Origin of the sequence: Hyphomicrobium sp., assembly GCF_035687085.1 — a bacterium.
Classification (GTDB): Bacteria; Pseudomonadota; Alphaproteobacteria; order Rhizobiales; family Hyphomicrobiaceae; genus Hyphomicrobium_B.
On the sequence record NZ_DASRYS010000020.1, the window covers coordinates 1 to 55,286 of the forward strand.

Sequence of the window (55,286 nt, forward strand, 5' to 3'; positions counted from 1 at the left end):
TCTCGAACGGCTGAGCAAGGCGAAGTCGTTCGGGAATCCAGCGTAAGAAGCGCCGCAGGCCCAATAGAGCGTCTTCGACTGGCTTGGCGCTGGATCCCCGGCCATCGACGCGGTTTCACCGCGCTCGGCCGAGGATGACGATTGTTGATTGCGCCCGGCGACTCCCCTTGCGGGGAGCCGGCCGCCGGGCGCGCAGGGTGTATTTAGATCTCGCCCTTGAGGCCGCGCTCGAAGTACTTGTGGATGATCTTGTCCTGGTTCTCGAGGAGCCAATCGATCGAGGGCTGGTAGTTCATCGCCTTGTGAATGGCGAGTGCGGTCGCCTTGCGATGAATGTCGAACAGCGCCTTGTGGTCGAGGTTGTCGATCGTGGCGACCGACGGGTGCAGCCAGACCGAGACGATGATGCCGAGCTCATCGACCTTGTCCTTGGGCAGGTCGCCGGCGCGGACCGCATCGAGCACGCCCATCGAGGTCGCGTACTGCACGGTGCCCATGAGGATGCTGGTATAGCGCTCGTTGTCGACCGTCACCTTGCTGACGCAGATTGTGGGCGGGCGCACCATGACGTCGGTGTTCAGCAGCGACAGCACGCGCGTATGGCCTTTGACCTGATCGCCGAGGAGCGTCGCAAACGCGGTGCCGAACGGACCGTCCATCTCACCGATCGCGACTTCCGGCTCGGCTGCCGTTCCTGGCGGGCCGCCTGCCACGAGGGCTTCGCCGACGCGAATGCCGAAACGTCCGGAGCGGGTCGTAGACGTGGGGTTGCTCATTCGTATTCACCTTCCTTGGATCATCTTTTGAGGCGCCGTTTCTAGACGCGGTCATGGAGATAACCCAGGGCGCAGGTGGACGCGCCATAAGTTGCAGTTATGGCGCGCTTTACGATTGTGCCAGGAGTTCGTGTTCGCCACGTCATTCGCAGGGCGTGTCGACGAGCGCGTCGGCGGCGGCTGAGTATTTGCGGCAGGTGTTGCTTGCTGGTTCGGTGGCTGCGGCCGTGGTGATCGCCGCGTCCGCGGGGGACGGCGTCTCATCCGCCGATTCGCTGGCCGTCTGCGGCAGGCGGTCGGTCTTCTTGGCGACGGTCGTCGTCTGGGCAGAAACCGAAGCCGTCTCTTGTGCTGCTGCCTTGGCGGCTGCGGCCTTCGCCGCCGCAATCTTCTGAGCTTTCAGCTTTTGCATCTCCGCCAGGCGGGCGCGTCTTGCGGCGGCTGCCGCTGCGGCTTGGCGTGCTGCTTCCATGCGGCGGCGGCGCTCGCAGGCGGCCTCGTAGCTGCGGCGGCGCTGCTGCTCCCAAGCATTCTGTTGCGCGGCGTGGGCCCCGGCGCGGAGGACGAACATGGCGAAGTGGCCACCGCCTCCCATGCGCGCTTCGGCGCTCGAGACGAAGGCTGAGACGGTGACGAGAGCGGCGAGAACGGTGGCGGTGATCTTGAGCACGGGAGCCTCCCTGGCATGAACATGCACAGAGAATGCAGCGTGGCGACAAGTGGCGCTGTTTCGCCGGTTACAGCTGTAGGGCTAAGTGAATTCAGGCTCCGCAATCGCGCGGGGCGAGAACAAAACGTGATTGACAGATTCGGAACAAATCAAGTACATCGATCCTAATTGATGGCGTTGGGCGCTTGCCATAGGGATTGAGGGTGACACGATGGAACGGCCGGATTGGACTGTGCTCGAAGGGGGCAAAATGGACAAGAAGCAGGCGCTGGAGCAGGCACTCGCCCAGATCGACAAGACCTTTGGCAAGGGGTCGATCATGCGGCTCGGCGCCAACGAGAAGCTCGACATAGAGGCGATCTCTACGGGCTCGCTCGGCCTCGACATCGCGCTCGGCATCGGAGGATTGCCGAAGGGACGCATCATCGAAGTCTATGGCCCTGAGTCGTCTGGCAAGACGACGCTGGCGCTGCAGGTCGTGGCGGAAGCCCAGAAGAAGGGCGGCATCTGCGCATTCGTGGACGCGGAGCACGCCATTGATCCGGGCTATGCGAAGAAGCTTGGCGTCAAGGTCGAAGACCTTCTGATCTCGCAGCCTGACACGGGTGAACAGGCGTTGGAAATTGCCGACACGCTCGTGCGCTCGGGCGCGGTCGACGTGCTCGTGGTCGATTCGGTTGCGGCGCTCACGCCTAAGGCCGAGCTTGAGGGCGAGATGGGCGACAGCCTGCCGGGCCTGCAGGCGCGCTTGATGAGCCAGGCGCTGCGCAAGCTGACGGGTTCGATCTCCAAAGCGAACACGATGGTGATCTTCATCAACCAGATCCGCATGAAGATCGGCGTGATGTTCGGCAATCCGGAGACAACGACAGGCGGCAACGCGCTGAAGTTCTACGCCTCGGTTCGCCTCGACATCCGCCGCATCGGGCAGATCAAGGAGCGCGAAGAGACGGTCGGCAACCAGACGCGCGTCAAGGTCGTGAAGAACAAGGTCGCGCCGCCCTTCAAGCAGGTCGAATTCGACATCATGTACGGCGAAGGCATCTCGAAGGTCGGCGAGTTGATCGACCTTGGCGTCAAGGCCGGTCTCGTCGAGAAGTCGGGCGCGTGGCTCTCCTATAACGGCGACCGCATCGGTCAGGGCCGCGAGAACGCGAAGACGTGGCTGCGGGAGAACCCGCGGGCGGCAGCCGATCTGGAGCGGGCGATCCGCGCCAACGCCGGTCTCATCGTCGAGAAGATGCTCGCCAATCCGGAAGCGGGCGAGGATGACGGCGAGGAGCCCGACGAGGACGGCGTGCTGCCCGACGACAAGAAGGTCGCAAAGGCGAAGCGGTAAGGTTTTTTTGATTGCGCCCGGCGACCAGTTTTAGGTTGCGCCGGGCGACTCCCCTGCGGGGAGCCGGCCGCCCGGCGCGGGAGCGGTCGTCATGCGGCGTCCGCAAGCTGCGGTCACCCCACCCCTAGCCCCTCCCCGTGAAGGGGAGGGGAATCGGAGCGCGCGGCGCGCAACGGTGACGACGGTCCGGGCCGTTTTTTGTTGGCGCCCGGCGACTCTCCTCCGTCGAGCCGGCCGCCGGGCGCGTGCCCGCCGTGCGCGGGCGGGGCGCATGCGCCGTTTCTGGACACGAATAGAGGCCGCCGCTACAACGGCGGCCTTAAGCCGTTCCGAGGCGCGCTCTCGGGGCATTTCTCTCTCAATATCAGGCTCGAAAGCACCACATGGCCGGCGTCAGCGAAATCCGCGCTTCGTTTCTCGACTTCTTTGGAAAGAACGGCCACGAGATCGTGCCGTCGTCGCCGCTCGTGCCGCGCAACGACCCGACGCTGATGTTCACCAACGCGGGCATGGTGCAGTTCAAAAACGTCTTCACGGGCCAGGAGACGCGATCCATTCCGCGGGCGACCACGTCGCAAAAGTGCGTGCGGGCAGGCGGCAAGCACAACGACCTCGACAACGTCGGCTACACGGCGCGCCATCACACCTTCTTCGAGATGCTCGGCAACTTCTCGTTCGGCGACTACTTCAAGGAGCGCGCGATCGAGCTTGCGTGGAATTTGCTGACGAAGGACTTCGGCCTCGACAAGAAGCGGTTGCTCGTCACGATCTATCACACCGATGACGAAGCCTACGGGATCTGGAAGAAGATCTCCGGCTTCCCGGACAGCAAAATCATTCGCATTCCGACGAGCGATAACTTCTGGCAGATGGGCGATACGGGCCCGTGCGGGCCTTGCTCGGAAATCTTCTTCGATCACGGCGACAAGATCCCGGGTGGTCCTCCGGGTTCTGCCGATGCCGACGGGGATCGCTTCATCGAGATCTGGAATCTCGTGTTCATGCAGTTTGAGCAGATTGCGCCCGGCAATCGGGTCGATCTTCCGCGGCCCTCGATCGACACCGGCATGGGGCTCGAGCGCATCGCAGCGGTGCTGCAGGGCAAGCACGACAACTACGACATCGATCTCTTCCAGAACCTCATCCAGGCCATTCGCCAGGAAGCCGGGAAGGCCGGTGCGAAGGATGGCGAAGCGGCACCCGAATTCCTGCACGTCGCTCGCCGCGTCATTGCAGATCATCTGCGCTCGACGAGCTTCCTGATCGCCGACGGCGTGCTGCCGTCGAACGAGGGCCGTGGCTACGTGCTTCGCCGCATCATGCGCCGCGCCATGCGGTACGCGCACCAGATGGGCTGTTCCGAGCCGCTGATGTACCATCTCGTCCCCGCGCTCGTGCGCGAGATGGGCGACGCTTATCCCGAACTCGCGCGCGCGCAGCCGCTCATCACCGAGACGCTGAAGCTCGAGGAGACGAAGTTCAAGCGCACACTCGACAACGGCTTGAAGCTCTTGGGTGAAAGTTCGGGCAATCTCCAGAAGGGCGCGGTGTTCCCCGGCGACGTCGCCTTCAAGCTCTACGACACCTACGGTTTCCCGCTCGATCTCACCGAGGATGCGCTGCGTCCGCGTGGCATCACCGTGGATACGGCTGCCTTCGACGAGGCGATGAAAAAGCAGAAGGATGCCGCACGCGCTGCCTGGAAAGGTTCGGGCGAGGCGGCGACGGAAGGCCTCTGGTTCGAGATCAAGGACAAGACCGGCGCCACGGAATTCCTGGGCTACGACACCGAGACGGCGGAGGGCATCGTCACCGCGCTCGTGTCGGGCGGCCAGGAGTCGAATGAACTGAAAGCCGGCGAAGAAGGCGCGATCATCGCCAGCCAGACCCCGTTCTATGGCGAGAGCGGCGGCCAGGTCGGCGATCAGGGCGTCATCAAGGGTCCGAAGGGCGCGCTCTTCCGCGTGACCGACACGCAGAAGAAGCTCGGCGATCTCTTCGTGCATTTCGGCAAGGTCGAGGCGGGCAGCTTCAAGACGGGCGATGCGGTCGAGCTTGAAGTCGATCATGCGCGCCGGTCGGCGACGCGCGCCAACCATTCGGCGACGCATCTTCTGCATGAAGCGTTGCGGCAGGTGCTCGGCACGCACGTGGCGCAGAAGGGCTCGCTCGTCTCTCCCGATCGTCTGCGCTTCGACTTCTCGCACACGAAGCCGATGTCGGCGGAAGAGCTGAAGGCGGTCGAGGATATGGCGAATGCCGTGCTTCTCGAGAATACGCCGGTCGTCACGCGACTGATGAACATCGATGATGCGCGCGCGACGGGCGCGATGGCGCTTTTCGGTGAGAAGTACGGCGAGGAAGTTCGCGTCGTGTCGATGGGCTCGACCCGGCCCGGCGCCAACAAGGCATGGTCGGTCGAGCTTTGCGGCGGCACGCACGTGTCGCGCACGGGCGATATCGGTCTCATCCGTCTCGTGGGCGAAAGCGGAACCGCGGCCGGTGTCCGCCGTCTCGAGGCGCTGACCGGCGAAGGTGCGCGCGCCTATCTCGAAGAGCAGGATGCGCGCGTGAAGGAAGCCGCGAGCATTTTGAAGACGCGGCCTGACGATCTGATCGAACGGCTGAAGAGCCTCGTTGAAGAACGCAAGACGCTCGAGAAGCAGCTCGCCGATGCCAAGCGGCAGATCGCGCTCGGCGGCGGCGCGGGTGCGGACGCCAAGGCCAACGGCGATGCCGTGCGCAGCGTCGGCAACGTGAAGCTGCTGGCGCGGACCGTTCAGGGGCTCAATCCCAAAGATCTGCGCGGTCTCATCGACGACGGCAAGAAGCAGGTCGGCTCGGGTATCGTCGCGGTCGTCGGCGTCACCGAGGACGGCAAGGCGGGTCTTGCGGTCGGCGTCACCGACGATCTCGTCAAGACGTGGAGCGCGGTCGATCTCGTCAAGGCCGGTGCGGAAGCGCTCGGCGGCAAGGGCGGCGGCGGGCGTCCCGACATGGCGCAGGCGGGCGGGCCCGATGGCGCGAAAGCCGGGGATGCGTTGAAGGCGATCGAAGCGCGCCTCGCGAGCTGATTGTCCGCAGGCGATCTCAGGTAAAGAAAATGCATGCGGGCTCGTGGCGGACGGGGGCAATCCCGTCCGTTCGCGCGCGTGTGTGTAGGGCGCAAATCGCGTGCGCGGCCGGGAGCGGCACCACCGTTCCGGCAATTCATTGATGACCGGCGGGAACATTCGGTATATAGCCGCGACATTATTCCCTGCCGAGGATGACGTCCCATGGTCTGCATGCGTTTCTTCAGATTGTCCGCTCCGATTGCTGTTGCAGCGGTGGCCTTGGCGCTTCCGGCGCTGGCCGGTGAGCCGATCGTCAAACTGCCCGCGACGCCTCAGCCATCAGCGGGTCCGACGATGGCGGCTGCAACAGAGTTTTGCGGTGATGCGTCCGGCAAGGCGGAAGATCTGATCGCGCGGTATTCGACGAAGGCCGGCCTGCAGGAAGTTTATAAGAGTGATCAGTACGTCGCCTTCAGTGACGACCCGAAGAACCCGAGCGTGATGTACACGTTCACGACGAAGGGCAATCCGGCGCATCCGACGGCCGTCTGCCGTAAGGTGGTGCAGGAAGGTCAGGAGCTGACAATCAAAATGAAGATCGTTTGCGACGGCGGCGAAGAGGCCTGCGCGAAGCTCACGAACGACTTCAACGTCATGACGGCTGAGATGCAGGCGCAGGTCAATAACCAGATTTCTTCTCAGAAGAAGTAAGTCTTCTTTGAGTGCGCCTCCCGACGCCGCATCGCGGAGTCAGGCGCGGGGGAAAAGATCAGAGTACGTCGGAGTGTCATCCTGGGCTTTATGCCTAGGATCCATGGTTCGAATTGCGCCTGCTGCGTGATGGATCCCGGGACAAGCCCGAGGATGACATTGGGTGGGATGGCGCACTGGGTCCCGGCTCTGCGCTCGCGCTCCGGCTGGGATGACAAAGGTGCGACGGCTGATGGTGTGGTGCTCGGAGCCAACCACAATCAACGTCATGCCGGCGGAGGCCGGCACCCACGACAAGCTTCAGCAGTCTTACTGGTTGCTGCCGGTTCGGAGCAGGCAGCGGGCAGACGTTTGCTGACCGTTGCCGTGGATCCCGGCCTCCGCCGGGATGACGGGAGGAGAGAGATGGGCTCACGGTTGTCATCCCGGGCGAGCCCACTTGGGAGACCCGGGACCCATCGATCCGCCGGGAGGGTGCTTACTGCTCGATGGATCCTCGGGACAAGCCCGACGATGACATTTCGGGGCCGTTCTGGGTCCCTGCTCTCCGCTCGCGCTCCGGCCGGGATGACAATCGAGAAAAACGCGGCGCACGAATGGGGGCCGCGTTTTTTGTTTTTGAAGGCGCGAAGGCTTCTCAGTTCCAGGTGTGGAGCAGGATCTGGAAGCCGCTGCCGGTGCGTTTGACGACGTTGACCCAGTTGCCGCCGTATTGCTTCGTCGCGCCGTTCTCGCCGGGGCCGTTCAACTGCCACTTGCCGCTCGCGATCAGGGTGTCGCCCTGTTCGATGACGTTATCGACGGCGATCTTGTGAGCGGCGAAACCGTTCGACTGAAGGTCCTTGAAGAACTTGCCGATGGCTTCGGGGCCTTTGACGGGCGCGCCGCCTGCGGGGATGACCAAGGCATCGGACGCGTAAAAGCCGCCGAGGCTCGCGGTGTCTCCCTTGTTGAATGCGTCGTCCCATTTGGCAGCTTGAGTTGCTACTTCGCTCGTCATGATTGCTCCTTGGCTTCGATAGAATTCATACGGTGCACCCGGCCAGCCGTTCCATCGCCGGATGAGAACGGAGCGGAATTGCGCTGACGTTTTGGGTGCAAAGGGGATAACGCGCGGCGCGCCTATTTGTGCCGGGCGAGCCAGATGGTGTGGCCACCGCAGGCGGCATCTTCCACTTCGAATGCAACGACCTCAAACCCGTTCTCCGCAAGCAGCGCGCGGTATTCTTCAGGCGCGAGGCTCGCGTGATAGAGCGATTCCCCTTCGAAGGTGCCGACCGCCTCGCCGTGGCCCGGTCCGCTGGTGAACATCAGCGCTGCATTGGTGTTGGCATGCGCGCCAAAGAGCGGGAACATGCGGCGCTGATCATCGTGGCGCAGATGGAAGAAGCTGTCCCAGGCGAGAATGCCATCGAAGCACTGACCAAGCGATAGCGTTCGCATGTCAGCGACGGTCCACGCTGTGTTTGGAAAACGCTCTTGGCACATCGCGATCATGGCCGGAGAAGAATCGACGCCGGTCAGCTGGTGACCGGCGTCGATGAAATAGCGGGCGATGGGTTCGCCCGAACCGCAGCCGATGTCGAGCACGGATCCGGCTGGCGGCAGCAGCGCGCGAAATCGTTCGAGCCAATCGCGCTCGAACAGGTCTCGCGATCTGACGCTGTCCCAGGCGGAGGCGTGCCGGTCATAGAGGCTAGCGATGCGATCTGCTTCGATGCTCATGACGGCGCGGCTCCGAGGGCCAAGACCGGTAAGGGGCTCCGTTTAGGCTGTCTTCGCCATTGCGGCTTTGAGGTTGGCGTCGACCTTGGCGAGGAAGCCCGTGGTCGAGAGCCACTTCTGATCGGGGCCGACGAGGAGAGCCAAGTCTTTCGTCATGTAGCCTTCTTCGACGGTCTGTATGCAGACGCGTTCGAGCGTCTTGCAGAAGTTTGCGAGCTTCTCGTTGCCGTCGAGCTTGGCGCGATGGGCGAGGCCGCGCGTCCAGGCGAAGATCGACGCGATGGAATTCGTCGAAGTTTCCTTGCCCTTCTGATGCTCGCGGTAATGGCGCGTGACGGTGCCGTGCGCGGCTTCGGCTTCGACCGTTTTGCCGTCGGGCGTCATCAGCACGCTGGTCATCAGTCCGAGCGAGCCGAAGCCTTGCGCCACCGTATCGGACTGCACATCGCCGTCGTAGTTCTTGCAGGCCCAGACGTAGCCGCCCGACCACTTGAGCGCGCTCGCCACCATGTCGTCGATGAGGCGATGCTCGTAGGTGAGTTTGCGCTTGGTGAACTCCGCCTTGAATTCGGCATCAAAGACTTCCTGGAAGATGTCCTTGAAGCGGCCGTCGTATGCTTTGAGGATGGTGTTCTTCGTCGAGAGATAGACGGGATAGTTGCGGGCGAGGCCGTAGTTCAGCGAGGCGCGGGCGAAGTCGCGGATCGATTCATCGAGATTGTACATTGCAAGCGCGACGCCGGAGTCGGGGGCCTTGAAGACCTCCTTTTCGATGACGGTGCCGTCCTCGCCGACGAACTTGATCGTCAGCACGCCTTTGCCGGGGAACTTGAAGTCGGTTGCCTTATACTGATCGCCGAAGGCGTGGCGGCCGACGATGATCGGCTCGGTCCAGCCGGGAACGAGGCGCGGCACGTTCTTGCAGATGATCGGTTCACGGAAAATCACGCCGCCCAAGATATTGCGGATCGTGCCGTTCGGACTCTTCCACATCTCTTTGAGGTTGAATTCCTTGACGCGCGCTTCATCGGGCGTGATGGTCGCGCACTTGACGCCGACGCCGTGCTTCTTGATGGCGTTGCCGGCATCGATCGTAACCTGATCGCTCGTCTTATCGCGGTTCTCGACGCTCAAGTCGTAGTATTCGAGATTAACGTCGACGTAGGGGTGGATCAGGCTGTCCTTGATCAGCTTCCAGATGATGCGGGTCATCTCGTCGCCGTCGAGTTCGACGACGGTGCCTTCAACCTTTATTTTCTGCATGGGATGATCTCGCATAGAGGAATGGAAGCTTAAGAATTAAACCATAACGGCAGGCTTGCGGCCCACGAAGTGAACGTTCGCCGCAGTCGTGCGGCAGATCTCCGTGTTGTTCAAGTTCGGAGCGAAAAGAAGCGTGGATGTTGGGCACGATCCCGCCTAATTGTACGCCAGAAAAGGGCCGCCAGGGCGACGGCTTGCCCTTACTGCCAGTTATCATACGCGCGGAGGCGCATTGACCGTCGAGACCGACATAACGAACAGCGCAGCGCAGCCCGAGATCCGCGCCGAACACGGCGTGCCGGTGACGGGCCCGCGCGATACGCCCGTCGCCGAGATCGTGCACGCATGCCATTCGGCATCGATCGATCAGGGACTGGCCGCGCTCGCCATTCCGGGGCTCGACCGGTCGACGCTCGAGCCTGTGCTGCAGTATTGCGCGGCGCTCCGGTGCGTCGAGGACAACGTGACGTGTCCGGGCTGCAAGCGGCGCACGGAAGCGCAAGGCATCGAGACGCTCGATCAATTCATCCTCAGCAAGAAGGAAGTGATCGTCGGAGACGGCCGCGTGCGCCTCAAGGGCGAGGGCACGGAGACGGTGACGACGCCGTGCCTGGAGACGCTTGCCAAGCAGTGGTCGGGCGAAAATTACTGGTTCTGGGCGCGGCGAGTCATTCGCAAGCTGCGTCATGGATTGCGGCGCGCGCACATGCGCGGCGAGCGGGTTGCCGGCGAGGGCGAGACGCCTTCCATTATTCTGATGGAGCCACAACTCGCGGACAACATCGGCATGGTGGCGCGCGCGTGCGCAAATTTCGGGCTCGACGATTTGCGTCTCGTCAATCCGCGCGACGGGTGGCCGAACGAGAAGGCGCGGATCGCGGCGTCGGGCGCGAACTACATTATCGACGACGCCCAGGCGTATGGGACGCTGGATGAGAGCATCGCCGATCTCAACTGGGTGGCGGCGACGACGGCGCGGCAGCGCGATCTGCGCAAACCCGTGCTAACGCCGGAGCAGGCAATCGCGGAAATGCGCAAGCGCATCGGCCAAGGCGAGCGGTGCGGCGTGCTCTTCGGGCGCGAGCGCAACGGGCTCGAGACGAACGAGGTTGCGGTCGCCGACGCGCTCATCATGATCCCGGTCAATTCTCGTTTCGCTTCGTTAAATCTGGCGCAGGCAGTGCTGCTCACGGGATACGAGTGGATGCGGGGTGATGCCGGGCGAAGCCTGGGCCGGGTTACAACCTACGAGAAGCCTCTGACCGAGGGGCTCTACATGGGCCGGGACCGTCCGGCGAACAAGGAGGAACTCCTTGGATTGTTTAAACATTTGGAACGCGAGCTGGAGGCCAACGGCTTTTTCAACCCGGCGCACAGGCGCACTGTCGTGTCGCAAAACCTACGTACACTCTTGACGAGACTTAATGCGACAGAGCAGGAAGTCCGCACCCTTCGTGGTATAGTTGCCACGCTCTCACAGGGCAAAGGGAAGGCCCGAAAAGGGGGAGAGTAAGCGCCTTCATATGGCCAAGTTTTGGGCCGAGCGATGCCAACTCAAGAGGCTACTGGCATTGTACAACGTGGCTGCTGCAAGGGCCGCGCCTGGGTTTCCCATTCACGAAATTAAGAAAGTCAAAGAGGCTCAACCGGAGATGTGGATGAATACGAGGGCGGGGGTGGTGTTTGCGGGCGTGACAGCGCTGTCGCTCATGGGCACGTCGGTGCCCGCCGGCGCGCAGGAACTCAGCGAGCACGCGGTGAGATCGTTCATGGAATATGCCTGGTCGCTCACGCCGCAGCAGTTCTCCAAGCCGGATGGCACGGTCATTCTGATCGACAAGACGAAGAAAGCGGAAGTCGAAGTGCCGCTCGATGTGGCGCGCGAGGTCATCAAGGCCGGGCGGCTATCGGCGCACGCGCAGATCTGCGATTTGCGGGACGACCAGGTTTTGAACCACCGCGCCCTGATGCGCCGGGAAGACGCCAAGAAGAAGTGGACCCAGCAAAACATGGTCTACATCAGCCAGTTGCACCTCACGACCGTGATGCTGCTGACCGGCCGTATCAAGCTCGTCGAGAAGGAAGGCGACAAGGAAGTCGTTGTCGACGAGAAGAAGAGCTCGGCGCAGACCTGCTCGGATGAGCAGCGCAAGAAGGTTAAGGAAATGATTGCGGCCTACGTTGCGGCCAGCCCGCCGCCGCCGAGCGTTGCTGCAACTCAGCCGCCTGCGGCCGGTGCGCCGGTCGCGACCGGTTCGACCTCGGTGACCGAAACGACGATCAATAAGAAATAAGCGGCAGATAGGCCGTTGACGCGGCCGCCCGGCGCCGGTATCAACCACACCATTCGCGGGTCCACCAGGGCCCGCGTTTGATTTCTGCGCACCCGTGGCGGGACTGTCGAAGGTCCATGCCTGTCGGCCCTGGAGGTTTTCTCGGGGGATGAGGAGGGGGCGCTCCAAAACCGCGGTTCAATCGGACCGCGCCATAACTCATGGAGTGCTAGAAGATGACGAAGCGCATTCGCGCCAAGCATAAGATTGATCGCCGTCTTGGCGAGAACATCTGGGGCAGCCCCAAGAGCCCGCTGAACCGCCGCGAGAGCCGCCCTGGCCAGCATGGCGAGCGCCGCGCGGGCAAGCTTTCCGACTTCGGCCAGCAGCTCAAGGCCAAGCAGAAGCTCAAAGGCTATTACGCATCGATTTCCGAGCGCCAGTTCCGCGCTGCTTACGACGAAGCTTCGCGCCTCAAGGGCTCGACCTCTGAGCACCTGATCGGTCTTCTGGAGCGCCGTCTCGACGCGCTCGTCTACCGCGCCAAGTTCGTGCCGACGGTTTTCGCCGCGCGCCAGTTCGTCAGCCACGGCCACGTGACCGTCAACGGCCGCCGCGTCACCATTCCGAGCTATCGCCTGAAGGTCGGCGACGTCGTCGAAGTTCGCGAGAAGGCGAAGCAGATGACGCTCGTTCTCGAAGCCATCAAGAGCGCCGAGCGCGACGTGCCCGACTACATCAACATCGACACCAACAAGCTGACGGCTTCGCTGACGCGCGTGCCGGCTCTGAGCGACGTGCCGTATCCGGTTCAGATGGAACCGAACCTCGTCGTCGAATTCTACTCGCGGTAATTTTTGTTTTGGCGCGGGCGACTCCCCTCCGGGGAGCCGCTGCCCGCGCAGAAGCGAGTTCGATTTTTGCAAAGGCCGGTGCTTCGTCGCCGGCCTTTTTGCTGCGTTGCGCAACGCAAGCCCCCGCCGCTCATTCCTCTGTTCGTCATTTTCATATGACGAACGGTTATTCGCCTCCCGCCGGTCGATGTGCGTACACTTCGCACATAAGAACACTGCTCAGCCGGGGGGAAAACACACATGACTGTCGCCGAAGCAGACAAGGTTGCTGACGATAAGAAGGGAATTGGCAGCGAGGAGCGCCGCGTGATCGTGGCGTCTTCGCTGGGCACTGTCTTCGAGTGGTACGACTTCTATCTCTACGCCACGCTCGCGCCGTTCTTCGCGGCGCTGTTCTTTCCGCCCGGCAACGACACGGCGGCGCTGCTGTCGGCATTCGCAACGTATGCCGCCGGTTTTCTCGTGCGTCCGTTCGGGGCGATCATATTCGGGCGCGTCGGCGATCTCGTCGGCCGCAAATATACGTTTCTGATCACGATCCTGGTGATGGGCTTGTCGACGTTCGCGGTCGGCCTGCTGCCGACGTTTTCGGACTCGACGATCATGGGCGTGACCGTGCCGGGCATCGGCTGGGCTGCGCCCATTCTGCTCGTCACGCTGCGGTTGCTGCAGGGCCTGGCGCTTGGCGGCGAATACGGGGGCGCTGCGACCTACGTCGCCGAGCACGCGCGGCCGGGCGGGCGCGGATACGCGACGTCGTGGATTCAGACGACCGCGACCATGGGTTTCTTCCTCGCGCTCTTGGTGATCGGTCTCGGCCGCTTCTATCTGTTCGACGCGCAGACGTTTGCCGAGTGGGGCTGGCGCGTGGCTTTCCTCGTCTCGCTCATCCTGCTGGCGTTCTCGGTCTACATCCGCCTGAAGCTCAACGAGAGCCCGCTCTTCATGAAGATGAAGTCGGAGGGCAAGGCGTCGAAGGCGCCGCTGACGGACAGCTTCCTGCGCTATCCGAACAACAAGTATGTGCTGCTGGCTTTGCTGGGAGCGACGGCGGGGCAGGGCGTCGTCTGGTACACGGGCCAGTTCTACGCGCTGTTCTTCCTGACGATCACGACGAAGGTCGATCCGCTCTACGCCTATTGGCTCGTCGGGCTGTCGCTCGTCATCGGCACGCCGTTCTTCGTGTTCTTCGGCTGGCTGAGCGACAAGATCGGCCGGTTGAAAATCATTCTCGCCGGATGCCTCATCGCGGCGCTGACGTACTTCCCGCTGTTTGCGCTGCTGGCGAAGGCCGTCAACCCGGATCTCGTCGCGTTCCAGGAGAAGACGACCATTCAGTTGGCCGTCGATCCGGCGCAGTGCAACTTCCACGTCTTCGTTGGGCCGTGGTCGAAGTTTTCGGAATGCGACAGGGCGAAGGATCACATCATCAAGCAGGGCCTGTCTTTCGAGACGACGGAAGCGGCGGCGGGCTCGCCAGTGGTGCTGACGATCAACGGGCAGGAGGTGACGCCATTCTCGGCGGACGCCTACAACGAGGCGCTGATTGCCGCTGGCTATCCAAACCTCACGAAGACGGAAGCGGACGGCAAGACGGTCTACAAGGCGGTGCCGGCCGATCCTGAGAAGATCGATTGGGCGGTCGCGCTCGCGGTGTTGTCGCTGTTCCTGATTTACGTTGCGGCGGTGTACGGGCCGATCGCGGCGTACCTTGTCGAACTCTTCCCGACGAACATTCGCTACACGTCGATGTCGCTGCCCTATCACATCGGCAACGGGTGGTTCGGCGGCATGCTTCCGCTGCTTGCCACCGCCATCGTGGCGTCGGCGGGGAATATCTACGCGGGGCTCTGGTATCCGATCGCCGTGGCGCTCGCGACGTTCCTCATCGGCTTGCTGTTCCTGCGCGAGACGAAGGATCGGGATATTTCGAAGATCTGACGCGCGCGTTGAGCGCTCGTTGCAATTTGGAAAGGCCGCCCTAGCAGGCGGCCTTTTTGTTTTGGATGCTTTGACGTCCGGGCGCACCGCGTGCACCCAGTGCGCCGCCCGTTGCCGTGTATCCCGGCCTGCGCCGGGATGACGTTGCGGGGCGAGGGCGCTCGATGAGCAACAAATGTCATCCTCGGCTTTATGCCGAGGATCCATTTGGCCCCGTCTCTGCTGCTCGATGGATCCTCGGGACGAGCCCGAGGATGACAGTGGGTGGGTTCAGTCCTGGGTCCCGGCTCTGCGCTGCGCTTCGGCCGGGATGACAAGGAGTGTGCGCGGAAGGCGGAGGTTTCGGTCAGCGTTTGCCGTAAAGATCGTCGAACGGGACCATCACGTGCGCGCGGTAAGCGGGGCGGGATTTCAGGCGGTCATACCAGGCTTCGACGTTCGGAAGGCGCGCCGGCCGCTCGATTTCGATGTTGTAATAGCGGAAGAGAAGGGCGCCCGTCGTGATATCGGCGAGGCTCAAGCTCTCGCCGAGCATGTACTCCTTGCCGTTCAGCCAGCGATCGAGAAGCTGCAAATATTTTGCGGACTGCTCAATGCCGCGATTGATGATGGACCAGTCTCTTTCCGCTTCCGGCGTGCGATAGAACGCCCAGAAGACATCGTTGAGGAAGGCCGGCTGTAAGGCCGTTTGCGACCAGTCCATCCAGCGTTCGTAATTGGAGCGTTCAAAGGCATCGTCCGGCCAGAAGCTGCCTTTGCCGTAGCGCGCGGCCAAGTAGCGAAGGATGGTGTGAGATTCCCATACCGTGTGTCCCTCGTCCTCGATCACGGGAATGCGGCCGTGGGGGTTCATGGCCAGGAATGCTGGCGTGTCGACTTTTCCGAAATCGCCGCCTGCCGCGATGTGCTCGTGTGGGACGTCCAATTCGCCAATCAGCCACATGACTTTTTGGACGTTGAGTGAATTCAGGCGTCCCCAGACTTTCAGCATCGTTCGCTTCGCTCATCTTTGTTCGATCTGCCCGTCGCGCGGGCGGCAACGATATAGCGGGATTGCGCGAGGCAGCGCTAGGCCACGCGCGTTCGTTCCAAGATAACGAATGAATGTCTCAGGTGAATGTCTCAGGCGGTCCGGCGCCATTGGCGGCGGGGGGAGCGGGCGATGGAGATGCGGGGGCTAGCGGCGATGGCGGGGCCGCCGCCGGTGTGGCGGCGTTTGCGCGGCAGCGTGGAGGGCGGCTCGGCGTTGGCCCAGCCGTAGGCGAGGATCGTCATCAGGGCGGAAGCTGCGAAGAAATAGACGCCGGGCAGCACGCGAGCTTCGGTGTATCCGGAAGAGTTGACGTAGAAGATCATCAGCGCCAGCACCATGACGTCCGTCATCGAATAGCGGCCGATCCATTCCATGGTCGCAAACGATTTGCGGCGGAAATCATCGGGCATGTCGTGCGCCGTGATGAGCGTCAGCAGATAGAAGAGCTTCAGGAACGGGAAGAACACGGACACCGCGAACACGACGGCGCAAAGGAAATACTCCGCGTTCTCGAAGAGCGCGTACATGATCGTCAGGATCGAGTGCTCGTTGGTCCAGATGTAGACGGTGGTGAAGCGGATCGTCGGCAGGATGAGGCCGAGGGCGAAGAAGACCGTAGCGAGAATGATCAGGAAACTCAGCGCGAAGTTGCGCCAGCCGGAGGCGCGGGTTCGCGGGCGTTGGCCGACGTCGGGTTCGGGCACCAGCGGCGCTGGCGGGGCCGCGGCCATGCCCTCGGTTCTGATCCACGCGTAGGACAGGATCATCAGCACGACGGCGGCGGTGAAGAAGTAGACGCCGTTGAGGCTCGTCGCATCGTATACGCCTTGGCTTTTGATGAAGAAGATCGTCAGCGCGAGGACGAGCACGTCGTGCATCGACCATTTGCCGAGCCATTCGAGCGCGCGCAGGCGGCCCTGGTGGCGGATGATCTCGGCGGGCGGCAGGGTGGAGACGAGCAGCAGGTAGAGCAGCTTCGTCACCGGCATCAGGATCGAGAAGACGAGCACGATCATCCCGAGGAACGTCTGGCCGTCGCGCAAGAGCACGTTGACGGTCGAGAGCAGGGAATGCTCCGTGCTCCAGAAGGTGAAGGTGGTGAGCTTCAGGATCGGCATGGTGATGCCGAGGGCAAGGCAGACGCTGGCGGCGAGGATGGTCAGCGAGAGAATGAAGCGCCCGCTGCTCAGCCACATGACCTGCACTTTCGCGCTCCTGTTGGGATGAGGGATCGCGCCCGCTCGCCAGTGCCGCGAGGCTGCACTTCGGTTCGGCAAAATTGAGACCGGCGCGGTCAAGCGGGGCGTCCGCCGTCGATGCTACCGAAGATGATCTGATGCAGGAAAAGTTTGCTCATGGCTGACGAAGATCATTCCACCGGTCATTTGGATCCAGCGGCGTTCGCGCCGGGCGGCCGGGCGAGAGCCCGCGGGCTTGGCCTGCCGATGCCGGGCGTGACCGGGCCGCTCAATGCCATCACCGACGTTGCGGGCGTGACGGCCGGGTTCACGACGCTGCGCGAGAATGGCGGCGCGATCCATACCGGTGTCACCGCGATCCTGCCGCCGGCGACGGGCGATCTGCTCCATCCGGTGTGGGCCGGCGTTTTCTCCATGAACGGCAACGGCGAGATGACGGGCGCGCACTGGATTCGCGACGCCGGCTGGTTCACGGGGCCTATCACGATCACCAACACGTTTTCCGTCGGGCTTGCGCATCACGCGGCGCTGAAGTGGATGGCGCAGCGGTTTCCGGCGCTGGGGGAGGATCTCTGGGCGCTTCCCGTCGCGGCGGAGACCTATGACGGGTACTTGAGCGACATCTCGGGCTTTCACGTCATGGAGGCACACGTGCTGGCCGCGATCGAGGGCGCTTCCCCTGGGCCGGTTGCGGAAGGATGCGTCGGCGGCGGGACGGGGATGATCGCGTACGAGTTCAAGGGCGGCACGGGGACGGCGTCCCGGCGGGTGTCGCCGCGGGCGGGGGAGCATACGGTCGGCGTGCTGGTCCAGGCCAATCACGGCATCCGGCCGTGGCTGACCATCTGCGGCAAGCGGGTGGGCGAAGCGCTGACCGGGCCGCGCACTCATGCCGTGGAGCGCGGGTCGATCATCGTGGTCATCGCGACCGATGCGCCGCTCTTGCCTGGGCAACTCGAGCGGCTGGCGCGGCGGGCGGCCATTGGCATCGGCCGGGGCGGCACGCCGTCGGGCAACAGCTCGGGCGATATCTTCCTGGCGTTCTCGACGGCGAACGATCCGGGGCCGTTGCCGGAGCCGCCGGTGCTCGCGCTGAAGGCGGTGAGCAACGACGATCTCGACGCGCTCTATCTGGCGGTGGTGGAGGGCGTCGAAGAGGCCGTTCTCAATGCGATGCTGGCGGCGGAGACGACCACGGGCAAGCACGGCCGGGTCGTGGAAGCGATTGATGCCGAAAAGCTGAAAGCGCTCGTGCTGGGTTGAGCCGCGAGCGCTTTCGCTGTGTTCGTCCGGAACTGGAAGTTCGCAGGCCGCCTTAGGCGTGCTGGTGCGAGTGGGGGATGCCCTTGGCGCAGACGAGATCGTGAAGTTCGCCGGCCGTATACATCTCGCGCATGATATCGCAGCCGCCGACGAACTCGCCCTTGACGTAGAGCTGTGGGATCGTCGGCCAGTTGGAGAAGGTCTTGATGCCTTCGCGGATGCCCTGATCTTCGAGAACGTTCACGTCCTTGAAGGGCACGCCGAGGTGCTCGAGAATCTTCACGGCGGTCGCCGAGAAGCCGCACTGCGGGAACTGCTTCGTCCCCTTCATGAACAAGACGACGTCGTTGTCGGCAATCGTCTTGGCGATCGTTTCGTTGACCGGATCAGAGGCCATCCTGAGGCTCCTATATTGCGCAGGGCAGCCATAGGCGGCGCACCTGTTTTTCACTCATTCGAGATGTGGGCGAGAGCGGCCCGATAGTCAATCGGGCGGCAGCGCGGTCGTGAGCTGCAGGGCGTGCAAAACGTTGCCCATGTTGCCGCCGAGCGCGTCGTAGACCATCTGGTGCTGCTGGACCCGGCTTTTGCCCTTGAAGGCGGCCGAGACAACGTGAGCGGCCCAGTGGTCGTTGTCGCCTGCCAAGTCTTTGAGCGCGATCTGGGCGTCGGGAAAGCGGGCTTTGATCATCCGTTCGATGTCGGCCGCGGGCATTGGCATCGGTCTTAAAACTCCGGGTTCAGGTCGGTTGCGGGCGGGGGGAACCTTGCCGCTTTCGATCAGGGAGGGCAAGACCCGCGATCAGCGCATCTTATAGGATTGTCACGCGATTGCGATTGGACGTTATCAGGGCGCGTAGCTATGTTGTTGTGCATTGAGGACGCATGTTCTCGAACGCTAATGCTCGAAGTCTAATGGAGGACACCATGAAGACCTGGACCAAGCCCGCAGTACGCGAGCAGGAAGTCGGCCTTGAAGTTACGTCGTACCTTCCGGCTGAGATCGACCTCATCTAAGTCGATACTTCCGATTTGAATTCGAGCACGGCGGCAGGACACCTGCCGCCGTGTTTTTGTATGCGGCGGAATCAAACACCCGCCGCGGGGGGAACGCAGCGGGTGTTTAGTAAGCCGAGGTGGGGGGGACGCCCCGGCTGCTGCGAGCAGGTTTACTGCTCGCAATCTACTGTGACCTTGACCCAGGGCAGGTCGAGTTTGCACTTGCCCGATTTGGTCTTCGTCCAAACCTTGTCGAGTTCGAGGCCTCCGAATTTCATGCTGCCGCTATCGGCGGCGGCGCCGTGATCGTTGTCATAAACGCTGTTTACTTCGGCAGTTTTGTTGTTTTTCACCGGCTGGTCTGCTGATTGCGCAGGGGCGGGTGCTTTGACTTCACCGGCTTTCTGCGTGTCCGCGGCGGGTGATTCTGTCGTGGCTGCGGCCTGCGCTTTCTTCGTGTCCGTGGCCTCCTGCGTGGATGCTGCGGCTGGTTGCGCTGCTGCTGGTGCGGATGATGGCGCCGGCGCCTTGGCATCCGTCTGCCCGCAGAGCTGGAGGTCAGCAGGCGCCGGTTTCCAGATCATCGTCTTCGATAAGAACCGCAGGCCGGAGTAGCCGACGACCTTGAGATTGCCGTTCGCCAGCGGCGTCAGCTCGACGCTGTATTTGCGGCCGCGCTCGGGCGAATAGATCCAGCCGTTGTCCCAGCGGCCGCCGCCGACGGGCGCGACATCGCCGATGATCTGTTTGCCGCAGCCGTTCTGGTCTGTTTCCGATTTGACCCACACGACGTTGCCGCAAAGGGCCTCGCCGCATGGCTTGATTTCGACCGCGCCGCGGCCGGTGTCGTCGAGCCAGATTCCGGTCGGATCGGCGGCTGCCGATGCGCTATCGAAAACGGCGGGTGCTGCCAGGGCGACGAGCGCCGATGCGATGTACTTTACTGCGCGCATGAGACGATCCCTTCAGTGAATAGTGCAGTTTGTTTCAGCTCTTGCTTGTTCGTGTGTGGGGGCTTTTTGCACCAAGCTGTGCCGGAACGATGTTCCGTATGAGACAGCCCGTTTTCGGAGCATCAGCTCCCGTATTTTTTACGGTGCCGCGCGAATGAGCGGCTGAGCCATGAAACGATGTCTAGGCCTCTATTGTAACGGATCGCGTGCGTTTGCAAAACACTAGCGCACATCGAGCGTCGTCGGGTCGCACGAGTCGCGCGCTGATATTTTTCATCGAAATGAGTGCAATTCCTTCCAAAACGGAGTGTTTTTGAATGCTGAAGCCATTTTTTGCAGCGGTTCTGTTGGCCTCTTCCTCGTCACTGGCGTTCGCGCAGGACAGCGACATCTCGACGAAGGAGATGAGAGATCATCCTGGCGTGAAAGGCAGCGGGAGTACGTCCAGTCCGACGGCCAAGCCGCACTCGGGAAGCCTTTCGGAGAAGCAGATGCAGGAGGAGCCGGGCGTCAACAGCGATAGAACCGGCCGTACTGACAATCCGAACATTAAGCCTGCGGACGGCGGTTTATCCGGCGCTGAAATGGAGCAGAATCCGGGCGCTCGCAAGTGAACAGAGGATCTTGGAAGAAGAACAATTCTTGTGTGCGCAAGCGATAGATAGGAGGAGGGCGAGCGTTCGCTTTCGCTCCTATTTTTTTGCGCTTCTCACGAACGCGTTTGCCGGCCGCTCAAGGCAGGTTAGGCCGTTTCCCTTATGAGACGCATATACTTTCGCGCCCCTCGCCCCATCGAAAACTTATGCGCTCATTTCTAGATTCTTCATCGCGCAGTTGATGCGCTGAGCGGTGAACATCATGACAAGTGAAACCAAAAGCTTCGACGTCCGCGAAACGAACCTCGACGCCGAGACGTTGGACAATCAGAAGAAACAACGTGAGCGGCAGACCGCGTTGATCTTCGCAGTGCTGATTGGGGTTCTCTCCAGCACCGGCATCGTTCTGATTGCCACTGGCGACCGGCCGCGGGAGCCATTGCAGATGTCGGATTGTGCCGCACTCGAACCCGGAACGGCGCGGCTTGCCTGTTTCGATGAACTGTCGCGGCATGCAACGTCCGAACCCTTCAAAGGTGCGCCACCAGCCGAGGTCAGCGGGAGAAAATAAGTTCAAGGAGGATCGCTCGTCATGCCACCCAGCCTGCGCCGCACGCAGCTTCTCGATTATTCGGTCCTACACAGTGCGAGGCCTGAAGGGCCGGCGATCGGCGCACTCGATGGCCGTGAGTTTACGGAATTCGTGCGCGACGCGTTCGGCCGTCTGTTCGTCTACTCCGGCGTCGCGCCACGGCGCAGCGATGGTGCGTTCGATGAGGAGGCGCTGGGACCCGGCGAGTTCATCGTGCCGCCCGGCCTGATCTACCGGTATCACGGAAAAGTACGGCGCGCGGCTTAGATCGTGCGCAGAGGACTTGTTGAAGCTTGGGTCTGCTTTACGCAAAGGCGTCGAGCTCTAATCGTCCCCATTGCTTTGCCACCCAGCCGCTTTTCGGCAGTGGTCGCCAGTAAGTGCTCCGCCACATGTGCACGCACAGCGTATCGGCCGCGATCATGCTGTCGATCACGCCGGGCTCGTCGGCCCGGCGGATGATGCTGTCCTGGCAGGGCAGCGGATAAATCACGCGCTCGGGCTTGGCGAGCGAGATCACGTTGGTCGCACTGGCGAAGTGCGTCAGCGCATCGGGTCCGTACTTTGGTTCGGGATCAGGAACGCCTGTGAATGGCGCGATCTTCGCCGTTGCTGCCTTCAGCGTGCGCGCAATCTTCTGACGCGTCGAATGCCATGGCATGACATAGCGAACCATCGGGCGCTTGCGGCAGAAGCTCAGGTACTGGCGCAGCAGCTCACTGCCGGCAGGGATACGGAGCAAGGAATTCCCGAGGCGTCCGCGCCCCTGCCATCCGAACAGATACGGATCATCGGGGAGATGTTTCAGGAAAATCACGTCGAGGTCGGTCCACGTGCCGAGGCCCTGGGCCAGAGCTTCGAGACGGAAGTGGTCGGAGAAGTGCGCGGGCATGGTCGCACGCAACTCGGCGAGGGCAGGATCAGCCCGGGTGATTTTTCCGGCATCTTCGACGCGGCAGCCCAGAGCAGAGCTCAGAGCCCCTCGATCGCCATAGGTGTAGACGGTCAACTCGTGATCGGTGGCGATCGCGGAAGCAACGCTGAGCCGTTCGAGCCATGTCGGACGTCCGGACCAGTACGAAAAAAGCTTCATTCGCGGGTCTCGCCGTTACCTTTGAGCGGAGCATAATCGTCAAGTTCGGGCTGGTCCATCGAGATTGAAGCGGCGAGATCGTCTCGCCTCTGCTCGATCGTCTTTGAGCCACACTATCGCTGGGGAGGGCCGCTGCGGTCGCTGACGGGGCCAAGCTTGCCGGGCGCTGAAATGGGCGGGGCTGTCCATCTTGGGACGTGACAGCGAATCAACTTAGCATCCGCGCGCAAATCGTCATTGAGGTGAACGGAAGCGAAGGGCGCCCGAGCGACAGCGCGATTGCAGGATGCAGCAGCATGCGGACCGTCATCTGCCACTTCTTCAATGAGGAATACATGCTGCCGTGGTGGCTTGATCACCACCGGCGTATTTTCGATCACGGCATCATGATCGATTACCACTCCACGGACTCCAGCCGTGAACTTATCAAAAAGTTCTGTCCCGACTGGGAGATCCACACGACGCGCAACGCCTACTTCGACAGCGCGTGCATAGATCGCGAAGTCGAAGACTACGAGAGGACGTGCCGGTCGTGGCGCATGGCGCTCAACGTGACGGAATTTCTCTACGGAAACTTTCAGCAGCTGGACAAGGTCATCGCGCCGACCCGGCATTTCATCGGCAACTACGTCTTCGTCGATCCTATGGACGGGCCGCCGCCTTCCTATGACCGGCCGCTGCACGAGCAGGCGACGTTCGGGTATTACGAAGATGATCCCCGGGCCGTCATGAAATTGAACCTCGGCCTGAGAGCGAGCCGCCGTCTTCACAATTACGCAACGCCCTATCCTGAGCGCGGCGGGCGGCACTATCATCAGACACCGACGCTCGATGATCTTGCGATTTTCTATTACGGGTATTCGGTTTTGAACGAGGAAGGGATTGCGCGGAAGCTGCAGATCCGGACGAAGATGAGCCCGGATGAGATCAAGACACACGGTGCGGAGCATCCCAACACCGTCACGCGCGAAAAGTATCTCGGCAATATCGATCGCTATCACCGGCCGCGCTGCAAGGATCTGACGGCCGTCATCGCGAAACTCGCGCAGTATCAGTATCCGAAAGAGCCGGCTTTGGCTTAATCGAAGCACGGCACCGGGTGCCATGCTTCGCTTCGTTTGAGGCCGGACTACTTCACGTCCAGCAATTCGACATCGAACATCAGCGTCGCGTTGGGCGGGATGACGCCGCCGGCGCCGCGTGCGCCGTAACCCAGTGCGGGCGGAATGATGAGCGTGCGCTTGCCGCCGACCTTCATCGAGGCGACGCCTTCGTCCCAGCCCTTGATGACGCGTCCCATGCCAAGGGGGAATTCGAAGGGCTGGCCGCGATCGACTGAGGAGTCGAACTTCGCGCCCTTCTCGCCATTGTTATAGAGCCAGCCCGTGTAGTGCATCACGCAGGTCTGACCGGTTTGCGGCGTGGCGCCGGTGCCGACGTTGGTGTCGATAATCTGAAGCCCGGATGGGGTCGTGGTCATTTGCGATCCTTGTGGTTCTGCGTTGGCGGGATTGGATGTTGCGAGAGCGATGGGCGCGGCCAGCAAGAGAGCTAGACTGGCGGTTGTCGCAAAGCGTGAAAGTCGCATTCGGCCTCCATGTTCCTCAGGCAGTGCTTGGCACGCCTTACGGTCGCGCCGGATGTCGAGTTCAAGCCCGCACGAGGGGCTGGTAGCGCCAGCGGGGCACCATCAGAAGCGCGGCAGTCAGCATTGCGCCCATGATAGCCGTCGTCGCCGCGAGACTGGCAACGTAGGGATGGTTCGGGTTCGTCTTGATGGCGACGATGATTGCGATGGCGTGGCCGCCAGCTGTCAGCGCTGCGGATGCGAAATCGTGATAGCGGCGCGCGCTGTTCGCCGAAGTCACCCAGCGTGGATCCGTGTTGAAGCTCGGCAGGCGTTCATGGGCGTTGCCCAGCTGCTCGAGCTCGGAGAGAAAACGGCGGATGTTGGTCAGCGCCGCTTCCGATTTAAAGTTCAGGAAAAGCAGGCACAGCGAGGCGAGCGGAAAGCCGAGCAGCAGCCACGGGAGCGCGCTGGTGTCGGGCTGTTCGGGGCCCGCGTGCGATAGCGCAACCATGGCCGCGATGAGCGAGAGCGTCATCGTCACGTACAAGGCCAGCGCCTGCTGCCGCTGAGAGATGCGGGCGTTGGCCTCCTGGGCAGCCGCGATGAAGCGATAGTTTGCGTCTACCGTCGACATGCGGCTCACCTCATGCGCCCAATTCGCCCTGCATCAGTTTTGGCAGAAATTCTTCGTGCGCCGCCCGGAGTTCGGCGAGCGGCAAGGGGGCTTCGCCGCGCAGCGCGATCGCATCGCCGCCGACGCGGCCGATGATGCGCGCGGGGAGTTCGAGGAGGCGGGCACGCTCCACGACTTCCTCGGCCTTCTGCGGCGTGACCTCCACGACGTAGCGGCCCTGATCCTCGCCGAACCAGATGGCGTGGGCGGGGAGCTTGCCTTCGTAGGGGTAGAGTTCGACGCCTAGGCCACCCGCGAGCGCCATTTCGGCGACGGTGACGAGCAGGCCGCCATCGGCGCAGTCGTGGACGGCGAGTGCGCGGCCTTCACGGATGAGTGTGCGGATCAGACGGCCGGCCTTGATCTCGTCTTGCAGATCGACGGGCGGCGGTGCGCCCTCGAACTTGCCCGTCGCCTGGCGCTGGTAGAGCGACTGGCCGAGATGACCATCCTCGCTGCCAATCACGATCAGCATGTTGCCTTCGCTCTTCAGGCGAATGTCAGCGATCTTCGTCCAGTCGGGCACGAGGCCGACGCCGCCGATGGCAGGCGTGGGCGGAATGCCGACGCCGTTCGTTTCGTTGTAGAGCGAGACGTTGCCCGAGACGACGGGAAAGTCGAGCGCGGTGCAGGCCTCGCCCATGCCGCGGACGCTCGCCACGAACTGGCCCATGATCTCGGGCCGCTCGGGGTTGGCGAAGTTCATGTTGTCGGTGATCGCGAGCGGATCGGCACCGACGGCGGTCAGGTTGCGCCAGGTCTCGACGACCGCCTGCTTGGTGCCTTCTTCCGGATCGGCGGCGACGTAGCGGGGCGTCACATCACAGGCGATGGCGATGCCCTTCTTCGTGCCGTGCACGCGGACGACGCCGGCGTCGCCACCGGGACGGCCGACCGTGTCGCCCATCACCATGTGATCGTACTGCTCCCAGATCCAGCGGCGCGAGGCGAGCGCAGAGCTGCCCATCAGGTCCTTGAGCGCGCCGAGGGTGGACTTAGGCGCCGGCACCCACTCAGGGAGAATTTGGGAGGGCTTCTTGGGCTCGATGTAAGGGCGCTTGTACATCGGCGCGGAGTTGGCAAGCACGGGGACGGGCAGATCGGCTTCGACCTTGCCCTTGTGCTTGATGATCATGCGCTGGGTGTCGGTCGTGTGGCCGATGACGGCGAAGTCGAGGCCCCACTTCGTGAAGATCGCCTGCGCTTCTTCCTGCCGCTCGGGGCGCAGGATCATGAGCATGCGCTCCTGGCTTTCCGACAGCATCATCTCGTAGGCCGTCATGCCGGTTTCGCGCTGGGGGACGAGATCGAGGTTGAGTTCGATGCCGACGCCGCCCTTGTCGGCCATTTCCGAGGTCGAGGAGGTGAGGCCGGCCGCGCCCATGTCCTGGATGGCGATGATTGAATCGGTCGCCATCAGCTCGAGGCAGGCTTCGATCAGGAGCTTTTCGGTGAATGGGTCGCCGACCTGGACGGTCGGACGTTTTTCGTCGCTCTTCTCGTCGAACTCGGCGGACGCCATGGTGGCGCCGTGGATGCCGTCACGGCCGGTCTTCGAGCCGACGTAGACGACCGGCAGGCCAACACCCTTTGCGGCCGAATAGAAGATCTTGTCCGTGCGTGCGAGGCCGACGCACATGGCGTTGACGAGGATGTTGTTGTTGTAGCCCTCGTCGAAGTTCGTCTCGCCGCCGATGGTGGGTACGCCCGTGCAGTTGCCGTAGTGAGCGATACCGGCAACGACGCCGCCGACGAGGTGGCGCGTCTTCGGGTGGTCAGGTGCGCCGAAGCGGAGCGCGTTCATGTTGGCGACGGGGCGCGCGCCCATCGTGAAGACGTCGCGCATGATGCCGCCGACGCCGGTCGCGGCACCCTGGAAGGGCTCGATGTAGGAGGGGTGGTTGTGGCTCTCCATCTTGAAGACGACGGCGTCGCCGTCTCCGAGATCCACAACACCGGCATTCTCGCCCGGGCCCTGAATGACCTTCGCGCCGGACGTCGGCAGCGTCTTCAGCCAGACGCGGGAAGATTTGTAGGAGCAATGCTCGCTCCACATGACCGAGAAGATGCCAAGCTCGCAGATCGAGGGCTCGCGGCCGAGAATTTCGAGCAGGCGCTCGTATTCGTCGGGCTTCAGGCCGTGCTCGGCAACGATTTGGGGCGTGATCTTTCGCGTGGTCGTTTCGGTCATGAGGGTCTCGTCGGGCGCTCGGATTGCGTCCGCTTATATGGGCTCGGAAACGGTTTGTCGCCTTCGGGCTCAGATGGGGCCAATGGCCAAACGTCGCGATGGCCGCAGGGCCCGGATTTCGGGGGCTCCGGCGGCTCTAGGCAAGGGCTTTGCCGCGGGGCTGGCGCGCCGGCGTTATCCCCGGAACCGGGGGGATGGGGGAGAAGCAGAACTCGCGGGGGGCGAAGCGGGCTATGGCTGTTTGGTTGCTCCGGCGTTCTTGCGGAGCCAATCGCGCATTTTGACGACCTGACTGCCCTGAGACTTGATGATGATCTCTGCAAGTCTCCTGATGCGTGGATTTTTTCCGTACTGGAGTTCGACCTTCGCCATGTTGATGGCGCCCTCATGGTGTGGGATCATCTTGGCGACGAAATCGACGTCCGGGTTGCCGGTGTAGTCCACCGCCTTCATGGCCTCGTCCATCTTCTTGATCGCCTCCTCCATCGCTTTGGTGGAGGGCGCGTCCTGAGGATTGGTGGCGGCTTTGTTTTCTCCCGTGGGCTTATTCTCTCCCGTGGTTTTATTCTCTCCTGCCGGGGTCTGGCCGGTCTGAGCCATCGCGGGTGAGGCGGCTGCGAGCCCCAAGCAGATCAGAGCCGTATAGTTCTTGTAGTTTTTGTAGTTTTTCATGAGCCTTCCTTTCGCGCGAAAAGGCGACCGGCAAAGGCTCATGAATAATTCGGCCGAGGTTGGAGATCCGGCAACTTACGCGCTCGTATTTGATCCGAGTTTTGCGTGCATTGAAGCTGCGCTTGGCCCGGCCTCCAATAGCCGCTGAGGCGTCCGCCGCTGGCTCCGAAAGCTACTTCTTGTGCTTGGCGAGCCAGGCGTTCATGGCGGCGATTTCCGGCTCCTGAGCCTTGATGATGTCCTCGGCGAGCTTCCGCATCTCGGGATCCTTGCCGTACTGCAGTTCGGCCTTGGCCATGTCGATTGCGCCCTGGTGGTGGGCGATCATGCCATTGACGAAATCGACGTCGGCGTCGCCCGTGTAAGGCTTGGACATCGCCGCGTGCATCTTCTGGTTCACGGCTTCAAAGGCCTTCGATGAGGGCGAGCCTTCGGCACTTTGGGCCGGCTCCATTTGCATGTGATCGGAGTGGTCCATGTGGGTGTCTGCGGCCAATGCGGGTGCGATGGCGGTGAGGCCGAGACAGATGAGAGCCGCGATGCGATCCATGGCGTGTCCTTTCGTGAGCGTAGGTTCGTGTGGGGCTAACCCGATGGCCGGGTGAGACGGCGAGAGGCCGGCAAATTTCCGGCAACTTTCAATTTTGACGTTTCTTCTACACTCATTGGATGTGGCGCTTTCCGTCCTACCCGTTCGGACTGTGACCGTTTCGCGCTGCAAAACTCGCAGTTCGGAATTGCACGCATGATGATTTTCTTCATGCAGACAGTGGCTTATTTCCTCGGTCCAGCGACGACGTCACGTCCAGACAATTGTGCGCGGATTTGAACTCGCCCGCTTTAGACAGTGGAGATCCTGTCAATGACACGTTCCGCAAAACTCTCAGGTGTTGTGCTTCTTTCGAGCTTGGCTCTGCTTCACGGTGCTCGCGTCTCGTCGGCTGACGAGGTGACCGCGTATCACGTCGCGCCGCTCAAGGGCGTTACCTTGGCTGTCGGGGCGAAGCGGGCTGTGGGCTATTACACCAACACCGGGAATGCCTGCCATCTGACGCTCACGGTGGCGGACCCGTTCGGCGATGCGGACAAGGCTGCTTCGGAGCCCGTGCGCATCAACCTGACGGTCGGCGAGGGTACCTCGGCGCGCGTCGATGCGCTGGAGGGTGCGCTTGCCTTCGCGTGTGCCCAGGGCGCGTCAACTATGGTCATACAACCCGTTCAGCAGGTGGCATATAACGCGCTTGCGAAATAACACGACTTCCTCGACGCGCTTCCAAGTCCACGCTTGCTAGTCGTTCGAGATTGGGGCGGGAGTTGCAACTCCCGCCCTTTTTTATTCGTACTAATGTATTGTTCTCACTGCGATTTTCCTCCGGGTACCGTCTGTGTGCGGTGCATGGGAGGCTTGCCAATTTGCCTCTGGCGCTTTCAGGGGCGATCGCATATCTACACCGTAGAAGAAGCGGCCCGGGGGCTTATCCCGGGATCCGGTTCGGGATTGAGCCCGGCCGGATAGCTCAAAACAGGTGATTTATGATGGCCATGGTGCTCGCTGTGTTTCAGTCGCTGAGGTCGGCGCAAGCCGATCCGCGCAAAAACCGGCGGCGCGGGAACGTCCGCTAAAGCGGATCGTTCGTCTGCATGGAAAAGGGGCCTCGCGGGCCCCTTTTTTGTTGCTCGGCTTTCGATTGATCACCAGCCGCCTGGGAGGGTCCGGGCGGGCGCCATCGAGAACGCGCGCCGGGATTTGAAGCGCGGCGCCGACGCCATGCGGATGAGGCGCTGCTTCGTCATCTGCCGAAGGTTTTGCGACAGGCGGAGATAGAGCTGTTTCATGCGAATGAGCCGGACCGGGCTCGGAGCGCCAGAGCGCTGCTCGCGATCGATCATTTCGCGAACCCAGGCAAGGCGTTCGAGAAGGGTGATGAAGCGACGGGACATTGAGAATTTTCCTCCGGATTCTGGAGGTATGCCCGGGTAGTTTAGTCACGCAGCACCGGGCACACCCGATGCGGTCCGACATCGCAGCACCGTCATGGCGCTGCCAGAGGGGCCCGGCCCCGCAATCCCGATAGAGATAGTACGGCTAAGCTCAGCTCCAAGGGGTGGTTGGAAAATGCCTTGGAAAGATCACAATGCGGGCAGCGCGGTGGCGTCGCTTCCGAGATTGTCATCCTCGGGCTTGTCCGAGGATCCTTCAGCAGCACGCACAAACCGTGAGGCACGATGGATCCTCGGCATAAAGCCGAGGATGACAGGTGGGGAGGCGAGGCCTACGCCGGCATGGAGTAGGTGTGGTGCTTGCGCGCCGGTTTGTTCAGGCGACGGCTTCGAGGGAGGAGAGCAGCATGCTCTCGAAGACGCGGCGGCCGTCGGTGCCGCCGAGAGCCTTCTCATAGAGGCGCTCGGGATGGGGCATCATGCCGAGCACGCGGCCCGTTTCGTTGACGATGCCCGCGATATTGCGCTGGGCGCCGTTCGGGCAGTTCTCGGCGATCGCATTGCCGGCGGCATCGGCATAGCGGAACGCGATGCGGCCTTCGCCTTCAAGACGGTCGAGCGTCTCGTCGTCGGCGAAGTAATTGCCTTCGCCATGCGCGATCGGCACCTTGATGACTTCGCCCTGGCGATAGCACTTCGTGAAGAACGTCTGGTCGTTCTCGACCTTCAGGAAGACGTCGCGGCAGATGAAGTGCAGCGAGGCGTTGCGCAGCAGCGCGCCCGGAAGCAGGCCCGACTCGCAGAGGATCTGAAAGCCGTTGCAGATGCCGATGACGGGCGTGCCGGCTTTCGCCTTGGCGACGACGTCCTTCATAATCGGCGAGTGCGCGGCCATCGCGCCGCAGCGGAGATAGTCGCCGTAGGAGAAGCCGCCCGGCAGCACGATCACATCGGAGGCGGGGACGCTGGCATCGCCGTGCCAGATCATCTTTGGGGCGAAGCCGGTCACGCGCTCGATCGCGGTCTTGACGTCGCGGTCGCAATTGGAGCCCGGAAAGACGATGACGGAGGCGCGGAGCATTCGCACTGACCCAAGATATGAAGGATGACGGTTAAGTAGTGGGACTTGGGGTGTGTGTCCACCCGCGAGACTGTCTCAGGCTGTTGGTGTTCGCAACGGGTTCGGTGCGAAGACCTGTCCTAGATCTTCACCCCACCCCCGACCCCTCCCCGTGAAGGGGAGGGGAGAAGGGTAGAGCGTCGTCCTTCCTGTCCGTGAGGGAGAGGGGAGAAAAGCGGGGCTCGCGTCTTTCGTTGAGGACAGGGAGAACTCACGCGTGTCGAGGGGAGAGTGTGCGGCTTTCCTTCCACGTTGAAGGGAGTGACCGCGTCTCTTCTTCATTCCCCTCCCCCTTGCGGGGCGGGGTTAGGGGTGGGGGCCGATTGCGAGATCATCTTCGGGCGGGCGATGCGAAGGCCGCCAAGATCCGTGATTGTCCTCGGCCTGGACGGATCCCCGCCTTCGCGGGGATGACGTTCGAATTGGTGCGACCGTTACGGCGCGCCGAGGGGGGAGAGTTTTCTTTTTTGTTCTTCGACTTCGGCGCGGGAGAGGTTGGTCAGGCGGCTGTCTTCGGCTTTGGTTTCAGCGAGCAGTTCCGCGAACGAGGCCTTGTCGCCAAAGCCGCAGGCCTTGCTTTGAGCCGTCCACACGCCCGTCACCTGCTTCACGAATTTGCGGAGGACGACCGTGGGATGTGCGGTCTGGCCCGGCCGCGTGAAGGTGATTTCGACGCGCCAAACATCCGGCTCGGCGAGCGCGATGACGTCGTAGTTGCTGTCGCTTCGCTGTTCGGCGCCCGGAAGCCAAGCGGCCCAATTGCGCAGCGCTGCGAAGTTCAAGCTGCAGTCGAGGTCAGGGGGCGTGCTTGCTGGCTGCGCCAACGCCTGGCAGGGCGTGAGAGCGGCCAAGGCTAGCGTCATCCGCAACCTTGGCCCCATGGCTCAACCGATTTCGTAGGTGTAGTTCTCGATGACCGTATTGGCGAGCAGGTCCTTGCACATCTGCTCGACGATGGCTTTCGCCTTCGCCGGATCGCTCTCGGCGAGATCGACCTCGATGTACTTGCCCTGACGGACGTCGCCGACGCCCGTGATGCCGAGCCCCTTGATGGCGCCTTCGATGGCTTTGCCTTGGGGATCGAGCACGCCGTTCTTCAATGTGATTTTGATGTGGGCTTTCATCGTCGTTCCAAATCGTCATCCCGGCCAAGCACGAAAGAGCCGGGACAGAGCGATGAGCTATAGCACAATTTTGGGGATCTGCGTCCCGGATGGCCTGACGGCCGTCCGGGAGACAGTGAGCTTAGTTCGGCTTGCCGTTGACGGGCGCGACCGGACCGTTGGCCGGGCTGTTCGACGCGACGAGCACGGGGCCCGCACCGCGCGGACGGGGCGTTTCGGTCAAGACGCCGAGGCGGCGCGCGACTTCCTGATAGGCCTCGAGAACGCCGCCCAGATCGCGGCGGAAACGGTCCTTGTCGAGCTTGTCGCCCGACTGGATGTCCCACAGACGGCAGCAGTCCGGGCTGATCTCGTCGGCCAGCACGAGGCGGATCTGCTCGTTGTCGTAGAGACGGCCGAACTCGACCTTGAAGTCGACGAGGCGGATGCCGATGCCGAGGAAGAGGCCGACAAGGAAGTCGTTGATGCGCAGTGCGAGCTGCATCATCTCATCGATCTCTTGCGGGGTTGCCCAGCCGAAGGCGGTGATGTGCTCTTCCGACACCATCGGATCGTTGAGCTCGTCCTTCTTGTAGTAGAACTCGATGATCGAGCGCGGCAGCTGCGAGCCTTCTTCAAGGCCGAGGCGCGATGACAACGAACCTGCTGCAACGTTGCGCACAACGACTTCGAGCGGCACGATCTCGACTTCACGGATCAACTGCTCGCGCATGTTGAGTCGCTTGATGAAATGCGTGGGCACGCCGATCTCGCCGAGCTTTGCAAAAATGTACTCGGAGATGCGATTGTTCAGAACGCCTTTGCCTTCGATCAACGCGTGCTTCTTCGCGTTGAATGCGGTCGCGTCGTCCTTGAAGTGCTGAATAAGAGTGCCCGGCTCAGGACCCTCATAAAGGACCTTCGCCTTGCCCTCATAAATTCGCCGACGCTTGTTCATTCCTGGACCTCTGAGGATCAACAGCTTGCTCTCACTCATTGCGACACAGATCTTTCACGAGTTCGTAGACGGACGCTGACGCCTTGATTCTCCAACGGGTTTTCTTCATGTCGGGGAAGAAGCGGCGCACCTTTTCGCGCTCGGATGTCTTGGCCGGACACTAGCCGATGGAGGGGGGCGACACAATGTAGACCATGAGCCGCAGCACCTCTTATGGTGACCGGATGCCAAGCCGTTGATTTAGCTCATGGCAAACGGTAACCGTGCGGCTAGGTATGCATTTGAGGGGCCTCTGCAATACGCCAAATGCGTGCAATGGCGGTCTATGCAACCATAAGTAACACCATGCCGGCGGGTAGTCCGGGCGAGGAGATGACGCATGACGACCTTCGATAATCGCGAGCGGGGATACGAAAACAAGTTCGCCCATGACGCCGATCTTCGCTTTCGCGCGGAGTCGCGTCGCAACAAGGCGCTCGCCGAATGGGCCGGCGCGAAGCTGGGTCTCACAGGCGAAGCGCTCGACGCGTACGTGAAGGACGTTCGCAAAGCCGACCTCGAAGAGAAGGGCGATGACGACGTGTTCCGCAAAGTGAAGGCTGATCTGGCCGCCAAGGGCCTCACCGTGAGCGACGTCGAGATTCGCACGTTCATGGACGAAGCGCTGGCGAAGGCCGTGAGCGATATCGAGTCGGCAAAGAGCTAAGCCACTTCGATCGGCGTTGGTGACTCCGCTTCGCGGAGCCGGCCGCCAACGCCGAAGTCCAATTCTTGAAGCGGGGCTCATGCGGGCCCCGTTTCTTTTTTGCCGGCGTGACGCGCTCGTCAGCCGAGCTTTTTCAGAAACTGTCCGAACTGCAGCAGCCCTTCCGGCCAAGGGCCGTGGCCGGATTCGATATTGATGTGTCCGCTTTCGCCAGCGTCACTCAACGTGGCGCCCCACTTCTCCGCCAAGTGCTCGGCGCGCGCGTAACTGCAATAGAGATCGTTGTTCGCCACGACGACGTGCGCGGGAAACGGCAGGCGCCGTTCCGGCATCTTCTCGAAGCCACCCGCGCCTTTTGCAGGCGGCCATCGCCTGCCGCCCGTGTCCGGCCAGAAATCGGCGTGATCCAAATCGGCGGGGGCAACGAGAAACGCGCCGATGACGCGATTGCGCTTCAGCTTGTCGGCGGCAAAGACCGTCGCGGCAACGCCGACCGAATGCGCAACGACGACAACCGGCTGCGTGGCGCCGCCCGCGAATTTCGCCATGCGGTCGCCCCAGGCTTCGACCTCAGGGTTATCCCAGTCATGTTGGATGACGCGGCGCGCGGTTTTGAGATTCCGCTCCCAGCGGCTTTGCCAGTGATCGGGACCGGAGTCCTGCCAGCCGGGTACGATGAGAATGTCGACTTCCGATGTTTTCATGCGCCGATCTCATTAACCGACGGCGCGCGCGGATGGAAGAGCGGCACAGCATCAGGAGCGACAAGGACACGAGCCTTAACTGCTTTGTACGGCGCAGTTTCTCGCGGCGGCAAGCCTATGGCAGACGCCGGGCTCAGGGATTTGAACTGGGAACCGCAGGCGAGGCGGAGCGTTGGCGGGTACGCACCATTTGCAGTCTGAGGAGACGTCGCCGATGAAAATCACGAACCTGGAAGACCTGTTCAATCATACACTGGAAGACATTTATTACGCCGAGAACAAGCTCGTGAAGGCTCTGCCGAAAATGGCCAAGGCTTGCGAGTCCCCGCAGCTCGCCAAGCTTTTCACGACCCACGCGGAAGAAACGCAGGAGCAGATCGCCCGTCTCGATGAAGTTTTCGAGGCGCTGGGCCGTAAGCCCAAGGCAACCGAATGCCCGGCCATCAAGGGCATCCTGGAAGAGGGCGAAGAGCTGATGTCGGAGATCAAGGATCCCGAGACGCGCGATGCCGCGATGCTCGCTGCCGGCCAGGCGGCCGAACACTACGAAATCACCCGGTATGGCACGCTCGTCTCATGGGCGAAGCTGCTCGGCCACAAGGACGTCGTAACGATCCTCGAGAAGACCTTGAAGGAAGAGTACGGCGCCGACGACAAGCTGACGAAGCTTGCGGAGACCAAGCTCAACAAGCAAGCGGCTTAATCCACGACTCCGTTACAGTAAGAGACGCCGTTGCACTCAGTGCAGCGGCGTTTTCCTTTGTGGCGCGGGCTTCATTTCTTGGTTTCCGGACAACCGCGCATACTGATTAAAAATGCTGGCAATATCTCAACCGTAAGGAAGGAGCTCGCCTTTAAGTAGCGTAACTTCACTGTTTCTCAGCATGAGGATTACGCATGAGCTTCCTTTCACGTTGTGCTGTGGCGGCCGGTTTCGCGGGCGCGTGTTCGCTTACTCTGCTTCTCTCTCCAGCTTTGGCCGATGTCAGCGCGGTGGTGCAGTCCTGGCGGACGGACGCCGGGTGGCTGACCGAGCTTAGGAAGCATGCCGATGGCGCCCTGGTTTGCACCACGGGCAAGGCCTTCCGTGATCCCAATACGTTCGGCCTTTCAATCGTCCAGAGCGGGCCGACCATGCTGATCACGCTGGTCGATGAAGCGTCGCCGCCGTCAACGGGCGGCCCCATGCGGTTTTCTGCCGGACCGCAGGAGCTGGGCGCGCTGGCCTCGATGACGGAAGGGCCGGCGTTCGCGACGACCGAGCAGGAGAGCGGGAAGACCCGGCGGCTCATTTCCGATTTGCCCGATCAACTCGTGACCATCGCGGTGGCTGACCGCCAGTATCAAGCGGACCTCACGGGCCTCACGATCGCGCGCGAGCAACTGCGGGTTTGCGAGTCCGAAGTGAAAGCGGCCGAGGCGCAGTAAGAGCGCTACCGGACCGGTGGCGCAGGGGGATCGGAGACAAGGTAGAGAACATAGGTAGCGCCATTGGCGCTACCGTTGGGGCGGCTGAGTTCTCCCAGCGGTTCGATCTTGCGGAACTTCTGCTTCAGTAAGGGCATGTCCACCCGTCTTGCCAGTTCGACGTAGAGCGCGGGCTTTGCCAGTAGAGCCGGATCGGGCGGGGCCAAGTATTCGTAGCGAATACGCTCGTCGAGCTGGATGACTTCGCTACGGCCCTTGAGCGCGAAGGCGAGTTGGCCGGTCGTCGCGTAGCTGGAGGTCGCGACCCAGCCGGCGTTCGTTTCGCGGCGCTTGGCCTCGATGGCGTCGGCCAATTGGGGCCAGCCGCGCATCTGCTCCGTGCGATCGACGGAGGCCGTTCCCAAGGGCTGGACGGCTTGTGCGCAGATGGCAGCCGTCATCGCGAAGCCGAGGCCGATGGCGGCCAGGAACACCGTGCGCCGCCATTTCATTGAGACGCCGGTCAGAGCGATGGCGGCGCAGATCGCAAGCGATGGGTAGATGGGCGCCGGCCAGTTGCCCTGTACGCGATCATGCAGCGCGTGAACGGTGAAGTAGATCAGCATCGGCCAAATTGTTGCGGCCAGCAGAACATCGCTACGGCTTTCACCGCGGCCGGCGATGGCCGCGCGCGTGACACTGACGAGACCCATAAAGGCGAGCACGGCGATGATCGGGCTCATCAGCGCGAGAAACACGCCGATGTATTCGGCCATGTAGACGCCCGGCGCGGCGGTGCCGCTGTTGGCGACGCGTCCGAACTGTTTTCCGAACGAGGCCCAGCCGTGCTCGGCGTTCCATATGACGACGGGGCTCGCGAGTGCAGCCGCTATGACGCCGCCGAGCCAAAGCTCGATTGAGCGGAACCATTTGCGGTTCTGCGGCGATGCGACGAGCCAGAGGAGCAGCGTGCCGCCGAGGAAGAGGTTCGTGTACTTCGACAGCAGACCAAGGCCGGCGAAGAGCCCGATCGCCAGCCACCATTTCGGATTTTGGCTGTGGTCGAGTTCGGCGAGCGCCCAGACGACGAGGCCTGCGAACAGCACCGAGGGTAAGTCCGGCGTGACGATGATGCCGCCGACCTGAAGCAGCGGCATCGCCAGCATGATCCAGACCGCGCGGCGCGCGATGTCCGCGCCGTAGAGAAGATATGCCGTCCGCCAGAGGATAAAGGCGCCAAGCGCACCGATGAGGGGGGCGAAGAGGCGCCCGCCGAGCAAGGTGTCTCCGGCGATGGCGCGGCCGGCGGCAATAATCCAGCCGACCATCGGCGGATGATCGAGATAGGAGAGCGCGGGGCTCAGCGACCAGATGCGATAGTAGGCTTCGTCGTCGACGAAGCCTATGGTGCCTGCGAGAGCGATGCGGATGGCGGTCCATGCGGCAATCGCCGCGATCAGGATGGCGTTTGCCGTGCGTGTATCGATGCGCTGTTCGTAGCGTCGTGAACCGGTTGCGGCTTCGTTGATGCGAACGACCGTCATCGGCGCCAAGTGAGAGCAGAACTGACTGCGTAATTGAAGACGGCCGCCATCAGTGCGCCCGCAATGCCGGCGCGCCACCACGTGGCGTCGTGACTGTAGACGAGATCGGCAACTCCAATGTTGGCGACGGCTCCGATGCTGCACACCACATAGAATGTGAGGAGGCCCTTCAAGGCCTCGATGCCGCTCAGGCGGCGATCGCGAAACGTCAGCGCGTTGTTCAAGAAGAAGTTGAAGGTCATGGCGACGACAGATGCGAAGATCTGGGCGGCGTTGAAGGTTGTGCCGCTGATATCCATGGCAGCGCGAAGCGCTACGAGGTGAACGGCGAGGCCCAGCGTTCCAACGAGCGCGAAGAGGACGAACCGCGGCGGCACCAGGTTGCCCGAGACCTTGGCGAGAAGCAGGCCGAGAAAATCTGCGATCACGAGCCCGTCGAGCTTCGATTTGCCGGCACGGCGGGGCCGGAAGACGTAGGGGATCTCCTGGATCCGAATGCCGGACGGGGCGGAGGCCAGAATGTCGAGAAGGAGTTTGAAGCCGCCCGGCGACAGGTTCGGCGCGATGGTGTCGATGAGGCTTCTTCTGATCATGAAGAAGCCGCTCATGGGATCGCTGACGTTGGTGCGCAGAAGCAGGTTGGAGAGCCCGGTCGCAAGCTCGCTCGAGATGCGGCGCGCTGTCGAGAAGCCTTCACGGGCCTCGCCCGATTGGCTGTAGCGCGTGCCGATGACGAGGTCGGCCTTGCCGCCTTCGATATCGCTCAACATGCGCGGCAACAATTTCTCGTCGTGCTGCAGGTCGGCATCGACGACGGCGACGATGTCGGCTCCGGAAGCGAGCATGCCTTCGATCACGGCGCCCGCCAGGCCACGCCGGCCCACGCGGCGCATGGCGCGGACGCGGGGATCGTTGACGCCGATCGCGCGGATGGCGCCCATCGTGCCGTCGGGGCTATCGTCGTCGACGAAGATCACTTCCCAGTGGATGGACGTCAGGGCTCTGTCGAGCGCGGCGATCATCGGAGCGATGTTGCCGGCTTCGCAATATGTCGGAATGACGATGGTGAGGCGGGGCCGGGGACTGGCCGCCTGGGCCAACGATACAGCCGGGCCAATCGTATGCGTAGAGAGCGTTGCTGCGGCAGGTTTGGATGTCACCATGAGCACCACCGGGACAGGAAGTTTGGAGGTCCGGTCTTGGGACCCGTTCCACCTGTACGCGATATCCAATCAAAAAGCAGGTAGATCCCGGCAACAGTCGCTGCCATTACAACGCCCGCAAATATGACGTCGGAGAGAAAATGCGCGCCTTGCGACATGCGCACCAACCCTGAAAACAATCCGCCGAGCACACCCGCCAAAATCAGTCTGCCGCTGATGCCGGTAAAGAGAAAGGCCGCAGCGAAGAAAGCGGCGTAGGCCATCGAGGCTTCGCCGGCGACGAATGAACAGTTCCTGTGGCACTGCTTGGATGGGACGAGCGGTGGCGTGAACGTTTTGGTTCCGCCGAACTCCACGAGATGGACGGGGCGTGCGCGGCCCCAGTTGTCTTTCAAAATGGCGTTGCTGACGACACCGGGGCCGATCGCGAGGCAGGTTGCGAGAAAAAGCCATTTCGGTGCCGCAAGGCCGAGGCTTGGGCGCCGGCGGAGAACGGACATCCCCAGACCGCAAGCGGCGAGCGTGCAGAAGGCTACGAAGAAGATATAGAGCGTCAAACGGACCACGTCGGCGATGGTGCTGGAAGCGCCGTAATAGATTCCGCCGCCCTTGCCGGCGAAGACGCCGTTGCCCTCGTAGAAAAAGGCCGCCGTGCGCATATCGATCTGAGGGAAAAGTTGAAAGACAATGGCTGCAACTGTCCCGACGATCGCCGCGCCCAAAAGGAGCAACGTCGCGGCTCTATCCTTCTCGTGCGCACTAGAGCCAACTCGGGGTCTGTCCGCGATCATGATGTCCGAGGGACTCAAATTTTTTCTCTCCGCCCGAGGGCTCGCTTAAACGGTCGTCTGATGCATGTCACGCTGTCCCGTTCAATCCACACAGCTTAGGCAATTAGGCTGATCACGGATCAATCAATTCTGGACGGCGGTCTTCCAATTTGAGGAAAAGGGGTTGCAGGACGAGATAAAGGGCGCCCGCTGAATGGCGCCCTTTATTCTGCGGCCTACTTTCAACCGAAGGGATGGCCCGCCTCAGCATCAATCCCAGCCCCGGCACATCGCATGCCGAAGGCTATGGCTGGTGAAGATGACGGTGGCGTGTCAGGTTCATTACGGTTGAATGGCGGTGCGCCTCTAGGCTCTAGGCGTTGCCAAACACCCGCTTGAAGATCGTATCGACATGGGCGGTGTGATAGTCGATGTCGAACATCGCCTCGAGGGCTGCGGGCGGCACCTTCGCCGTCACATCCTTGTCCGCCTTAAGCTCGGTCAGGAAGTCCTTGCCCTGTTCCCATGTCTTCATGGCGTTGCGCTGGACGAGCGCATAGGCATCCTCGCGGCTGACGCCGGCCTGGGTCAGCGCCAGCAGCACACGCTGCGAATTGTGCAGACCGCCGAGCTTTTCCATGTTCCGTTTCATCGTCTCAGGATAGACGACGAGCTTCTCGATGACCCCTGCGAGGCGCGCCAAGGCGAAGTCGAGGGTCACAGTCGCATCCGGGCCGATCATGCGCTCGACGCTCGAATGCGAGATGTCGCGCTCGTGCCAGAGGGCGACGTTCTCCATTGCGGGAATGGCGTAGGCGCGGACCATGCGGGCGAGGCCCGTGAGGTTCTCCGACAGCACCGGGTTGCGCTTGTGGGGCATCGCCGAGGAGCCCTTCTGGCCGGGCGAGAAGTACTCTTCGGCTTCTAAGACTTCGGTACGCTGCAGGTGGCGGATCTCGACGGCCAGGCGCTCGATGCTGGAGGCGACGACGCCGAGCGTGGCGAAGTACATGGCGTGACGGTCGCGCGGGATGACCTGGGTGGACACGGGCTCGGGGACGAGGCCCATCTGCTCGGCCACGTACTCCTCGATGCGCGGGTCTACGTTTGCGAAGGTCCCAACCGCTCCGGAGATGGCGCAGGTGGCGACTTCCTTACGGGCGGCGACCATGCGCTCACGGGCGCGGGCGAACTCGGCATAGGCATAGGCGAGCTTGATCCCGAAGGTGGTCGGCTCGGCGTGGATGCCGTGGCTGCGGCCGATGGTGATGGCATTCTTGTATTCGAACGCGCGGGCCTTGAGGGCAGCGAGGAGCCGGTCGAGATCGGCGATCAGAAGGTCGGCCGCGCGGACCAGCTGCACATTGAGGCAGGTATCCAGCACGTCCGAGGAGGTCATGCCCTGATGGACGAAGCGGGCCTCGGGGCCCACGTGCTCGGCGAGGTGCGTCAGGAAGGCGATAACGTCGTGCTTCGTTACCGCCTCGATCTCATCGATGCGGGCGACGTCGAAGGTGGCCGCCGACCCCTTTTCCCAGATCTTTTTTGCCGCAGCCTCCGGAATTATGCCGAGCTGAGCGCATGCGGTTGCGGCATGGGCTTCGATCTCGAACCAGATTCTGAAGCGTGTTTCGGGGTCCCAGATGCGGGCCATTTCGGGTCGTGAGTAGCGGGGTATCATAGAGCCAAATCCTTGATGCAACGCGGGAGGCGTAGCAGACGGGCAACGCTTCAGCAATCGCAAGTGCCACTGTTCCGGGGGCTGCAGCGAAGGGGGTGCTCTGTGCTGCTCTGCAGCAAATACTTAGCAATGATTTGTGATTGCCAAGCCTGAATATCGTCAGTGTATCGCCACGAACGGCTGACCTTATCCAGCCATTACGAGCGAGGCGTTTCTGTATTTCGTTCAGGTAATATTCAGGGCAGTTAAGTCACACTCGTAAAATTCGTCGGTCTACGTCGGAATTGGCGCATTCTATTCGTGTATAGGTGGGCCTACATTGGAAGAACGCGAGATGTAATTGAGTCGGGGAGCACTCCGGAGCGGCGGCATCGAACGCCGGAGGGCTTCACGCAAAAGAACCATAGCGGGAGACTTTAAGAAATGTCGCAACAGATGGGCAGCGGGGAGCTGGCTGAATTGGTCCATCAGATGGAACAGACTGATGACGATCCGCGCCAGTGCTACGCCCTCGTGAAAGAAAGAATTTCAGAATTTCGGGATTCCGGGCGCGATATCCCCGACGTTTTGACGAAGCTTGAAAGACGCCTAATGACGGAATGCATGCTGGCCTCGCAGGGCCGCTGATATCCGCCTCATTGCAGGGTTCAATCACCTGCAATTGCGTTCTCTCATCTGCAACTTTTGAGGTCGCCACGGCCGGCTTGGGAAAGCCAGCGCTCGGCGGCCTTTTGTTTGCTCGCTGACGATCGCGCGAGCGCTCCGGCGTGCCGGCCGGTGTTGCCGGGCGGCTACAAAACGTTATGCGTGCCGTCGCAGAAGGGCTCGTCGTCGGTCGCCTTGCAGCCGCAGAGATTGAATGTGCCGGTATGGTCCGGGACGAACCGCATGGGTTCGAACGACGTGCCGTCATGCGAACCGTCGCAGAAGGGCTGGGTCTTGGATCTGCCGCAGCGGCAATACCAATACTCCTGGCCCTCGTTGAGTTCGACCTGGTAGGGCCCGGTTTGGGCGACTACGGCCTCGTCAGACATCTTCAAACTCCGATCTTGGTCGTGCTGGACTTGGTCGTGGGCTGGGCTTGCGAAGGCCCGGCTGCGGGAGCGTGCCGGACGCCCGCGCCGTCATTTTTCGGATTGGCTATAGGGTTTGGGAAGCTCAAGCAAGTGCTCCATTCTGTCCCGGCGCGGATCCGGCGGATGGAGGGCTTTCCGCTTGCGGAGCCCTAAAAGACGGGCATCGGACTGCACGGTATTTGTTCGCCGGGGCCGGTGGACATTCCCAGGCCGCTGGGTGAAGTTGACGCACGGTCTTGATTCCCTTCGGCTAACAACGTGGGTTGCAGGGGTGGCCGAGCGGGGAAATCCGTCAGCGGCTCAATACGCTCGCTGACGCTACAAGATGAGGGGCCGTCCTATGTCTAAACTCTTCCGCAAGAAGCCGGTTGGCTATGACGACTCCGACTTCGGCATGAAGCGTGTCTTGAGCGCGTTCGACCTGACGTTGCTCGGCATCGGCGCCATCATCGGCACGGGCATTTTCGTTCTGACCGGACACGCGGCTGCCGGCCAGGCTGGGCCCGCGGTCATTCTGTCATTCATCGTGGCAGGCCTCGCGTGCGCCTTCGCTGCGCTCTCCTATGCGGAGCTTGCGGCTTCGGTCGGCGGCTGCGGCAGCGCCTACGGCTACAGCTACGCGGCATTCGGCGAACTCATCGCCTGGATCATCGCCTGGGATCTTATCCTCGAATACGGCGTGTCAGTCGCCGCCGTCGCCAACGGCTGGTCGGGTTATCTCAACGACTTCCTGAGGTCCGTCGGCCTGCCATTACCTGAGGCGCTGACCAAAGGTCCAACGACCTTGGCGTGGAACGCGTACCTCGGCGGGGCGCTGGAATGGTTCGGCTTCGACCCCAACGCAGAGAGCGTGCGCAACGGGGGACTGGGCGGTTACATCAATCTGCCGGCCTTCAGCGTCATCATCGGGCTGATGCTGCTGCTCATCATCGGCGTCAAGGAAACGGCCCGCATGAATGCGATTGCCGTCGCCATCAAGCTTATCGCGGTCGCCGTATTCATTGCGGTCGCCGTGTTCAATGTGAATTCCGACAACTGGTTCCCGTTCCTGCCGTTCGGCTGGTTCGGCCACAACGAGGCGGGCCATCCGATCGGTGTCCTGGCGGGCGCTTCGATCGTCTTCTTCGCGTATGTCGGTTACGACGCCGTCTCGACGGCCGTCGAGGAGGCCCGGAACCCGCAGCGGGACGTTCCCATTGGCATCATCGCCTCGCTTGCCTTCTGCACGACGATCTACGTGATCGTGTCGGCGTTGATGACGGGGCTCATTCCCTATCCGGAGCTGAACGTTTCGTCTCCGGCGTCCGCAGCGCTGCTTCGCGTCGGCCACAACACGGCGGCGGGCCTGGTTTCCGCGGGCGTCGTCGCCGGCCTCATCACCGTGATGCTGGTGCTCTACTATGCGCTGACGCGCGTGATCGTCGGCGTGTCACGCGATGGCTTGCTGCCGTCCTACTACTCGACCGTCAACCGGCGGACGCATACGCCCGTGCGCACGACCGTGATCGTCGGCATCGTCATGGCGATCATGGCGGGGTTCATTCCGCTCGGCATTCTTGCCGAACTCGTCAACATCGGCACGCTCGCCGCTTTCATCCTCGTCTGCGGCGGCGTGATCTCTCTGCGCCTCTCGCATCCGGAACTGCCCCGGCCCTTCAAGGCCCCCGGCGGTATCGTGCTGCCGATGCTTGGCGTGATCTCGTGCGGCGCGCTCATCTTGTTCCTGCCCTACGAGACGCATCTGCGGTTCATCGGCTGGCTGGCGCTCGGGCTCGTGATCTACTTCGCCTATTCGATCCGCCACAGCAGGCTGGCCGTCGCCGGATAGGCCGGGTAGCCCGTTCGTCAAAGACTTCTGGAAACTGGCATAGGGCGAGAGTAGTTTCCCGCCCGACCAGGGCCGCCTGAACGCTGGCGTGCAATCTGTCGGCCCGGATACGAGGACCAACTCAAATGGACAGCGACAGTCGAAGCACCCCTTCGATTTCGCCGGCATTCGTTCAGCGCGCCTGATCGCCGGGCCCGCCGGACGGCTGCGCGGCAGCCGTGAACCGGAAAGGCCCACCATGCTCCGCAGCTATCGCCGCGAAAATTCCTATCTCGTCCTCGCGCAGGAAGGCATTCCGACGGAGACATCCGGGCCGGCCGACGTTCCGGTCTGGATCGATCTCTACAATCCGGCGCCGCAGGACAATCGCTATGTCGAGCAGCTGCTCGGCATCTCGCTGCCGACGCGGGAAGAGATGCAGGAGATCGAGGTTTCTGCCCGGCTCTATCAGGAAGACGGTGCGGAGTTCATGACGCTGACAGCCGCGTCGCGGCTTGAAAGCGACGAGCCGACCAACACGCCGATCACGTTCGTGCTCAAGGGCAACACGCTTGTGACCGTGCGCTACGAAGAGCCTAAGGCGTTCGCCAATTTCGTCGTGCGCGCGCAGCGTTCGAACGCCGTTCCGGTCTTCAACGGCGAGCAGATCATGATGGGATTGATCGAGGCGCTGCTCGATCGCATGGCGGATGCGCTAGAGCGGGTGGGCAACGGCATCGATCAGGTTTCGCGTCAGGTGTTCCGCAAGGGCAAGACCGAGACGCGGAAGGGACGGGCGGAGAAGGTGTCGCCTTCGGGCGATGATTTGCAGGCTGTCATCGAGCGCATCGGCCAGGACGGCGACTTGTTGACGAAGGTGCGCGAAAGCCTCGTCAGCATCAACCGCGTGCTGACGTACCACACGAGCGTCGAGCAGCAGGACAAGAAGGTTACGAAGGAAGCCAAGGCGCGCACCAAGGTTCTCTATCGCGACGTCGTCGCCTTGACCGATCAGGCGACGTTTCTATCGAGCAAGGTAAATTTTCTGCTCGATGCGACGCTCGGGCTCATCAATTTGCAGCAGAACCAGATCATCAAGATCTTCTCGGTTGCCGCCGTCGTGTTTCTGCCGCCGACGCTGGTGGCGTCGATCTACGGGATGAACTTCGCCGATATTCCCGAACTCAAGTGGATGTTCGGCTATCCGTGGGCGCTGGGCTTGATGGTTGTCTCGGCGATCCTGCCGTACCTCTACTTCAAGCGGCGAAGGTGGCTTTAATGTTTGGCATTGGCGACTCGCGTTCCGCGAGCCGGCCGCCAATGCCGGACGTCTGGTCAGTGCGCGGTGCCGGTCATGCCGTCGTTGCTGGCCCAGCGGAGCGTGGAGCCGCTGCGGCTGACGGAGAAGCATTGTTCGCGGCCCGCCTGCCAGGTCTTCCAGCGTTGGCAGAACTTGTTGCCGGCGATGCGCCAAGTGCCGTGATCTTCGGTGATGCCACCGGAGTAGACGGCCATTGCCTTCGACTTGGCAGCCATGGTGCCACCGGGATTGTAGCGAATGGGAAGAGATCCGAACGGCACGGAGATGTGGATCGTCCGCCCGGCGAGGAGAGCGTGGAGCTCAGCGCCCGTGAGTTCGCCCGCTGTAGCGGTTCCGCTTGAAGCGACGACCGATGTCATCGCCGTTGCCATGGCCATCGCCAACGCGGCGCCTACGCCTTTACGCATATTCTCATTCCCCCCGTGGGCATTGCTCTGCTTGCCCGGCGACGCTTCCTTCGTTGAGCCAGCCGCCGGGCGTTGAACTCGATGTCCGACGTCTAGCAAATCGTTGCTCGGGGTGCGCCCGGAGGCTGTGGAAAAAGTAAAGATCGGCGGCCGCGTGTTGCGCGGCGCGCGCGATTTACTCTTGGAGCAGGCGCCGGGCTGCCTTGTCGGGCGTCATCGTGCCGGAGAGGACGGCATCGGCGAGGGGATCCAGTCCTTCCTTGCCGCCGGCCTTGATGCGCGCGGCGACAATGTCGGCGGCAGCGCGGGCGATGAGGTAACGCGCGCGGCGGCGGCGGCGGGCAATTGCGCCTTCGGCGGCGACGCGTTTGCCGATGTCTTCGAGCGCACCGATCAGTTCGGGCACGCCTTCGCCGCTCAGCGCGCTCGTCTTCAGGACCGGCACCTTGTCAGCCGCCATCGCGCGAATCGAGAGCGCGCCGATGAGCTGCTGCATGGTTTGTTCGGCGCCGGGACGGTCAGCCTTATTCACGACGATGACGTCGGCGATTTCGAGAAGGCCTGACTTCATCGCCTGAATGTCATCGCCCAAGCCGGGGGCGGCAATCACGATGCGGATGTCGGCGACCTCGGCGACGTCGATTTCGTTCTGGCCAGTGCCCACGGTTTCGAGCAACACGATGTCGAATCCTGCGCCGTCGAGGGCATCGATGACGCGGACAGCGGCTGGCGAGAGGCCGCCGAGATAACCGCGCGAGGCGAGCGAGCGCACGAACACGCCGTCGTCGTCGAGGGCCGCTGTCATGCGGATGCGATCACCGAGGATGGCGCCACCCGAGATCGGGCTCGAGGGATCGACGGCGACGACGCCAACGGTGCGGCCCTGTTTTCGCAAATGCGCGATGATGGCGTTGACGAGCGTCGATTTCCCGGCACCCGGCGGGCCAGTCAGCCCGATGACGAGCGCGTGACCAAGATGCGGCTGCAGGGCCTGCAACAACGCAGGGGCGGCTGCTGACAGCCGTTCAAGTTCGGTGATGACGGAGGCGATGGCGCGGCGCTCGCCGGATCGCATCCGATCGACATAGCCCGGAATTTCGGCAGCAGGAATGCGGGCGGCGGGAAGCTGCGGGTCTGCGGTCTGTTCGGCCATATGCGCTGATTAGAAGGGAAGGGGATTTTGTGCAACAGCGGGTTGCGCCCGTTGTGGACGGCTTGGAACGAGACGCTGCCTCGGCGCCCCTTGTGTGTAATGCTCGCCTTATAGATGGGGGCCATATTGATGGGGGGCCGATCGTTGCACAATGATGCGCGTCCGAGCGTGCCACGGCAACATTACCGGGCCGATATCGACGGGCTACGGGCCGTCGCCATTTTGGGCGTCCTTGCCTTTCACCTTCAATTAGGCGGTGTCACCGGCGGCTTCGGGGGCGTCGACGTTTTCTTCGTCATCTCGGGTTTTCTGATCGCTGGGATCATCCGGGGCGAGCTCGAGGCGGGAGAGTTCTCTCTTTCCAACTTCTATCTGCGACGCATAAGGAGGATCGTGCCGGCGCTGTTTACGTGCCTCTTGGGCACGACTGTCGCCGCGGCGCTTATTCTCTTCCCGTACGATTTTCTGAAATTCAGCCAAAGCCTGGTTAGAGCCGCGCTGGGGCTATCCAACTTCTATTTCGCACAGCGCTCCAACGATTACTTCAGCAGTGCCGCTGCCGAAAAGCCCCTGCTGCATACTTGGTCGCTCGGCATCGAAGAGCAATTCTATGCGGTGTTTCCGTTGCTGGTGATGCTGCTGTTCCGGTTCAGGCGCCAGATCATCGTTCCGGCGATGGCGGCCGCGGCGGCGGCGTCACTGGCGTATAGCGCGTACGCGGTTTCGCAGTCGCCGGCGCCAGCGTTCTTTTCGACGGGCGGCCGCGTGTGGGAGTTGCTGCTCGGTACGATGCTCGCGTTCGGTATCCTGCCGCAGGTCCGCAATCAGATGGTGCGCGAGGCGGAAGCCCTACTCGGCGCGGCGATGATCGGCGCTTGTTACTTCGGCTACAGCGAAGGGACGCCGTTTCCCGGTTTCGCGGCTCTGCCACTCTGCGCGGGGGCCCTCCTCATCATTCACGCGGGAATTGGCACTGAGGACGGCGGCGGGCTGCCCCGGACGATGGTCGCGCGGCTGCTCGCGGCGCCGCCCGCAGTTGCCCTGGGTAAGATCTCCTTCTCCGTCTATCTCTGGCATTGGCCGCTGCTGGCGCTGGCGCGCTATCGCTTTCCGGAGACGTTCGGGGCTGAACTCGAGTCGCAAGCGGGCTTGCTGTTGCTGGCACTCAGCCTCGCGCTCGGCATCCTCTCGTGGCGGCTCATCGAAACGCCGTTCCGCAGAGCGCCGGCCGTGCAAACGCCTTGGAAGGTCTTTGCGAGCGCCTTCGCGATGTTGGCCTTGCTGTTGGGCGGCGCGCGAGTCGTCGCCGGAAAACCGGAGAGCCTGCAGGGCTGGTCCCCCGAGATCGTCAAACTCGATGCAGCGAACGGACGCAATCTAAAGCCCACCTCGGCGTATGGCGTCGCGCCGGCCAGGGAAGAAGGTTGGCCCGGCGACACAACCATCATGGGAAGCGGCAAGGGGGAGATTGATACTCTCCTTTGGGGAGATAGCCACGCGCTCGCCATCCTTCCGGGCCTTCACGACTATGTCGTGAAGTCAGGAAAGCGCATGATCGTCGCTGCGCGGCCAGGATGTCAGCCGTTGATCGACATCGATTTCTCAGGAAATCGTTTTGCGGACGTGTGCCGTGGCCTCAACGATCGAACGCTCGCTGCGCTCATCGACAGCAAGATCAAGCGCGTTATTCTGGCCGGGCGCTGGATGGCCTCTGCCGGCGCGGCTCAAGATAAGCGCCGGAAAGCCCAGAGCGCACGGAAACCGAAAAGGAAAGAATTTGAGCCGGCGCTAGAGGACACCGTCGATCGGATCGTGGCGCTCGGGAAGGAGGTCGTAATCATCGGTCCTGTGCCTGAGTATCCATTCAACGTCATCGCAGTCGCCGAACGTCATGCTGCCTGGGGCATCCCGCTGCCCGAAGAAGTGACGCTCGAAAACTTCGTGGAGCGCGGACAGCGCGTGCTGACGCTGCTGTCGCGGTTGGATCAAAAGGACGGGACCGACATCGTCTATCCGCATCTGCGGCTGTGCGGGGACGGCACGTGTCACTACCTCAAGGACGGGGTGCCTTTGTACGTCGATGATGACCATTTGAGCGCGGCCGGCGCGGGCGAGCTTCGCGACATGTATGCCGAGGTCTTCACGCGGAAGCCCGAGCTGACGACCGCGTCGCAGTAGCAGGCCTTTCGCCCAGGCTAGAACCGCTCCAGCACGTTCTCTTCCGTGGCGGGTTCCGCCGGGGTGGCGGCGGCGAGGATCGCTGCGACGGCGGCTTCGCCGCTGTCGACGACGGTGAAGCGCACGTCGAGGCCTTCGCGGATGAAGGTCTCCTGCCGCATGTGCTCGAGAAGCGCTAAGAACTGGTTCCAGAAGCCGTCGATGTTGACGATGACGATGGGCTTTGCATGGCGGCCGAGCTGTGACCACGTCAGCTGCTCGACGAGTTCTTCCAGCGTGCCGACGCCGCCGGGAAGGGCGACGAACGCATCGGCGCGGTCGAACATCAGCTGCTTGCGGGTGTGCATGTTCTCGACGACGATCAGTTCATCGACGTCTTTGAGCATGCGTTCGCGGTTGACGAGAAATTCGGGAATGATGCCCGTCACCTTGCCGCCGGCGCCGAGCGTCGAACGCGCGACTTCGCCCATGAGGCCGAGGCTGCCGCCGCCGTAGATCAAGCGGAGGCCGTTATCGGCGAGTGCTTTGCCAAGCTTACGGGCGGCGATGGCGTAGGCGGGGTTACGGCCCTTACCGGAGCCGCAGTAAACGCAAACGCCTTCAATTTTTGCGGGGATTTTAGATGGGGCATCGTCTGCCGGACCGGTGCCCGGCAATTTGCTCATTTCGTTCATTCTGGGTCCATTCTCAACTGTGGTCTTCTGTATCTAGGCGCTCCCCCCGAACGCGCCAGAGGATGCATGGGACGCATGCTGCTTTTGTGGACGCGATACGACGTTCAGATCATAATTTCGCGCGACCGGGCCCCTTGGGGTGGCGGCGGGCCTATACGTGTGCTTAGCTCATCGTAGGGCTTGGGGGCGACGTTATGATAACGGGCGAAGCCACGGTTTTAACTAAGAAAATCGCGATCGCCAGGGCGCGGGCGGGCGCCATTTCAGCGCTGTTCGCCATGGCCGTGTTTTCGCCGCTGCCACTCCATGCTGCGAGCGACACCGGCGCGGGGCGGCCGCCGGGGACAACGGTTATGGCCGGGCGGAGCTTTCCGGCCGTCATTGCCGCGGATAACGAGGATACGCTGGAAGCCGTGGGCGCGGCGTTTCGCGTTGCCGCTGAAGAGCAGCGCCGGCCGTTCGTGAAAGAGCCGGAGAAGCCCGGGACCGCGGTCGACTTATGGTCACGGCGAGAGCTTGGGATTGCCGAGCGCATTCAGGATTGGCTGGCGCGGGCCAATCGCGAATTCCAGACGACGATCATTCGCCGGTTATCGACGCCCGCTGTCAACGGCGATGCGATCGCTCGCCAGATCGAACAGATGCGGAAGGACGAGGCGGAAGCGGCGGCGCGTGGCGCACAGGAGGCGCTGGATTCGGTTGCGGCCCAGCGTGCGGCTGAGGCCGAGGCGCAGCATCAGCGGGGGTTGGCGGACGCGGCGGCGAAAGCTGCCGAAGAGGCGAAGGCGCGCGAGGCCGAACGCGAGCGGCTGGAGGCCGCGCGGGCCGCGGAAGAGCAGCGAAAGGCGGACGAGGCCAAGCGTCTGGCGGAGGAGGAGCGGCAGCGCCAGGAGCAGCTCCGTCTCGCTGAGGAAGAGAAAGCGAAGCAGAGAGCCGCTGAGGAAGCCGCTGCCAGAGAGGCTGCTTTAGCTCGCGAGCGGGAGATCGCCGCGCAACGGGAGGCCGAAGCGGAGGCTGCCCGGAAAGCTGAGGAGGCGAGGAAAGCCGAAGCTGAGCGGCAGGCTTGGCGGGAAGCCGAGACGGCTCGGATCGCGGAAGAGGCGAAGCGCAAGGCTGCGGAGGAAGAAGCTAAGCGCGTTGCGGAGGAAGAAGCCAAGCGCGTTGCGGAGGCGGAAGCGGCCAAGGCTGCAGCCGAGCGCGAAGCGGCCGAACGTGAGGCCGCTCAACGCGAGGCCGAGGCGAAGGCAAGAGAGGCAGCCTTGAAGGAAGCCGCAGAAAAGGAACGTCTCGCGCGGGAAGCGGCTGACCGGGAAGAGGCGGGCAAGCGAGAGGAAGCGGCGAAGCGGGAAGCGGAAGCCAGGGAAGCGGCGGCTGCTGCGGAGAAGGCGCGGGCCGCGGAGGCCACCCAGCTGAGCGCAGCGGCTGAGCCGGCTGCACCTCCGGCTGCGGCGGAGAAGAGGATTGCAGCGACGGCCGCTGAAAAGACTTCGCCGCCCGACGCGGGTGCTCGCAAGCGGCGTCACGCAAGCGCGCGCGGGCATCGGGCATCCAACCGGCGCGCCGTTCTCAAGAGCCGGCATGTCCGGGGGCCAGCGGTGCAGCGCTGGGTGCGGCGGGCGCGGCATGGACGATGCGCGGCAGCGGGGAGAAAAGTTTTCGTGCCGGGCCGCTATACGGTCGCACGGGGCGACAACCTGTGGCTCATCGCGCTCCGGCACTACCGGACGGGCTGGTACTTCCGCCGGATTTATCTGGCCAACCGGCAGCTTATACGCGATCCCGACCTGATCTATCCGTGCGAACGGCTATATCTGCCGCGCCGCTGAGGTCTGCTGCTGAGGCCCGGGCGGCGATGTGGTGCGCCGGGCGGGCGATGGACTTTCCGGGCGCGGGACCTTATTTGAAGCCGCATGCAAAACGCCCCCGTCACCAGGAGCGCTGCGGTCCGCAATGGGCTGCTGGCGCGCTTCACTCCATCCGCTGAATCCCGCCGCGTCCTGAGGGCGCTTTGGCCATACGTGTGGCCGCAGGACCGGCCCGATCTGAAGCGGACGGTCATCTGGTCGTTCGTCATCATCGTGATCGCCAAGGGCGTGACGGTGACCGTGCCGTTCACGCTCAAGTGGGCGACGGATGCGCTGGTGGCGGCAACGGGCGGACATGTGGCGGGCAACCAGACGCTGCCGTGGCTCATCGGAGCGCCGGTGGCGGCGACCCTTCTCTACGGCCTTGCGCGCATCGCGATGTCTCTGCTCGTGCAGATCCGCGAGGGCATGTTCGCGCGCGTCGCGATGCATGCGGTGCGGAAGCTCGCGCTCTCGACGTTCGAACACATGCACCGGCTGTCGTTGCGGTTCCATCTCGAACGCAAGACGGGCGGGCTGACGCGCGTTCTCGAACGCGGGCGGACGGGGATTGAAAACATCAGCCGCATGGCGCTGATGACGCTCATTCCGACGATCGTCGAATTTCTGATGATCATTGCGGTGTGCGCGTACGAGTTCGACTGGCGCTACATCGTGACCATCGTGCTGATGATCGCGGCCTACCTTTGGTTCACGGTGAAGGCGACGAACTGGCGGCTTTCGATCCGCCGGGCCATGAACGAGAGCGATACCGACGCCAACACGAAGGCGATCGACAGCCTGCTCAATTACGAGACGGTGAAATATTTCGGCGCGGAAGGCCGGGAGGCTGCGCGCTATGACCGCTCGATGGCAGCTTACGAGAAGGCGAGCATCAAGACCTATACATCGCTCGCAGTATTGAACTCAGGGCAAGCGGTCATCTTCACGATTGCGCTGACGATCTGTCTCGTGATGTCGGCAGCCGACATCGTCGCGGGCCAGGGGACGGTCGGCCATTTCGCGATGGTCAACCTGCTCATGCTGCAGCTCTTCATGCCGCTCAATTTCATGGGCATGGTCTACCGCGAGATCAAACAGGGCCTGACGGACATCGAGCGCATGATGGAAGTGCTCGAGCAGAATCCGGAAGTGGCGGATAGGCCGGGCGCCAAGGAGCTGAAAGTCGCTGGCGGGGCGGTGCGCTTCGACCATGTGGGCTTTGCCTACGACGAAGAGCGGCGCATTCTGAAGGACGTGTCGTTCGAAGTGCCGGCCGGCAAGATGCTGGCGATCGTCGGCCCGTCGGGTGCGGGCAAGTCGACGATCGGGCGGCTGCTGTTGCGCTTCTACGACGTGACGAGCGGAAAGATCACGATCGACGGGCAGGATATTCGCGATGTGACGCAGCATTCGTTGCGTCAGGCGATCGGCGTCGTGCCGCAAGATACGGTGCTCTTCAACGACACGATTTTCTACAACATCAAGTACGGCCGCGCGGATGCGACGGACGAGGAAGTCTATCATGCGGCGAAGCTGGCGCAGATCGACGACTTCGTGCGGGCGCTGCCCGATGGCTACAACACGATGGTCGGCGAGCGGGGCCTGAAGCTTTCGGGCGGCGAGAAGCAGCGCGTTGCGATCGCACGGACGATTTTGAAGTCGCCGCCGATCCTGCTTCTCGACGAGGCGACGAGCGCGCTCGACAGCCATACGGAAAAGGAAATCCAGGACGCGCTCGACCGTGTCTCCAAGGACCGCACGACGGTCGTCATCGCGCACCGTCTGTCGACGATCATTCATGCCGACAGCATTCTGGTGCTCGAGGCTGGGCGCGTGGCGGAGCAGGGCACGCACGGCGAACTCATCGCCAAGAACGGGCTTTACGCGAGCCTGTGGGCGCGGCAGCGGCAGGCGGAAAAGGCGCGCGAGGAATTGGCGCACGCGCTGGAAGAGGCCGGAGAGCCGGCGTGATGCGCGCGCCGGTTCAGCTTGGCTAGTCTTCCACGATTTTCCAGTTGGCGGGGTTTGGGAGTTTCTTGCGCTTCGTCTCGGCCTCTGCGCGCGTCGTGAAGCGGATCGCCAGCGCTCGGGGCACGAATACGTCGCCGTTGCCGAGATAGGCGTGCTGCCCGGTGGAGCGGAAGACGTCGGGCCGTTGTTCTTCGAGCAGATAGGTCATTGGCCGAGACCTCGCGTTTCGCCCGCGCCCTGAGTTCACGCGCAAGAATGAGGGCAATTTCCGCCAAAAGGCCAGCCCCGGATATGCCGGGCGGCCCGAACCGGCCTCGATCTGCCATTCAGTGCTCGAGCCCGCTCGCGCAGCTGGACCTGGGAGAAAACTTATCCCCGCTCACTGGGCCGGTGGTAGATTACGGCTCATGCCCAGTATTTTCGGGTTTTGCGAAAGGATCGAGGCATTTGGAAGTGAAGGATTTGGCGGCGGCGTTGAAGCGGGTTTTAGCTGCGATCTGGCGTGGCTCGGTGATTGCGCTCTGGGCGGCGCGTGAAATCGTGCTGACGGCCTGGGCGATGATCCGCGGACCGCTGATCGCGGCGCTTCAGGTCGTCACAGCACTGATCATCCTCTTCGAGGAATGGGGATGGCGGCCGCTTTCCGATCTCATTGCGCGGCTCGCGAAGTTCGCGCCCATTGCGGCGGCGGAGCGGCTGATTGCCCGGCTGCCGCCTTACGCTGCGCTTGCGGCGCTGGCGTTGCCGACGACGCTGCTCGTGCCCTTGAAGTTCGTCGCGGTCTGGCTGCTCGCCAACGGGCATTTTCTATCGGCGACGCTCCTGTTCATCGGCGCGAAGATTGCCTCCACCGCGGTGATTGCGCGGCTCTTCATTCTGACGAAGCCCTCGCTGATGCAGATCGGCTGGTTCGCGAGCGCCTACAACTGGCTGATGCCGTGGAAGGACGCGCTGTTCGCGCAGATCCGCGCATCGTGGGTCTGGCGCTATGGCCGCGTTGTGAAGGCGCGCACGAAGCAGGCTGTCGCGAAGCTCTGGGCGCAAACGCGGCCGCAGATTGCGGCCTTCTGGCTGCGCTTGACGGGGCGGGAGCTGCGATGGGGGAAGGCGCTACCGAAACGGGCAGGTTCCTTCGAGGGCGAATCGCTGCGCATCATGCCGGCGGCTGCGCGGCCGCGGCGTGAGGATGGATCGGGCAGCTGATTGACCAGCGCGAAGATTAGAATGAGAATAAGAAGCAATTGCATTGCAAATCAGACACATAGTATGCATGCTATGCCGTGATGCTCGACCGAACGCTGCTCAGATGTTGACTGCGAAGGTCAAGTATCATTTCATCTGTATGCAGATCTAGTGATCCGCCGCCGGGCTAGGGGCTGCTGGGATTTTCTCCTGGCATGCTTGGCGGTTTCTAGAGGGGACTTTGCAATGAAGTGGGGTTATGCGGCAGGCATGGCGCCAGCGCTGGTGCTGGCATTCCTGGCTGCTGCAGTGGGGGCTCGAGCCGAAGAGAAGGACGAGAACAAGGGGCTTCCCGAAGTCTCGATCGCGCGGGAGCTGCCTTATGATGCCGCGCGCGCCTCGCTGGCTGCGGCCGGCATCACTTACGGCGTCAACTACACGGGCGAATATTTCAACGTTTTCTCGGGCGGGCTGTCGCGCGGCTCGACTTACGACGGTGTCATCGAAGGCGTCGTCGATATCGACCTCGAGAAGGTGCTCGGCTGGAAGGGAGCGGTCATTCACGCCAACGCCTTTTATATTCACGGCATCGGCCCCACCACGAAGACGGGCAGCATTTTCGCGGTAAGCAACCTTGAAGGCCTGGAAGCGCTGCGGCTTGACGAGTTGTGGCTCGAGCAGTCGCTGTTCAACGACAAGCTGAAGGTGAAGGTTGGTTCGATTGCCGCCGATACCGAGTTCTTCATCAGCGATACGGCGGCCGTATTCATCAACGGGACATTCGGGTGGCCGGGCATCACAGCGTCCGACATGCTCGCAGGGGGGCCGGGATATCCGCTGGCCTCGATGGGCGTGCGGGTGGAATATGCGCCGACCGACAAGCTGACGCTGCTTGCCGCTGTCTTCAACGGCAGTCCGGCAGATCCCTTTTCTGACGACCCGCAGAAGGCCAACCGGCACGGCGTCGATTTTCGTTTCGGCGATGGCGAACTCGTCATGGCCGAGGCGCAATACAAGTATGAACTCGGCAAGCTCGCCGGCACGGTCAAGCTCGGCGGCTGGACGCAGCTCGATGCTCCCGACGGCACTTACGTGAATTTCGCCACGGGCCGGCCCGTCAACTCCGACTAC

55 protein-coding genes (1 of these 55 running past the window's edge) are annotated in these 55,286 nt (G+C 62.5%); 24 read left to right on the top strand and 31 right to left on the bottom strand.

Features of this window, described 5'->3' with window-relative positions; genetic code table 11:
- Positions 1-203 precede the first annotated feature (203 nt).
- Together fae and VFG26_RS16325 are read right to left on the bottom strand one after the other, a co-directional pair.
- A complete protein-coding gene (gene fae / locus VFG26_RS16320) occupies positions 204-776 on the bottom strand; it encodes a formaldehyde-activating enzyme (RefSeq protein WP_325027092.1) in 573 nt (190 codons plus the stop codon).
- 142 nt (positions 777-918) lie between these two features.
- Complete coding sequence (locus VFG26_RS16325) at positions 919-1,446, bottom strand: hypothetical protein (RefSeq protein WP_325027093.1); 528 nt, start codon at positions 1,444-1,446, stop codon at positions 919-921.
- A 211-nt stretch (positions 1,447-1,657) separates the two neighbouring features.
- Here VFG26_RS16325 and recA point away from each other — a divergent pair, with 211 nt between their 5' ends.
- The 3 genes from recA to VFG26_RS16340 all read left to right on the top strand — a co-directional run bounded on the left by recA (position 1,658) and on the right by VFG26_RS16340 (position 6,552).
- Complete coding sequence (gene recA / locus VFG26_RS16330) at positions 1,658-2,785, top strand: recombinase RecA (RefSeq protein ID WP_325027094.1); 1,128 nt, start codon at positions 1,658-1,660, stop codon at positions 2,783-2,785.
- Between the two features lie 383 nt (positions 2,786-3,168).
- On the top strand, positions 3,169-5,859 hold the full coding sequence (gene alaS, locus VFG26_RS16335) for an alanine--tRNA ligase (RefSeq protein WP_325027095.1): 2,691 nt from the start codon (positions 3,169-3,171) through the stop codon (positions 5,857-5,859).
- 204 nt (positions 5,860-6,063) lie between these two features.
- A complete protein-coding gene (locus tag VFG26_RS16340) occupies positions 6,064-6,552 on the top strand; it encodes a hypothetical protein (protein ID WP_325027096.1) in 489 nt (162 codons plus the stop codon).
- 637 nt (positions 6,553-7,189) lie between these two features.
- On the opposite strand, the gene VFG26_RS16345 is transcribed toward VFG26_RS16340, so the two are convergent.
- The 3 genes from VFG26_RS16345 to VFG26_RS16355 all read right to left on the bottom strand — a co-directional run bounded on the left by VFG26_RS16345 (position 7,190) and on the right by VFG26_RS16355 (position 9,540).
- Entirely contained in the window at positions 7,190-7,552 is a 363-nt protein-coding gene (locus VFG26_RS16345; protein WP_325027097.1) for a YybH family protein, read from the bottom strand.
- A 122-nt stretch (positions 7,553-7,674) separates the two neighbouring features.
- Positions 7,675-8,277 carry a class I SAM-dependent DNA methyltransferase gene (locus tag VFG26_RS16350; protein ID WP_325027098.1) on the bottom strand — a complete coding sequence of 201 codons (603 nt, stop codon included), beginning with the start codon at positions 8,275-8,277 and terminating at the stop codon, positions 7,675-7,677.
- 42 nt (positions 8,278-8,319) lie between these two features.
- Positions 8,320-9,540, bottom strand: a complete 1,221-nt coding sequence (locus tag VFG26_RS16355) for an NADP-dependent isocitrate dehydrogenase (protein ID WP_325027099.1) — start codon at positions 9,538-9,540, stop codon at positions 8,320-8,322.
- Between the two features lie 232 nt (positions 9,541-9,772).
- On the opposite strand from VFG26_RS16355, the gene VFG26_RS16360 reads away from it, so the two are divergent.
- The 4 genes from VFG26_RS16360 to VFG26_RS16375 all read left to right on the top strand — a co-directional run bounded on the left by VFG26_RS16360 (position 9,773) and on the right by VFG26_RS16375 (position 14,608).
- A complete protein-coding gene (locus tag VFG26_RS16360) occupies positions 9,773-11,053 on the top strand; it encodes an RNA methyltransferase (protein ID WP_325027100.1) in 1,281 nt (426 codons plus the stop codon).
- 145 nt (positions 11,054-11,198) lie between these two features.
- Positions 11,199-11,834 (top strand): hypothetical protein, encoded by a 636-nt coding sequence (locus VFG26_RS16365; RefSeq protein ID WP_325027101.1) that lies wholly within the window; start codon positions 11,199-11,201, stop codon positions 11,832-11,834.
- 215 nt (positions 11,835-12,049) lie between these two features.
- Entirely contained in the window at positions 12,050-12,667 is a 618-nt protein-coding gene (gene rpsD, locus VFG26_RS16370) for a 30S ribosomal protein S4 (RefSeq protein ID WP_325027102.1), read from the top strand.
- A 240-nt stretch (positions 12,668-12,907) separates the two neighbouring features.
- Entirely contained in the window at positions 12,908-14,608 is a 1,701-nt protein-coding gene (locus VFG26_RS16375; RefSeq protein ID WP_325027103.1) for an MFS transporter, read from the top strand.
- Between the two features lie 346 nt (positions 14,609-14,954).
- Here VFG26_RS16375 and VFG26_RS16380 read toward each other — a convergent pair whose 3' ends face one another.
- Together VFG26_RS16380 and VFG26_RS16385 are read right to left on the bottom strand one after the other, a co-directional pair.
- Complete coding sequence (locus VFG26_RS16380; RefSeq protein WP_325027104.1) at positions 14,955-15,599, bottom strand: glutathione S-transferase; 645 nt, start codon at positions 15,597-15,599, stop codon at positions 14,955-14,957.
- Between the two features lie 131 nt (positions 15,600-15,730).
- The gene (locus VFG26_RS16385; RefSeq protein WP_325027198.1) at positions 15,731-16,837 is read right to left on the bottom strand and encodes a paraquat-inducible protein A; all 1,107 of its coding nucleotides are present in this window, start codon (positions 16,835-16,837) and stop codon (positions 15,731-15,733) included.
- Positions 16,838-16,996: 159 nt separating this feature from the next.
- Here VFG26_RS16385 and VFG26_RS16390 point away from each other — a divergent pair, with 159 nt between their 5' ends.
- A complete protein-coding gene (locus tag VFG26_RS16390) occupies positions 16,997-18,103 on the top strand; it encodes a P1 family peptidase (protein ID WP_325027105.1) in 1,107 nt (368 codons plus the stop codon).
- Between the two features lie 52 nt (positions 18,104-18,155).
- Here the strand turns inward: VFG26_RS16390 and grxD are convergent, their stop codons facing one another.
- Positions 18,156-18,500 carry a Grx4 family monothiol glutaredoxin gene (gene grxD, locus VFG26_RS16395; RefSeq protein WP_325027106.1) on the bottom strand — a complete coding sequence of 115 codons (345 nt, stop codon included), beginning with the start codon at positions 18,498-18,500 and terminating at the stop codon, positions 18,156-18,158.
- A gap of 87 nt (positions 18,501-18,587) precedes the next feature.
- On the bottom strand, positions 18,588-18,824 hold the full coding sequence (locus VFG26_RS16400; protein ID WP_325027107.1) for a BolA family transcriptional regulator: 237 nt from the start codon (positions 18,822-18,824) through the stop codon (positions 18,588-18,590).
- Between the two features lie 206 nt (positions 18,825-19,030).
- Between VFG26_RS16400 and pqqA the strand changes: the two genes are divergently transcribed.
- Positions 19,031-19,120, top strand: coding sequence for a pyrroloquinoline quinone precursor peptide PqqA (pqqA, locus tag VFG26_RS16405; protein ID WP_015598411.1), 90 nt, complete (start codon positions 19,031-19,033; stop codon positions 19,118-19,120).
- Between the two features lie 152 nt (positions 19,121-19,272).
- Here the strand turns inward: pqqA and VFG26_RS16410 are convergent, their stop codons facing one another.
- Positions 19,273-20,055: a DUF2147 domain-containing protein gene (locus tag VFG26_RS16410; RefSeq protein ID WP_325027108.1), complete on the bottom strand. Its 783-nt coding sequence runs from the start codon at positions 20,053-20,055 to the stop codon at positions 19,273-19,275.
- A 317-nt stretch (positions 20,056-20,372) separates the two neighbouring features.
- Between VFG26_RS16410 and VFG26_RS16415 the strand changes: the two genes are divergently transcribed.
- From VFG26_RS16415 to VFG26_RS16425, 3 genes are all read left to right on the top strand, one after another.
- Positions 20,373-20,669, top strand: a complete 297-nt coding sequence (locus tag VFG26_RS16415; protein ID WP_325027109.1) for a hypothetical protein — start codon at positions 20,373-20,375, stop codon at positions 20,667-20,669.
- Positions 20,670-20,913: 244 nt separating this feature from the next.
- On the top strand, positions 20,914-21,222 hold the full coding sequence (locus VFG26_RS16420; RefSeq protein ID WP_325027110.1) for a hypothetical protein: 309 nt from the start codon (positions 20,914-20,916) through the stop codon (positions 21,220-21,222).
- A 21-nt stretch (positions 21,223-21,243) separates the two neighbouring features.
- Entirely contained in the window at positions 21,244-21,510 is a 267-nt protein-coding gene (locus VFG26_RS16425) for a hypothetical protein (RefSeq protein ID WP_325027111.1), read from the top strand.
- A 37-nt stretch (positions 21,511-21,547) separates the two neighbouring features.
- Here the strand turns inward: VFG26_RS16425 and VFG26_RS16430 are convergent, their stop codons facing one another.
- Positions 21,548-22,336 (bottom strand): hypothetical protein, encoded by a 789-nt coding sequence (locus VFG26_RS16430; protein WP_325027112.1) that lies wholly within the window; start codon positions 22,334-22,336, stop codon positions 21,548-21,550.
- Positions 22,337-22,632: 296 nt separating this feature from the next.
- On the opposite strand from VFG26_RS16430, the gene VFG26_RS16435 reads away from it, so the two are divergent.
- A complete protein-coding gene (locus VFG26_RS16435) occupies positions 22,633-23,418 on the top strand; it encodes a glycosyltransferase family 2 protein (RefSeq protein ID WP_325027113.1) in 786 nt (261 codons plus the stop codon).
- Positions 23,419-23,465: 47 nt separating this feature from the next.
- Here the strand turns inward: VFG26_RS16435 and VFG26_RS16440 are convergent, their stop codons facing one another.
- From VFG26_RS16440 to copM (VFG26_RS16460), 5 genes are all read right to left on the bottom strand, one after another.
- Complete coding sequence (locus VFG26_RS16440; protein ID WP_325027114.1) at positions 23,466-23,924, bottom strand: FKBP-type peptidyl-prolyl cis-trans isomerase; 459 nt, start codon at positions 23,922-23,924, stop codon at positions 23,466-23,468.
- Positions 23,925-23,985: 61 nt separating this feature from the next.
- Positions 23,986-24,540, bottom strand: a complete 555-nt coding sequence (locus VFG26_RS16445) for a hypothetical protein (protein WP_325027115.1) — start codon at positions 24,538-24,540, stop codon at positions 23,986-23,988.
- Between the two features lie 10 nt (positions 24,541-24,550).
- Positions 24,551-26,770: a phosphoribosylformylglycinamidine synthase subunit PurL gene (gene purL / locus VFG26_RS16450; protein WP_325027116.1), complete on the bottom strand. Its 2,220-nt coding sequence runs from the start codon at positions 26,768-26,770 to the stop codon at positions 24,551-24,553.
- Positions 26,771-27,001: 231 nt separating this feature from the next.
- Entirely contained in the window at positions 27,002-27,442 is a 441-nt protein-coding gene (copM, locus tag VFG26_RS16455) for a CopM family metallochaperone (protein WP_325027117.1), read from the bottom strand.
- 172 nt (positions 27,443-27,614) lie between these two features.
- Positions 27,615-27,992: a CopM family metallochaperone gene (copM, locus tag VFG26_RS16460; RefSeq protein ID WP_325027118.1), complete on the bottom strand. Its 378-nt coding sequence runs from the start codon at positions 27,990-27,992 to the stop codon at positions 27,615-27,617.
- Positions 27,993-28,304: 312 nt separating this feature from the next.
- Between copM (VFG26_RS16460) and VFG26_RS16465 the strand changes: the two genes are divergently transcribed.
- Positions 28,305-28,694 (top strand): hypothetical protein, encoded by a 390-nt coding sequence (locus VFG26_RS16465; RefSeq protein WP_325027119.1) that lies wholly within the window; start codon positions 28,305-28,307, stop codon positions 28,692-28,694.
- A gap of 440 nt (positions 28,695-29,134) precedes the next feature.
- Here the strand turns inward: VFG26_RS16465 and VFG26_RS16470 are convergent, their stop codons facing one another.
- From VFG26_RS16470 to purC, 5 genes are all read right to left on the bottom strand, one after another.
- A complete protein-coding gene (locus tag VFG26_RS16470; protein ID WP_325027120.1) occupies positions 29,135-29,383 on the bottom strand; it encodes a hypothetical protein in 249 nt (82 codons plus the stop codon).
- A 376-nt stretch (positions 29,384-29,759) separates the two neighbouring features.
- Positions 29,760-30,464: a phosphoribosylformylglycinamidine synthase subunit PurQ gene (purQ, locus tag VFG26_RS16475; protein WP_325027121.1), complete on the bottom strand. Its 705-nt coding sequence runs from the start codon at positions 30,462-30,464 to the stop codon at positions 29,760-29,762.
- Between the two features lie 473 nt (positions 30,465-30,937).
- Positions 30,938-31,366, bottom strand: a complete 429-nt coding sequence (locus tag VFG26_RS16480) for a hypothetical protein (RefSeq protein WP_325027122.1) — start codon at positions 31,364-31,366, stop codon at positions 30,938-30,940.
- 21 nt (positions 31,367-31,387) lie between these two features.
- Positions 31,388-31,627 carry a phosphoribosylformylglycinamidine synthase subunit PurS gene (purS, locus tag VFG26_RS16485; protein ID WP_325027123.1) on the bottom strand — a complete coding sequence of 80 codons (240 nt, stop codon included), beginning with the start codon at positions 31,625-31,627 and terminating at the stop codon, positions 31,388-31,390.
- A gap of 121 nt (positions 31,628-31,748) precedes the next feature.
- Entirely contained in the window at positions 31,749-32,564 is an 816-nt protein-coding gene (purC, locus tag VFG26_RS16490) for a phosphoribosylaminoimidazolesuccinocarboxamide synthase (RefSeq protein ID WP_325027124.1), read from the bottom strand.
- 379 nt (positions 32,565-32,943) lie between these two features.
- Between purC and VFG26_RS16495 the strand changes: the two genes are divergently transcribed.
- Entirely contained in the window at positions 32,944-33,270 is a 327-nt protein-coding gene (locus VFG26_RS16495; protein WP_325027125.1) for a DUF1476 domain-containing protein, read from the top strand.
- A 119-nt stretch (positions 33,271-33,389) separates the two neighbouring features.
- Here VFG26_RS16495 and VFG26_RS16500 read toward each other — a convergent pair whose 3' ends face one another.
- Positions 33,390-33,974: an RBBP9/YdeN family alpha/beta hydrolase gene (locus VFG26_RS16500; RefSeq protein ID WP_325027126.1), complete on the bottom strand. Its 585-nt coding sequence runs from the start codon at positions 33,972-33,974 to the stop codon at positions 33,390-33,392.
- 214 nt (positions 33,975-34,188) lie between these two features.
- Between VFG26_RS16500 and VFG26_RS16505 the strand changes: the two genes are divergently transcribed.
- Positions 34,189-34,677 (top strand): ferritin-like domain-containing protein, encoded by a 489-nt coding sequence (locus VFG26_RS16505; RefSeq protein WP_325027127.1) that lies wholly within the window; start codon positions 34,189-34,191, stop codon positions 34,675-34,677.
- A gap of 194 nt (positions 34,678-34,871) precedes the next feature.
- Positions 34,872-35,402, top strand: a complete 531-nt coding sequence (locus VFG26_RS16510; RefSeq protein ID WP_325027128.1) for a hypothetical protein — start codon at positions 34,872-34,874, stop codon at positions 35,400-35,402.
- A gap of 5 nt (positions 35,403-35,407) precedes the next feature.
- Here the strand turns inward: VFG26_RS16510 and VFG26_RS16515 are convergent, their stop codons facing one another.
- The 5 genes from VFG26_RS16515 to VFG26_RS16535 form a co-directional block, all read right to left on the bottom strand.
- Positions 35,408-36,925: a glycosyltransferase family 39 protein gene (locus tag VFG26_RS16515; RefSeq protein ID WP_325027129.1), complete on the bottom strand. Its 1,518-nt coding sequence runs from the start codon at positions 36,923-36,925 to the stop codon at positions 35,408-35,410.
- Positions 36,922-38,088: a glycosyltransferase family 2 protein gene (locus VFG26_RS16520; protein ID WP_325027130.1), complete on the bottom strand. Its 1,167-nt coding sequence runs from the start codon at positions 38,086-38,088 to the stop codon at positions 36,922-36,924. The genes VFG26_RS16515 and VFG26_RS16520 overlap by 4 nt, the downstream gene beginning before the upstream one ends.
- Entirely contained in the window at positions 38,082-38,819 is a 738-nt protein-coding gene (locus VFG26_RS16525) for a phosphatase PAP2 family protein (protein WP_325027131.1), read from the bottom strand. The genes VFG26_RS16520 and VFG26_RS16525 overlap by 7 nt, the downstream gene beginning before the upstream one ends.
- Before the next feature lie 412 nt (positions 38,820-39,231).
- Positions 39,232-40,539 carry an adenylosuccinate lyase gene (purB, locus tag VFG26_RS16530; protein WP_325027132.1) on the bottom strand — a complete coding sequence of 436 codons (1,308 nt, stop codon included), beginning with the start codon at positions 40,537-40,539 and terminating at the stop codon, positions 39,232-39,234.
- A gap of 791 nt (positions 40,540-41,330) precedes the next feature.
- Entirely contained in the window at positions 41,331-41,573 is a 243-nt protein-coding gene (locus tag VFG26_RS16535) for a CDGSH iron-sulfur domain-containing protein (RefSeq protein ID WP_325027133.1), read from the bottom strand.
- Positions 41,574-41,955: 382 nt separating this feature from the next.
- Between VFG26_RS16535 and VFG26_RS16540 the strand changes: the two genes are divergently transcribed.
- Positions 41,956-43,443 carry an APC family permease gene (locus VFG26_RS16540; protein ID WP_325027134.1) on the top strand — a complete coding sequence of 496 codons (1,488 nt, stop codon included), beginning with the start codon at positions 41,956-41,958 and terminating at the stop codon, positions 43,441-43,443.
- 238 nt (positions 43,444-43,681) lie between these two features.
- The gene (gene corA / locus VFG26_RS16545; protein ID WP_325027135.1) at positions 43,682-44,701 is read left to right on the top strand and encodes a magnesium/cobalt transporter CorA; all 1,020 of its coding nucleotides are present in this window, start codon (positions 43,682-43,684) and stop codon (positions 44,699-44,701) included.
- 56 nt (positions 44,702-44,757) lie between these two features.
- Here corA and VFG26_RS16550 read toward each other — a convergent pair whose 3' ends face one another.
- Both VFG26_RS16550 and meaB read right to left on the bottom strand, forming a co-directional pair.
- Positions 44,758-45,150, bottom strand: a complete 393-nt coding sequence (locus VFG26_RS16550; RefSeq protein ID WP_325027136.1) for a hypothetical protein — start codon at positions 45,148-45,150, stop codon at positions 44,758-44,760.
- A gap of 175 nt (positions 45,151-45,325) precedes the next feature.
- Complete coding sequence (gene meaB, locus VFG26_RS16555; RefSeq protein WP_325027137.1) at positions 45,326-46,303, bottom strand: methylmalonyl Co-A mutase-associated GTPase MeaB; 978 nt, start codon at positions 46,301-46,303, stop codon at positions 45,326-45,328.
- A gap of 129 nt (positions 46,304-46,432) precedes the next feature.
- Here meaB and VFG26_RS16560 point away from each other — a divergent pair, with 129 nt between their 5' ends.
- Positions 46,433-48,481, top strand: coding sequence for an acyltransferase family protein (locus VFG26_RS16560; protein WP_325027138.1), 2,049 nt, complete (start codon positions 46,433-46,435; stop codon positions 48,479-48,481).
- A 17-nt stretch (positions 48,482-48,498) separates the two neighbouring features.
- Here the strand turns inward: VFG26_RS16560 and VFG26_RS16565 are convergent, their stop codons facing one another.
- Positions 48,499-49,146 carry a TIGR00730 family Rossman fold protein gene (locus VFG26_RS16565; protein WP_325027139.1) on the bottom strand — a complete coding sequence of 216 codons (648 nt, stop codon included), beginning with the start codon at positions 49,144-49,146 and terminating at the stop codon, positions 48,499-48,501.
- Between the two features lie 203 nt (positions 49,147-49,349).
- Between VFG26_RS16565 and VFG26_RS16570 the strand changes: the two genes are divergently transcribed.
- Positions 49,350-50,981: a LysM peptidoglycan-binding domain-containing protein gene (locus tag VFG26_RS16570; RefSeq protein WP_325027140.1), complete on the top strand. Its 1,632-nt coding sequence runs from the start codon at positions 49,350-49,352 to the stop codon at positions 50,979-50,981.
- Between the two features lie 84 nt (positions 50,982-51,065).
- Entirely contained in the window at positions 51,066-52,973 is a 1,908-nt protein-coding gene (locus VFG26_RS16575; RefSeq protein WP_325027141.1) for an ABC transporter ATP-binding protein/permease, read from the top strand.
- 22 nt (positions 52,974-52,995) lie between these two features.
- On the opposite strand, the gene VFG26_RS16580 is transcribed toward VFG26_RS16575, so the two are convergent.
- Positions 52,996-53,181 (bottom strand): hypothetical protein, encoded by a 186-nt coding sequence (locus VFG26_RS16580; RefSeq protein WP_325027142.1) that lies wholly within the window; start codon positions 53,179-53,181, stop codon positions 52,996-52,998.
- 245 nt (positions 53,182-53,426) lie between these two features.
- On the opposite strand from VFG26_RS16580, the gene VFG26_RS16585 reads away from it, so the two are divergent.
- Together VFG26_RS16585 and VFG26_RS16590 are read left to right on the top strand one after the other, a co-directional pair.
- Entirely contained in the window at positions 53,427-54,176 is a 750-nt protein-coding gene (locus VFG26_RS16585) for a hypothetical protein (RefSeq protein WP_325027143.1), read from the top strand.
- A gap of 225 nt (positions 54,177-54,401) precedes the next feature.
- Positions 54,402-55,286, top strand: partial view of a carbohydrate porin gene (locus VFG26_RS16590; protein WP_325027144.1) — the 5' portion only. It continues 390 nt past the right edge of the window; only the first 885 of its 1,275 coding nucleotides appear in the window; its start codon is at positions 54,402-54,404; its stop codon lies off the right edge, out of view.

What these genes read in the sequence shown, in the direction of transcription:
- VFG26_RS16465 (WP_325027119.1), top strand. Translation starts at nt 28,305, where the DNA reads ATGACACGTTCCGCAAAACTCTCAGGTGTTGTGCTTCTTTCGAGCTTG.
- rpsD (WP_325027102.1), top strand. Translation starts at nt 12,050, where the DNA reads ATGACGAAGCGCATTCGCGCCAAGCATAAGATTGATCGCCGTCTTGGC.
- VFG26_RS16505 (WP_325027127.1), top strand. Translation starts at nt 34,189, where the DNA reads ATGAAAATCACGAACCTGGAAGACCTGTTCAATCATACACTGGAAGAC.
- fae (WP_325027092.1), bottom strand. Translation starts at nt 776, where the DNA reads ATGAGCAACCCCACGTCTACGACCCGCTCCGGACGTTTCGGCATTCGC.
- VFG26_RS16430 (WP_325027112.1), bottom strand. Translation starts at nt 22,336, where the DNA reads ATGAAGCTTTTTTCGTACTGGTCCGGACGTCCGACATGGCTCGAACGG.
- purC (WP_325027124.1), bottom strand. Translation starts at nt 32,564, where the DNA reads ATGAACAAGCGTCGGCGAATTTATGAGGGCAAGGCGAAGGTCCTTTAT.
- VFG26_RS16340 (WP_325027096.1), top strand. Translation starts at nt 6,064, where the DNA reads ATGGTCTGCATGCGTTTCTTCAGATTGTCCGCTCCGATTGCTGTTGCA.
- VFG26_RS16520 (WP_325027130.1), bottom strand. Translation starts at nt 38,088, where the DNA reads ATGGTGACATCCAAACCTGCCGCAGCAACGCTCTCTACGCATACGATT.
- corA (WP_325027135.1), top strand. Translation starts at nt 43,682, where the DNA reads ATGCTCCGCAGCTATCGCCGCGAAAATTCCTATCTCGTCCTCGCGCAG.
- meaB (WP_325027137.1), bottom strand. Translation starts at nt 46,303, where the DNA reads ATGGCCGAACAGACCGCAGACCCGCAGCTTCCCGCCGCCCGCATTCCT.
- VFG26_RS16410 (WP_325027108.1), bottom strand. Translation starts at nt 20,055, where the DNA reads ATGCGCGCAGTAAAGTACATCGCATCGGCGCTCGTCGCCCTGGCAGCA.
- VFG26_RS16500 (WP_325027126.1), bottom strand. Translation starts at nt 33,974, where the DNA reads ATGAAAACATCGGAAGTCGACATTCTCATCGTACCCGGCTGGCAGGAC.
- VFG26_RS16570 (WP_325027140.1), top strand. Translation starts at nt 49,350, where the DNA reads ATGATAACGGGCGAAGCCACGGTTTTAACTAAGAAAATCGCGATCGCC.
- VFG26_RS16480 (WP_325027122.1), bottom strand. Translation starts at nt 31,366, where the DNA reads ATGACGCTAGCCTTGGCCGCTCTCACGCCCTGCCAGGCGTTGGCGCAG.
- VFG26_RS16495 (WP_325027125.1), top strand. Translation starts at nt 32,944, where the DNA reads ATGACGACCTTCGATAATCGCGAGCGGGGATACGAAAACAAGTTCGCC.
- VFG26_RS16435 (WP_325027113.1), top strand. Translation starts at nt 22,633, where the DNA reads ATGCGGACCGTCATCTGCCACTTCTTCAATGAGGAATACATGCTGCCG.
- VFG26_RS16565 (WP_325027139.1), bottom strand. Translation starts at nt 49,146, where the DNA reads ATGAGCAAATTGCCGGGCACCGGTCCGGCAGACGATGCCCCATCTAAA.
- VFG26_RS16540 (WP_325027134.1), top strand. Translation starts at nt 41,956, where the DNA reads ATGTCTAAACTCTTCCGCAAGAAGCCGGTTGGCTATGACGACTCCGAC.
- VFG26_RS16425 (WP_325027111.1), top strand. Translation starts at nt 21,244, where the DNA reads ATGCCACCCAGCCTGCGCCGCACGCAGCTTCTCGATTATTCGGTCCTA.
- purB (WP_325027132.1), bottom strand. Translation starts at nt 40,539, where the DNA reads ATGATACCCCGCTACTCACGACCCGAAATGGCCCGCATCTGGGACCCC.
- VFG26_RS16515 (WP_325027129.1), bottom strand. Translation starts at nt 36,925, where the DNA reads ATGACGGTCGTTCGCATCAACGAAGCCGCAACCGGTTCACGACGCTAC.
- VFG26_RS16535 (WP_325027133.1), bottom strand. Translation starts at nt 41,573, where the DNA reads ATGTCTGACGAGGCCGTAGTCGCCCAAACCGGGCCCTACCAGGTCGAA.
- copM (WP_325027117.1), bottom strand. Translation starts at nt 27,442, where the DNA reads ATGAAAAACTACAAAAACTACAAGAACTATACGGCTCTGATCTGCTTG.
- VFG26_RS16385 (WP_325027198.1), bottom strand. Translation starts at nt 16,837, where the DNA reads ATGTGGCTGAGCAGCGGGCGCTTCATTCTCTCGCTGACCATCCTCGCC.
- VFG26_RS16390 (WP_325027105.1), top strand. Translation starts at nt 16,997, where the DNA reads ATGGCTGACGAAGATCATTCCACCGGTCATTTGGATCCAGCGGCGTTC.
- alaS (WP_325027095.1), top strand. Translation starts at nt 3,169, where the DNA reads ATGGCCGGCGTCAGCGAAATCCGCGCTTCGTTTCTCGACTTCTTTGGA.
- VFG26_RS16380 (WP_325027104.1), bottom strand. Translation starts at nt 15,599, where the DNA reads ATGCTGAAAGTCTGGGGACGCCTGAATTCACTCAACGTCCAAAAAGTC.
- VFG26_RS16560 (WP_325027138.1), top strand. Translation starts at nt 46,433, where the DNA reads ATGGGGGGCCGATCGTTGCACAATGATGCGCGTCCGAGCGTGCCACGG.
- VFG26_RS16470 (WP_325027120.1), bottom strand. Translation starts at nt 29,383, where the DNA reads ATGTCCCGTCGCTTCATCACCCTTCTCGAACGCCTTGCCTGGGTTCGC.
- recA (WP_325027094.1), top strand. Translation starts at nt 1,658, where the DNA reads ATGGAACGGCCGGATTGGACTGTGCTCGAAGGGGGCAAAATGGACAAG.
- VFG26_RS16420 (WP_325027110.1), top strand. Translation starts at nt 20,914, where the DNA reads ATGACAAGTGAAACCAAAAGCTTCGACGTCCGCGAAACGAACCTCGAC.
- VFG26_RS16575 (WP_325027141.1), top strand. Translation starts at nt 51,066, where the DNA reads ATGCAAAACGCCCCCGTCACCAGGAGCGCTGCGGTCCGCAATGGGCTG.
- VFG26_RS16550 (WP_325027136.1), bottom strand. Translation starts at nt 45,150, where the DNA reads ATGCGTAAAGGCGTAGGCGCCGCGTTGGCGATGGCCATGGCAACGGCG.
- grxD (WP_325027106.1), bottom strand. Translation starts at nt 18,500, where the DNA reads ATGGCCTCTGATCCGGTCAACGAAACGATCGCCAAGACGATTGCCGAC.
- VFG26_RS16445 (WP_325027115.1), bottom strand. Translation starts at nt 24,540, where the DNA reads ATGTCGACGGTAGACGCAAACTATCGCTTCATCGCGGCTGCCCAGGAG.
- purS (WP_325027123.1), bottom strand. Translation starts at nt 31,627, where the DNA reads ATGAAAGCCCACATCAAAATCACATTGAAGAACGGCGTGCTCGATCCC.
- VFG26_RS16365 (WP_325027101.1), top strand. Translation starts at nt 11,199, where the DNA reads ATGAATACGAGGGCGGGGGTGGTGTTTGCGGGCGTGACAGCGCTGTCG.
- copM (WP_325027118.1), bottom strand. Translation starts at nt 27,992, where the DNA reads ATGGATCGCATCGCGGCTCTCATCTGTCTCGGCCTCACCGCCATCGCA.
- VFG26_RS16355 (WP_325027099.1), bottom strand. Translation starts at nt 9,540, where the DNA reads ATGCAGAAAATAAAGGTTGAAGGCACCGTCGTCGAACTCGACGGCGAC.
- purQ (WP_325027121.1), bottom strand. Translation starts at nt 30,464, where the DNA reads ATGCTCCGCGCCTCCGTCATCGTCTTTCCGGGCTCCAATTGCGACCGC.
- pqqA (WP_015598411.1), top strand. Translation starts at nt 19,031, where the DNA reads ATGAAGACCTGGACCAAGCCCGCAGTACGCGAGCAGGAAGTCGGCCTT.
- VFG26_RS16345 (WP_325027097.1), bottom strand. Translation starts at nt 7,552, where the DNA reads ATGACGAGCGAAGTAGCAACTCAAGCTGCCAAATGGGACGACGCATTC.
- VFG26_RS16440 (WP_325027114.1), bottom strand. Translation starts at nt 23,924, where the DNA reads ATGCGACTTTCACGCTTTGCGACAACCGCCAGTCTAGCTCTCTTGCTG.
- VFG26_RS16350 (WP_325027098.1), bottom strand. Translation starts at nt 8,277, where the DNA reads ATGAGCATCGAAGCAGATCGCATCGCTAGCCTCTATGACCGGCACGCC.
- VFG26_RS16375 (WP_325027103.1), top strand. Translation starts at nt 12,908, where the DNA reads ATGACTGTCGCCGAAGCAGACAAGGTTGCTGACGATAAGAAGGGAATT.
- VFG26_RS16415 (WP_325027109.1), top strand. Translation starts at nt 20,373, where the DNA reads ATGCTGAAGCCATTTTTTGCAGCGGTTCTGTTGGCCTCTTCCTCGTCA.
- purL (WP_325027116.1), bottom strand. Translation starts at nt 26,770, where the DNA reads ATGACCGAAACGACCACGCGAAAGATCACGCCCCAAATCGTTGCCGAG.
- VFG26_RS16580 (WP_325027142.1), bottom strand. Translation starts at nt 53,181, where the DNA reads ATGACCTATCTGCTCGAAGAACAACGGCCCGACGTCTTCCGCTCCACC.
- VFG26_RS16400 (WP_325027107.1), bottom strand. Translation starts at nt 18,824, where the DNA reads ATGCCAATGCCCGCGGCCGACATCGAACGGATGATCAAAGCCCGCTTT.
- VFG26_RS16510 (WP_325027128.1), top strand. Translation starts at nt 34,872, where the DNA reads ATGAGCTTCCTTTCACGTTGTGCTGTGGCGGCCGGTTTCGCGGGCGCG.